The sequence below is a fragment of the Sphingomonas sp. 77B genome (assembly GCF_056497825.1).
Window position 1 is genome coordinate 57,672 of sequence record NZ_JBWMBY010000003.1, and the last position, 47,966, is coordinate 105,637.

A 47,966-nucleotide genomic window follows, 5' to 3' on the forward strand; every position below is an offset into this window, starting at 1 on the left:
AACAGGAGATCGATATCCTGTTCGACATGCTGAACGTCGGCGTATTTTTCGATGAAGAACAACGGCCGATACGTAAGGCGCTTGTCGATTTGAACATCGTTAAGATCGAAACTGAATGCACGGTCGAAAAAATCGACCTTCTTTTCCGATCCTTTCGGCATATTGCGATAGCTATCCCAAAAATACAGGGTCAGCCGGGCATTGGGAAATATCTGCCGCATCCGGGCAATCATCTTAAGCGATAGAGCTTCACCCTTGATGACAAGAATGTCACGAATGTCATGTCGAGAGGCATCGGCAAATATGCGTTCGAAATACTGATCGCTCTTATGCTGGATAGCCTTGGGAGAAAGACGGACCAATGCCTTGGTCAAGGTATCTGTGGCCGGCCGGTCATCATGCCATAATGCCGAACGCCCTCTCGCAGCTAATGCCTTGACGATTTCTTGTGGATAGCCAAAGAAGTTCGTCGAAATCAGAAGGGTGTCCATCGTGTGCACCAATACCGTTTTGAAATGTTGCGCATGACCGGATATGCGGCAACAAGATGATCGTTGGTTCGACGATAACGATCCGGATTTCAAATCCCGATGCCGATCCGGGCAGGTCGGTCATTCGGCGATTAAGGTCTTATCGTCGGCGTCGTGGTTTCGTTGTAGCGGGAGCCGCGAATATGCAACGTAAAAAACGGGTGATTACCGCTGCGATTGCGCTTATGCGCCGTGAAACCCTCGCTGCACCAGGATAAACGTTCCCGACATGCCCGTCGTCGCATTACGATCAAACCGGACTTTCGAGGCAGCGCCTGACAGGTCGATCCTTGATGCTGCGCGTATGGCGGGCGTTACCCTGGAATATAGCTGCCGCACCGGCCGTTGTGGGATCTGCAAGGCGCAACTGCTGTCGGGGGAGACGACCGTCTTGAAGCCGGAGGCCGAGAGCCTGACCCTGGAAGAAGCCGCGCAGGGCATGATCCTGACCTGTTGCCGGGGCGCGATCAACGATGTCGCGCTTGATATCGAACCGCTCGATCGGTTGGCCGGGATCGACATCAAGACCATGCCGGCCCGCATCGTGACGATCGAAAGGCTTGCCACCGATATCGTTCGCGTGGTGCTGAAGACCCCGCCGACGTCGCCGATGAATTTTGTCGCAGGCCAGTATATCGACGTTCTCGCCGATGGCGTCCGGCGAAGCTATTCGCTGGCCAATGCGCCGCGGGCCGACGGCCTGCTGGAATTGCTGATCAAGCGCTATGCAGGCGGCCACCTGAGCGCCTACTGGTTCGAACGGGCCAAGCCCAACGACCTTCTGCGTATCGAGGGGCCTTTCGGGACGTTCTTCCTGCGCGAGGCGGCACCAACCAATATTCTCTTCCTGGCAACCGGCACCGGTATTGCGCCTGTCAAGGCGTTGCTGGAGGAGATCGCGCTCGATCCCGTACGCGCCGCCAAGCATCGTATCCGTGTCTTCTGGGGCAATCGGGAAGCAGAGAATTTCTGCTGGGACCCGGTCCTTCTGGGATTGGATATCGGCTTCCATCATCTGCTATCCGGGCGCGGTGAGAATTGGAACGGGAAGCGGGGCTATGTCCACGAAGCAGCGATCGCCGATGGTTTCGACCCGGCAGATACAGTAGTCTATGCTTGCGGTTCCAGCGCGATGATCAACTCGTCACGTAATCTTTTTCAAACTATGAAATTACCGTCAAAGTTGTTCTTTTCCGACGCATTCGTCAGCTCGAACTGAGGTTTCATCAATGAAGGCAGTCATTCTGGCCGGAGGTCTCGGCACCCGCTTTGCTGAGGAGACCAGTCTGCGACCGAAACCGATGATCGAAATCGGTGGTCGTCCCATTCTGTGGCATATCCTGAAGATCTATGCAGCACATGGCGTCAACGACTTTGTCATATGCTGCGGTTACAAGGGCTATGTAATCAAGGAGTATTTTGCCAATTACTTCCTGCACATGTCCGATGTGACGTTCGATATGCGTGGCAACGAGATGATCGTTCACGAGCGTCGTGCCGAGCCTTGGAAGGTTACGTTGGTCGACACCGGTGATGAAAGCATGACCGGGGGGCGCCTGAAGCGGGTTGCCGACTATGTGAAGGACGAGGAATTCTTTTTCTTCACGTACGGCGACGGTGTCGGTGACATCGATATCACGAAGTCGATCGAATTTCACAAGAGTCACGGCAAGCTGGCAACCATGACGGCGACCTATCCACCGGGGCGTTTCGGCGCGCTGGAGATCGAAGACGGCCGGATCACCCATTTCCTGGAAAAGCCAAAGGGCGACGGAGGCATGATCAACGGCGGCTATTTCGTCATGAGCCCGAAGGTCATCGACTACATCGCAGAGGACGCGACGATCTGGGAACAGGAGCCGCTGCGCAATCTGGCGATGGACGGTGAACTGATGGCGTATGAGCATCATGGCTTCTGGCAGCCGATGGACACCTTGCGCGACAAGCAGCATCTGGAAGAGCTTTGGAGCAGCGGTAAGGCGCCATGGCGGGTATGGTAAGCGGGCAGCGCGGCGCCGTAGACCCCGCCTTCTGGGCGGGTAAGCGCGTGTTCTTGACCGGGCATACCGGCTTCAAAGGTGGCTGGATGGCGCTTTGGTTGCAGCAGATGGGAGCCCATGTCACGGGCTTTGCACTGACACCGCCCACCGAGCCCGCTTTGTTCGACGTCGCGCGGGTGGCGGACGGTATGACGTCGATCATCGGCGACATTCGCGATGCCGCATTGCTCGAGCAGGCTTTGGTCGATGCCGATCCCGAGGTGGTCATACACATGGCCGCCCAGCCGCTGGTGCGTGCATCCTATGACGATCCGGTGGGCACCTATGCCACGAACGTCATGGGGACGGTCCATCTGCTTGAAGCTGTGCGAAAGGCCGCGGGCGTTCGCGCAGTTTGTGTCGTCACGACCGACAAATGCTACGAAAACCGCGAATGGGTCTGGGGCTATCGCGAAGACGAGGCAATGGGCGGCTATGACCCCTACAGCAATTCCAAGGGATGCGCCGAACTCGTCGTATCGGCCTATCGCCGGTCCTTCTTTGCCCAAGGCAGGACCGCGCTTGCCTCGGGGCGGGCGGGTAATGTCATCGGCGGGGGCGATTGGGCGACCGATCGGCTAATTCCCGATATCCTCCGGGCTGTTGCCAAGGGGGAGCCGGTAACGATCCGCAATCCGTTGGCGATCCGACCCTGGCAGCATGTCCTGGAGCCGGTGGGCGGCTATCTCGTCCTCTGTCAGGCGCTGTGGAACGATCCGGATACCGCGGCGCAGGCCTGGAATTTCGGCCCGCGAGACGACGATGCCCAGCCGGTGCAGTGGATCGTCGAGAAAATGTGCGAGCTGTGGGGCGAGGGGGCTGACTGGGCCCATGATAAGAGTGTTCAGCCGCACGAAGCCCGCTACTTGAAACTTGATATCTCCAAGGCCCGTGAGGGGCTTGGCTGGCAGCCGCGCTGGTCTCTGGCCGAAGCGCTCGACCGAATTGTCGGCTGGCACTGCGCCTGGCTATCCGGCGACGACATGCACGATTATTGCCTTTCCGAGTTGCAGCGCTTCGCACGCGCCGGCTAACCATTACCCATAGGATCTTTTTCCATGACCGCTGACGATCTCCGCAAGCAAATCCGCCAGCTTGTCGGCCAATATGCCGAAGCTCAGTTCGCGCCCAAGCCGTTCGTACCGGGCGAAACCGTCATTCCTCCCGCTGGCAAGGTCATCGGGGCGCCCGAGATCGAACTGATGGTCGAGGCATCGCTCGATGGTTGGCTGACGACGGGGCGTTTCAACACCGAGTTCGAGGCGGGCCTGGCCAAGCTGCTTGGCGCGCCCTATGTCCTGACCACGACTTCGGGATCTTCTGCCAACCTGCTCGCCCTGTCGTGCCTGACCAGCCACAAGCTGGGGGACCGCCGACTGAAGCCAGGGGACGAAGTCATCACCGTTGCGGCCGGATTCCCGACAACGGTCAATCCGTCGATCCAGCACGGTCTGGTCCCGGTCTTTGTCGACGTCGATGTTCCCACCTACAACATCGATGCGAGCCTGATCGAGGCGGCGATCACCGAAAAGACGGGCGCAATCATGATCGCCCATACGCTCGGAAATCCGTTCAACCTCGCCGAAGTGCGCCGCATCTGCGACGAGCACGACCTGTGGCTGGTCGAGGATTGCTGCGATGCGCTGGGCGCCACCTATGACGGGAAGAAGGTCGGGCTGTGGGGCGATGTCGCCACCGTCAGCTTCTATCCGGCGCATCACATCACGATGGGCGAGGGCGGAGCCGTCTTCACCCAGTCCCTCGAACTGCGCCCGATCATCGAGAGCATTCGGGACTGGGGCCGTGACTGTTACTGTGCACCCGGTTGCGACAACACCTGCGGATCGCGCTTTGGTCAGCAGCACGGCACGCTGCCGTTTGGCTACGACCACAAATATGTCTATTCGCATCTCGGCTACAACCTGAAGATCACCGATATGCAGGCCGCCTGCGGTCTTGCCCAGCTCGATCGTGCGGAAGGTTTTGTAGAGGCGCGTCGCCGCAACTTCTCGCTTCTGACCGAGCGGTTGAAGAGCCTGGAAGAAATCTTCATTCTCCCGGAAGCTACCCCCAATTCCGACCCGTCCTGGTTCGGCTATCCGCTGATGCTGCGTGACGGTGTGGATGCCAAGCGCGTCGACGTCACCCGCTTCCTGGACCAAAACAAGATCGGGACACGCCTGCTGTTTGCCGGCAATCTGACGCGTCAGCCTTATTTCCAGCACGTCAACTATCGCGTCGTCGGCGATTTGACGCGTACCGATCAGGTCATGAACAACACCTTCTGGCTGGGTCTTTTCCCTGCGTTGGGGCAAGAGCATTTCGATTATGTCGGTGACAAGCTCGAAGAATTCTTTGGCTTGAACTTCTGATCCATTGACTGACGGCGCGGCCATGATCGCTCTTCTCACCGGGGGAACAGGCTATATCGGTCGGTATGTCGCGCTGGCATGCCTTGCAGCGGGTTGGGAGGTTCACCTCCTGACCCGCAAGACCAGTGTGATTCATCCATCGATTGACGGCCACGTTACCCGTCATGATCATGACGGCGGCTTTGACGGATTGCGTGCGATTCTGGAAAGCGTGTCGCCGCATTGCGTTCTTCATCTCGCGTCTGCGCCGGTCAAGGCGCATGACCCCGCCCAGGTGGAAAGCCTGTTGCTGGGCAACGTCACCTTTCCGACCCTGTTGATCGAGGCGATGCGCGTCACCGGGGTCCGCAATCTGGTGAATACCGGGACATTCTGGCAGCATTATCGGCAGTCGTCCTATTGGCCGGTCGACTTCTACGCCGCGACCAAACAGGCATTCGAAGACATATTGCGGCACTATACCGACATGCATGGGATGTCGGTCGTCACGCTGAAACTCTTCGACAGCTATGGCCCGGACGACCATCGCCGCAAGATCCTGAATATCCTGCTGGATGCGGCACGGCAGGAAACCGAGCTTGCGCTTTCCCCGGGCGATCAGGTGTTGGACCTGACCCATGTCGAGGATATTGGTCAGGCCTTTGTCGAGGCGGCCGATATCCTGGATACGGCAGAAGCCGGTACCAATCAGGCTTATTATGTCAGTGGCGAGCGGATGCCGCTCAAGTCGCTCGTCGGTCTGATACGGGACAGAAGCCGCACAGGCTTGAGGGTGGAATTGGGCGCTCGTCCTTATCGCGAGCGAGAGATCATGGACCCGATCGAACCCGGCGTCGATCTGTTGCCCAACTGGAAGCCCCGCCGACGTGTCTCGGACATGATCGATCTGCTGATGAAGGCGGATTGAACCGCGGTCGTCATCCCCATGACGTCGCGACGCCCAAGCGAAAAAGAGAAGCATCCTTCATGACGTCGCGCATCTCGTCATATCTGCGCAATGCGCAGATCGTCCCGCTGATCCTGACAACCGGTGCCGGATGGTCGACCCGGTTTGCGACGGCCGCGGCACAGTTTGTCGCCATACGCCTGCTGACCGATCGTCTGAACGCCGACGGCTATGGCGCCTTTGCGGTTATCAGTGGCCTGTTGGCCTGGTTCATGCTGGCCGATCTCGGCTTTGGATCCGCCATTCAGAACCATATCTCGAAGGCCCGCGTTGACGGAGAGGAATGGCACGCCGTCGTCTTCAGGGTATTGCGACGGCTCAGCGTGATCCTCATGGGAATATGGGTTCTGGTCGCGGCTGTCGCGCCATGGGCCGGCCCCTATCTTCTTGCGGGATATCCCAGTATCTCAACGGTTGAGGCCACAATCGCCTTTGCCATCTTCGGAATCCTGCTTTCAGCGACCGGCGCCCTGTCGATCATCCTGAAGGTCCAGTTCGCCGAGCATCGCGGTTACATCGCGCATCTTGTGACCGGGCTTGCCGCGATCGCCGGGTTGGCACTTCTGGCCGTGGTGCTGTCGTTGTCGATCGATCATCTCCTGGTCTGGTCGATCCTGGCCTATTATTTCCCCGGGGTCTTCTTTCCGATCGTACTGCTGGTGTGGATGGGCCGAAGCCGCGAGTCATCGGCAGCCCACGCTACGATACCCCTCGATCTGAAGAAGCAGGCGCGGGTATTTCTAATCTTTGCGATATTGTCGGCAGCTATCCTCAACGTCGACTATATCATCCTTTCCCGTACGGTTTCCCCGCATGAGCTGCTTACCTACGCCATTATCAGCAAGGCCTATGCGCTGATCTATGTTCTGTATAATTCAATCCTGCAGGCCTATTGGCCCATCAGTGCGGAGGCGATGAACAGGGGCGACGCCGCCATGGTCCGGCAGTCGATCCGGCGGTGCATTGCCGCGGGCGCCGCGATCGTTGTTGGCGGAACGCTGTTTCTGATCCTTGGCATTGACCGCATAGCGCTTCTGCTTGCGCCATCCGAACATCCCGTCGTCCCCCCCTTTCTGATCGCGCTCTTCGCCCTCTACTGGCTATTGCGTGTATGGACCGACGTGTTTGGAGTGATCATCATGAGCTCGGGGCAGGTCGGTTATCTGTGCCGGATCGTTCCGATCCAAGCGCTCGTCAGCGTGCCTTGCGCCTATCTGGGCGCAAAATTCTTTGGTGTCGCCGGGCTGATGGTCGGGCTGTCGGTCGGCTATGTCAGCACCGTCGCCTGGATGATGCCGCGCCATATTATTCTTCACCTCAAGACGATGTCGGGAACGCCAGCATGAACGACACAGCATCTACCGCGGTCGATACGGTGCTTTCAATTTGCATTCCGACCTACAATCGTGCCTCCATGCTGGAGGTTTTGTTGGGCAGAATTGCTGACGACCTGACCGGCGATATCACGGATCGCGTCGAAGTCGTCGTGACCGACAATGAATCACCCGATGAGACGCCGGCCGTTGTCGAGCGGTTTCGCGCCCGCATCGCGCGGCTGCGCTATGTCCGCCATCCCGTCAACATCGGGCCCGACCGGAACTTTCTCGCCTGCGTGGCTGAGGCAAGCAGCGAGTTCTGCTGGCTAATGGGGGACGACGATCTGCCGGAGCCTGGCAGCATCGCACGTATTATCGAGGTAGTTCAGGACCATCCCGAGATATGCGGCTTGTCGATGGACCGGTTCGCGCGAAGCCGTGATCTGCAAACGCGGCTTTCCGAAGATGTTTTCAGCCAATTTGATTGTACGACCGTGCTGCACGGGGCGGAAGACGTCTTCGAGAATATAGTGGATTACATATGCTATCTTTCGGCGCAGGTCGTTCGCCGGAGCATCTGGCAGGACGTCGTACGGGAGTGTCCAGTCGATCAGTTCTACAATTCCTACGTCCACGTTTACGTTATTGCCCAGATGTTAAGGCGAAATCCGTCGTGGCTGGTGTTGAAGGAACGGTTGGTCACGTGGCGTGCCGACAATGACTCGTTTTTGAGCGCCGGCCGCTATCGCCGGATCGAGATCGATGTCACCGGCTTCGCGCAGATCGCGCAAGCGTGCTTCGGACAAAGGAGTGACACGTACCGCGCAATACGCGACAGGATTGCGACGAGGAACCTCAGGATGATGATCACGTCGTCACGGGTTGAGGGCAGCTGGAACGCCGATCTTCGCCGCAAGACGGTCAAGCTCGCCCTGAAGCATTATGCGCGTTCTATGCCTTTCTGGATGGTGACGGCGCCGATTCTATTCGCACCGTCCGCTGTTCTCCCAGTCCTGAAATATGCCCAGCGCGTGGTGCATGAACGTCGGGCACGGCGTATCGGAATGGTATCAGATACGCATTGATCTGCGAACGCTGCGCCTTTCGCGCTGCTATTGAAACGCTATCGCCTCGTGAGCCTTCTTGAATTTGACGTAATAAATGAGAGCGGCGAGAAACAGCATCGAGCTGGCGGTGAAGTAGGCGACTCCGCGCACGAACATATCGATCGAATAGCCAACAATGATGCACAGCGCATAGTCACGCCCCGAAAGGGGACGGATGAGGCCATGGCCAACCCCGCGCAGGATCAGGGCGGCCTTGATGGCGATCACCACAAATCCGATAGTCAAGGCCATGCCGAATACGCCCAGCTCGCTGATGAGCTTGGCCGCGACGAAACCACCATCCTGAAGATTGAGATCCAGCTGGGTCAGCTGAAAGATGATTTTAGAGGCTGTGCTTCTGATCGGTCCATAGCCCAGCTGTTGAAAGCCGATGCCCCAACCGGCGGACCGATGCATGGAGTCGGCGACCAATTCCCAGCCCTGGATATATACGAGGGTCGACAGGTTCGTGATGCCGTCGCCAAAGTCCAGCCGATCGGTGAAATAGGTGAGATTGACGGATAGCAGCACCATCGGAGCGACGAGCGCTGCCAGGATCAGTTGCAGCAGGGGCAGGGTGACGAGCGCGACCATCGTCACGCCGACGGCCAGCGATAGATTTTTGAGGAAATACGCAAGTACGAACCCAAGCATAATCCAGGCGTACCGGCGCCAATTGTTCGATTTGATGCTCGCATCGAGTAGCAAGGGTGTGAAGATCAAAGCGTAATGCGAGGGCTCGGTGAATGGGAAAACGGGTTTTTCCCAAGGGTTGATACCAGGAGGCTGCAATCCCGCGATACTGGCTACCGCAATCACGATCATCGTAAGTCGTAGAAATGTCGTTGCCTGATCGACAATAAGCGAGGGGCGGAGAAAGAACCATTTTCCCAAAGTGTAAGAAGAAAAGAATACCAGGGAAAAAAGTCCGAGCGATAGCATTGCTCGATTGGACTGATCCGACGTGAGCATGATCGCAAATGCCAAGTGGATGGACAGCAGAACGACTATAACGAAAAGAGGCAGGAACGCATCGATCGCCGGCGCTCGCCAGGCAAGGGCGAGGATGATCAGCACGCCAGCGGCCGTTGTGCCCGCCGAATGGCTCGTCCCAGTGAACAGGTAGCATAAGCCTGCGGGCAGAAACATGACGCCCGCCAGGAGCACGATCGACAGCCACGTGTCGAATTGGAAGAGCCCTAGAGAGAATTTTGCGCCGGGGGGGGCATATGATTGTGGCCGGGGCATATTATTCGTGTCCGAATTGACGAGGGCAGCGCAGGGCTTTGGTCCTATGCCGCTTCAGCTAGGCGAGCAAGCCTTTGCGACCCAAGCGACCGGACCGTTGCGGGCAGCATCCCCGGGGGCACCCGATGGAATTGCCAAATTTCGAAGGGCTGTGTAAGGCGATTTGAACCTGAGTGGCCAAACTGATGAAGTATAGAAAAGAGATAGATGGTCTGCGGTCATTGGCCGTACTTCCGGTAATATTGAACCACGCCAAGCTTCCCTTTTTCTCTGGAGGCTTTGTAGGTGTAGATATATTTTTCGTTATCAGCGGGTTTCTGATATCGAAAATTATATACACAGACATTATTCAAGAAAAATTTAGCATAATAAGCTTCTATGAGCGTCGAGCGCGTAGGATCGTGCCTGCACTGGCGCTGATCATGGCGGTCAGCTTTTTGGTGGCGTATGTCACCATGCTGCCGGAAGATCTGGATAATTTTTCACAGAGCGTCGTTGCAACGCTGCTATTCTCGAACAACATACTTTTGACAATCACGAGCGGCTATTGGGACTTGGGGTCTGACTTCAAGCCCCTCTTACATACTTGGAGTTTGGGTGTAGAGGAGCAGTTCTACTTTATATATCCTATTATTCTTCTTGTCGTTCTGAGGTTCTGGCCAAGAAGATTTCCTCATATGGTCATGCTGGGAATCATCCTCAGCTTGTCGGCCAGTATCATATTGACGCCGCGCTTTCCCAATTCGTCGTTTTACCTGATACACACAAGAGCGTGGGAGCTGCTTGCCGGGGCGCTTGCCGCTTATTACGTTGATCGGCTCGCATTAAGCGAACGTTCGAAAAACATATTCTCTCTGGTCGGCTTGTTCGCCATCTGTGCGTCTGTTGTATGTTACAGCGATGCCCTGGCTTATCCGTCCTATTATGCGGTAATGCCCTGCATGGGCGCAGCATTGATATTGCTTTTCGCGACCCCGAATACGATCGCCTATCGGATCCTGTCGACATCTGTGCTGGTTGGGGTCGGCCTGATTAGCTACAGCATCTATCTTTGGCACCAGCCCTTGTTCGCCTTTGCCAGGGTGATGAGCGTCAAACCGCCGTCACCCATGCTGATGCTGGCGTTGAGCGTCGCGACGCTTCCCCTTGCCTATATGACCTGGCGTTATGTCGAACGGCCGTTTCGCGATCGATCAGTCATATCTCGCAACGGCGTGTTCCTGTTCACGGTGCTCAGCACGTTGATCCTCGGCGTGGCCGGGTTGGTCACGTACCGTATGGCTGGCGTTCCCGAGCGTGTTCCCGGCATCGGGCTCGGACATGGCAAGCACATCGCCTACAACGAGAGAATATTCGGGTACAAAAAGGACGCGTTCCAGACGGCAAAGCCGCACCTTTTGGTGGTCGGCAGCAGCACGGCACGAGATCTGACCAATGTCATGCTCGAAAGTCATAAATTCGATGGATATGAAATCATCTATCGCGATGACGTGACCGTTTGCGACCATGATGCCTTTGCACAGCCTCATGGAGATTTGCTAACTTCTGCAAATGCCGTGGTATGGGCGGCGTCCTATCTTCCGGATGATCGATGTCACTTCATCGATCTGAATCGTTATCCTTTGAAGGGCAAGCCATTCGTCCTCACGGGGCCGAAGCATTTTGGCTACAATCTGAATTCGTACATCTTCACTCCGGCCGCTGATCGGCCACGTGTCAGGGCGGTCCTGATGCCCGAGACATATGCCGCCAATCAGGTCTATCGTGACTTGGTGCCAGCAGAGCATTATGTTGATCTGCTGAAGGCGCTGCAGGCGCGATTTGGTGGGGTCCCTGTATTCGATGCCCAGGGGCGGATATTGTCGGCCGATCGCGTCCACCTGACAGAGGCCGGCGCGAAATTCTTTGCGCCATTCCTGTTCGACGACCCGGCGTGGCGACCGATACTGGAACTGGATCGTCGCAAGGGCTCGGCAAAGCCCTGAGCCGGGGGCGCGCCATCGCAGTGGTGCCGGGCAATCTACCCCCGGCCCATCGCCGCGACGGGTCGACCGGGTCGCTGTCTCTGCAGGCATTTGATCCGGCAGGAAGGTTTCGGGGCATGAAAAAGACGGGTGGGGGCAGTCCCACCCGTCTGTTGCTCCACACGTGCGAGCGGAGCCTCCTGCACTGCGGCGGGCTGCCGGAGCAACCCGCCCGGCACGATCAATGCGACTTACCGGTCTTGAGCAGCTGACGTTCGCTCAATTCCTGAAGCGAGCGATCAAAGCCCGCATCTGCGGCCTCATGCGTGTTCGCCCAATCGAGGAACGCCTTCAGTCCCTCGGCAAAACCCCATTTGGGGGCAAAGTCGGTGAGCGAGGAAATACGCGAGATATCCGCGACATTGTGACGGATGTCGCCGACGCGATAGGCGCCCGTTACCGAGATGGGAACATCGGCATTGTAATAGTCGACGACCGCGCGAGCCACTTCGAGAACCGACGTACGCTTGCCCGACCCGACATTCAGAGCCATCACACCCCCGACATCGGGACGGCACACGGCTGCGGTGGCATCGACGATATCGTCGATGAATACGAAGTCGCGGCTTTCCTCGCCATCCTCAAAGATATTGAGCCCCTTGCCCTGACGGACGAGGTTGGAGAACACCGCCAAGATGCCCGTATACGGGTTGGAGAGGCTTTGACCCGGGCCGTAAACATTCTGGTATCGCATAGCGAAGCCGTCGATCCCGAGCGTCTGGGCGAACATCAGCACCATCTGCTCCTGAACCTGCTTGGTCAGGCCGTAGAAGGAGGATGGGCCATGCGGCGTCGCTTCTGCGGTCGGAACGACCGTCACCGCGCCCCCACAACGCGGGCAGACCGGATCGAAGCGACCAGCACTCATCGCCTCTTCGGTCCGCGCCTCGGGATAGACGTCGCCATGGTCGGGGCAGAGATACTGGCCTTCGCCATAGATCGCGCGCGACGACGCGACGACGATCTTTCGCAAGGTCGGCGACCGCTCATTGACGAGCAGGTCGAACAATATCGCCGTCCCTTGCAGGTTCACGTCGGCATAATGCTCAACCCGATACATGGATTGTCCGGTGCCGGTCTCTGCGGCGAGATGAACAATAACCTCCTGATCGGCGATCGCCCGGCGCATGACATCCCGATCGCGGACGTCGCCGACGATGCAGCAGGCCTTTCCTTCGAGGTCGGCAGGGTAGGCGGCGTCGGCGCCGTGGATCTGCTCGCTCAGATTGTCGAGGAGCGTGACCGTGGCGCCGGCCTCTAGCAGCTTTCGCGCCAGGCGTGACCCGATGAACCCGGCACCGCCGGTGATAAGAACGTTCATTAGCCATGCCCCTTTTCAACTATATTGATAGCGACCAAATCCGAGATTTGGCGTCAGACTGGAAAAGCCTTGCAGGGCGCCCATACGCATATTTGCCCGACTCGACCAGATCGATGATCGTTGCCTGGCACGCCTGATCAACCGGATGGATTTTGTTCCTGCAAAACCGATAAAAGAGATTGCGCGCTGCTGATCGGGCTATAGGCCGCACGAATATGCGCGATCTGCTGATCTGAAGGACGCTTTCCGGAAGACAGCTCCGCGTTCATCGCATCGGCCCAGGCACCGACATCCAGCGGATCATCGATCAGACCGGCATAGCCCATGGTGACTTCCGGCAGGGCGAAAGCGTTGCTGACCAAGGTTGGAACGCCAAGTCCCAAGGCCTCAACAGCTGGCATACCAAAGCCTTCATAAAGCGATGGCAGGACGAACAGCCTTGCATTCCGGTATAGCAGACCAAGCTCGGCATCGCTGACAAAGCCGGTGAGATGTATCCGCTCTCGAACCTCCTCCGAAACATGGTTTCGGATGAATGACGCGTTGGATGGCGAACTCGACCCCACCAAGCACAGGTCTATGTTCTTCTTGGTATAAGCAATTTTCTCAAAGGCTTTCAATATAGTAGGAATATTCTTGTGGGGAAATTGATGGCAGACCGATATTATATATTCCTTTTGCGCGATATCGGTGACAGCGGGGCTTATTGAAGACGCCTCATTTGAAAATCTTTCAAACTCAATAGCATTATAGACGATACTACATTTATCCGCTGCGGATTGGCCAAAAAATTTGCGTACCAAATCCTGCTCTGATTGCGAAATGAGTATGACCTTATCAGCGGCCTGAAGCATGCGTGGAAGATAAAAATCAAGCCAGCGCCTTCTCTTGGTGGAGTGAAATTCGGGATATTGTTTGTACTGGATGTCATGTAGAATGACGGCACTTTTCCCTCGGCGCCCAAGAAGGGATGGCGGAAGAAAATAATTGGGAAACAAGGCCCAGCCATCATCATTTCGTCGCTGCTGGTAAAGCAACTCTTCCAGAAATCGAGCGCCTTTCGGACCAGGTAAGCCACCGGTTGCTGCAGATATTATGCCGGGCTGAGATGTAATCCAGTCGAGAAATTCTTCCGACAGATCGGAGTCCCGGCCATATTCGATAGAAAGATTAATGCCTGCCGCTGCCAATCCCCTTATAAGATTATATATAGCAAATTCTGTACCACCAATTTTTTTATGACGAATAGCGTATAATGGTATTTTTAGCATCTTTCGATCATCTCTTGTCATAGGATCATGGGGGTTATGATATCACAACCTCACCTATGTATATTTTACTATTGCTTCGCGCATCTCGATTCAGAAAATATAATAAAAGATTTTTTACAGGAAAATCTCGTAATATGTCGTACCACATCCATTCATCATGGATGATTTGGGTATGAGACGACACGAATTTTCCGTTGTCCGTGTTGTACAAGGTCAGCACACTGCTCGTTGCAGATGACTTGGCCTTTACCCAGACATCGACGCGTCCGGTGATGGGCGCGTCGAGCGGTGAAAAGGATATGTGCCGTTCGTCGGGTGAGAAGGGAAGGACGAAGGCATTGCCTTCGCAAACGACAGACCCGCCATAGCTCTCATTGCGCAGACCTGGAAGGCTAGGGGAGAAGCGCCAGGGACGTTCCTGGGGAATGTCGCTAGAGTTGAACGGAAACTCCAGCGGCTTCGTACCCGACGTGCCGCTCTGGACGATGCGACTTCGCTGTGTCGCATTGATCCAATAGCGCTGCCCCGCGCCGGCATTCCATTCGACGGCTCCGAAGTTGAGACCGTCATTGCCGTTATTTTCCCAGACGAACAGATTCCCCGGCTCGGTCGTCACTCTCAGGAATTTGGGCACCAGCGGTTTAGGCGGTTGGGAGAAATCGGTTGCCTGCAATTGCACGCGATTACCGGAAAAGCGCACTCTGTCGAGCGCCCTTATATCAAATGCCCAACCGGACAGAGTTGAGTTCTCAACGCTGTGCTCAAAATAATTGTCAGTGACCATCAGGTCCATGTCGCTAGAGCGCAGGTAGCATTCCCTGGCGGCAAGCAGGTCGCATCCGACAATTCTGGTCCCAGAACCATATCTATACGGATGATTTATAATGTTCGTGAGCTCAATTAAAGTATTGCATTTCCATATTCTCGTTCGCCCACAGATTTCGATAAGGTCGGATCCCCGACCTAGGTAGCCCGTCGCAAATCCCTCGATCTCGCACTGGATGATGACGCCATCAAAGCATTTGTTGAACTCAACGCCAACAGATCGACCATTTTTATCTTGGAGCCTGCGTATGCGTACCCGATCCAGACGGGGCCTCATAAGGGCCTGTTGTCCCTCCGCATCAGAAAATCCACCATTTGCGCGGTTAAGTCTAATGCCATTGCCTGCACAAAATACGTCAAAGTGTTCTAGTGACGGACCTGCCGAATTTCCGCCGGACCCATCGGGCGCTTCACAAACAAAGGCCGTATCGGCCGTACATACCAATCTGGTTGCATCACCCTTTCCGATCAACCGGGTATTGGGCGGAATATGGATAGTCGCATCAAATACGATAGGATCAACCGTACTTGGTAAAAAAACCGTCTGTCCGTAATTGATCGCATTCTGCAGAGCTATAGCGTTCTTCCTAGGAGAAGACTTGGCATTGAAGCCATAATCCTCATCAGCAAAGACAAAGCTGCGAAGTTTTTCATGCACGCTAATCATCTTTGCATCGGCAGACTGCCGATGCATAATTTTTTCATCGGTTTGTCGAACCCATGCCCCATCGACAGCATCGGGAAGCGCGCTCGGGATGATATTGGTTTTATCTGAGGTCTTGGAAAAGTCGCCCTTGGTCCATATAAAAAGGCTACCATCACAAACGATGTATCCAGCAGTCTTTGGCGTAAGCGTCAGTTGATGCAGCGTTTCGATCGGGCCACCTTGTGCGGTGACGTTTGAGCCGGACGCCATTGCTGGCAGGCCAGCGGCGATGCCCGCAAAAGTCGCACGTCGCGTTATTCCACCTTGAGTCATCGACGGAATTTCGCGCCACGCATAAGGGACGGCAAGGGCGAATCGATGAAAATGCCGCAAGCAACCGTGCTTGACCGTCTATTTGTCGCTTATGGGCAGGATGAGAAGCGGCGTGATCGTGACTCGACGATCAGAAAGCGATCGCGGCATATTCGCAATCCAAAGTCGACCAAGATTGAAGCGCATCAGCCGAACCGAGTTGTCTCGGCTACACGCGTTGCTAGCACCGTCACTGGGTGGCTGCCTCCGAAAATGGATGTGACCATACCACTTGCAGCCCGGAGGCGCGGTTGCCATCTCACTTCTAGGTCGCGGAAGAGTTTCATTTCCACATTTCGTCTACGTGCCGACAGGCAGATTGTTGCCGCTAGTTAGAAAAGGCACATCCTGCGCCAGATAGAAATGACACCCCTTGGTAGCAGCGGGGGCAGCGTGGAGCCATCCAAACAGCGCAGCGCTGCCCCCGCTGATGCGATCACCTCTCGGCTCCTGACCCCGGACCCGCTGCGCCAGCAGCGGGCTCGGTCACGCCAGTTTTCGAGCGCTCGAGCTTTCCCGAAACTCCGTCTCCGATGCCGCATTTCGGGAAAAGGCAATCGGGAGCATATTTCGGGAAAATCAGCCCCCGATCCGCGAGGCGTAGCCGGTTTGCGGCCCAGGATCTCGATTGACCTTCCCAATCGGGAAGGCTGATAACCGGCTCACCCATGGAATAAACCCGGACGAGCGTCGTCTATGCTTTCAGGACTGATGCGCCGGAGGCTTATGCGTAGACGATATTGGATGCTCGGTCTGACTGCTTCGGCCCTGCTCACAGGCGCAGTCGCGGCCGCCCCTGCCGGTGGTTACGCCAGCATGGTGGCTGCCGCGATGGACCGGATGATGGCGGGCATGATGGTCAAGCCGTCCGGCGACGTCGACCGCGACTTCGTCACGATGATGCTTCCGCATCATCAGGGTGCCATCGATATGGCGGTGGCGGAGCTTCGCTACGGCCACAACGAGCAGCTCAAGCGCATCGCGCAGGAGATCATCATTGATCAGCAGCAGGAGATCGCCGCCATGAAGCTGGCGATCGGTCAGCCGCTACCCCCTTCGACGCCAGCCCCGACGCAGGGCGGCGACCACCACAGCCATATGGAGCACTGACATGATCCGGACCATCCTGCGCTCGGCCGCCTTGCTGATGAGCGCCGCACCGGGGATCGCCATGGCCCAGCAGGCGCCATGGAACGCCAGGGACGTACCCGTCAGCCACCGCGACCGCGTCTATGCGTCCGAACAATTCTCCAACACGGTGTCGGTGACGGACCCGGCCGACAACCGGCTGCTCGGCGTCATCAAGCTGGGCGATCCCCAGCCGATGAACTTTTCGCCGCTCTACAAGGGACAGGTGCTGGTCCACGGCCTCGGCTTCTCGCCGGACGGGAAGACCTTGGCAGTCGTGTCGATCGGATCGAACGCCGTGTCGTGGATCGACACCGCCACCAACACCGTCAAGCACACGACCTATGTCGGGCGCAGTCCGCACGAGGCGTTCTTCACGCCAAACGGCAAGGAGGTGTGGGTTACGGTACGCGGCGAGGACTATATCGCCGTGCTCGACCCTACGACGTACAAGGAGACGGGGCGCATCAAGACGCCCGGTGGTCCGGGCATGACGATCTTCTCTCCCGATGGCCGGTACGGCTATGTCTGTTCGTCGTTCAATCCGGTGCTGGCCGTGTTCGATGTCGCGACCCACGCGCAGGTCGGACAGGTGGCACAGCCAAGCCCGTTCTGTCCCAATATTGCCGCGACGCCGGACGGCAAGCAGGTGTGGTTCACGCTGAAGGACATCGGCAAGACGGTCGCATTCGATGCGAGACCACCCTTCGCGATCCTGAAGGTGCTGGATACCGGGCCGATCACCAACCATGTCAACTTCGCCCGCACGGCCAAGGGGCAGTTCGCCTATGTGACGGTCGGCGGAGAGAATGCGGTGAAGGTGTTCCGCACATCCGACTTCGCGCCCGTCGCCACCATCCCGGTCGGCAAGATGCCGCACGGTGTCTGGCCATCGGGCGACGGCCGGCGCATCTACGTCGGGCTGGAGAATGCCGATGAGCTCGCCGCGATCGACACCGCTGGCAACACGGTCGTTGCCACCGTGCCGGTCGGACAGGCACCGCAGGCGATCGCCTATGTGTCGAACGCAGTTCCGACAGGCCCCGGCACCGACAATCTCCAGCCGCTCGGCACGGCCGGCAAGGCGTTGCATCTGACCATGGGGCCGATCGGCGGCAAAGGTACAGCAAGCAGCATCACCCTCTTCGACCAGGGCATCATTCAGGTCGTGCAAAGTGCCGTTACCGGTTTGCAGCCCAAAAAGCCTTACATGCTCGTGCTGACCGCCAATGCGGACGGCAGTGGTGCGGTAGAGCCGCTTGCGAACTTCATGAGCAACCCGGCAGGTGCGGCGATCGTCAACGCATCGGGTCCGATCCGGCAGATCGTTCAGGGCAGCACCGCGACGCCCCGCCGCTTTCTGGCGGTGGCGGAGGTGGTGAACGGCGCGCCTGGACGCATCGTGCAGGTGCAGCGCGACTGAAATGGACCCTCTTGCCGCCGCGATCGAACCCCTGATCCCCGGCCTGCGCCGCTATGCCCGGTCGTGGCTGCGCGATCGGGCGATGGCGGACGACGTGGTGCAGGATTGCCTCGAGCGCGCGGTCGGGCGATGGCGACAGCGGCGCGGGGTGGAGGTTCGCCCATGGGTCTACGCGATCCTGCACAATCTGTTGGTCGACCATCAGCGGCAGCGTAGCCGGCGAGGCACGGCGGTTCCGCTCCACCTCGTGGATGACGCCGCGCTCGGCCGTCCGGCCGATCAGGACACAGGCCTGCACCACCGCGACCTGCTGCGCGCGCTTGATGCGTTGCCTGAAGAGCAGCGAACGGTGCTGCTCCTCGTATCGGTCGAGGGTCTGCCCTATGCGGAGGTCGCTGCCGTCGTCGGCGTGCCGCTGGGCACGGTGATGTCGCGCATATCGCGGGGGCGCGACCGTCTGGCGACACTCCTCCGGGAGGGTGAACGGCCGCGATTGAGGAGCGTGCAATGACCAGCCCGATCGGCGAGGACGATCTGGCCGCATGGATCGATGGCAGGTTGTCGCCCGAGCGGCAGCGCCTGGTTGACGCCTACCTTAAAGGCCAGCCGGATCTGCATGCCCGTTTGCGGGAGCAGGCGGAGCAGGCGCGAGCCCTTGCATCCCTGTTCACCACGATCGCGGACGAACCCATTCCGGCGACGATGCGCGTGGCAGCGATCAGGGGACGGCAAAGGCAACCGCGTTGGCAACTCGCCATTGCCGCGTCACTTCTGCTGGCGTTGGGGTTTGGCGGGGGCTGGTCGAGCGCGCGGTGGAGCGGTGAACCCCGCGCGGGCATCGCGGCGCTGGCCAACGAGGCGAGTGACAATTTCCGTGTCTATGCCGCCGACCGGATACGACCGGCGGAAATCGGCCCCGACCAGCGCGCCATGCTGATCCGGTGGACCTCCGCCCGACTGGGTGAGCGCGTCACCATCCCGGACCTCAGCACAGCCGGCTATCGCTATGGCGGGGGGCGATTGGTCGCGACGCCTCACGGCCCTGCGGCACTGCTCCTCTACGACGGACCGCAAGCGTCGAAACTCGCGGTGCTGACGAGGCCTATGCAGATCGACAAGACCGCGAGCATGACCAGCACGTCCAGCGGGACCATGGGCCGGGTCACATGGGCGGTTGATGGGATCGGCTATAGTGTGGTGGGCGAGCGACCCGCGGCCGAGTTGCATCCGATCGCCGACGAGGTCCGGCGCCAGGCCGATGCGGCGCTGGTGTCCTGATTGCACCTTGCCGCTTCCCGACGCCGACAGGCACCGGGCGATCCAGCGGGATCACGGCTTGCGCTCGACGTCCTTCCTGTCGGCCTCGGCCGGCGTCCGGCGAGCCCGCTCGCGGATGCGGCGTTCCAGCGGCGCACCGACGAACAGGACGAGCATTGCAAGGCTCACCCCGCCGATGATGAGCGGCCACACTGCCAACCCCGCTGCCGCGCCGATCGTGGCCGTCACCCAGATGCACGCGGCGGTCGCCAATCCATGCACTTCCTGACCCTGGCCGACCCGCAGCACCGCGCCGGCACCGATGAAACCGACGCCTGTCAGAATGCCCTGCATCGCCCGCCCTGCGGCGTCGGCGTTTACATTTGGCAGGCCACTATGCACGACCGCCTGCACGGCGATGCAGCTCGCCAGACCGACCAGACCCAGCGTTCGCAAGCCCATGATCTGCCGGTTCTCGCGCGAGCGTTCCCAGCCGAGCACCATCCCGGCCGCGGTCGCCACCACCAGCCGCCCGATCGCATCGATCCAGAAGCCGATGTCCGATGCCGCTGACGCTTCGATCATTCGACCAGCACGTGGACGTGATGCCAGGCGGTGCACAGATATCCGGCGAAGTTCCACATCGTGTCCGGCCGTTCGGGCTGTCCCTGTCCAGCCCCGTCGAAGGCGCGCACGACAAGGTGCTGGCGACCTTTGGCAAGCGTGGCGTCGAGGGTCCAGCGCCGCCAACCCCAGTGCGTCTCCGGATCATCGGCGAACGTCGCCTGTTGCCACTCGCGACCACCGTTTACCGACACTTCGACCCGAGAGACGCGGCGATCATAGGCGATGGCATAGCCCTCGATCCGCACCTCCCCGGCCGGCAGGCTTTCGCCAGAGCCGGGCACGCAGATCGCGGCGTTGAGCGGCATGGCGTTGATCGTCAGACCCTGGCTCCAGTCGACGGTGTCGCTCGTCACATCGGCGGGAAACAGCTTGTAGTCGTGCGCCTGGATCGGTGCGTCGGAAGGCGTGTCTCGCACCTCGATCCGTGTCAGCCATTTGGCGCTGCGCACGCCTGCATAGCCCGGCACCACCATGCGGAGCGGGGCGCCATGTTCGGGCGTCAGCGGCTCGCCGTTCATCGCCCAGGCAATGAGGACGTCGGGTTGCCGCGCCTTGTCCATGGCGATCGAGACCCCGAACAAGGCTTCTTCGCCCTCCACGTCCACCTCGTCGGCGCCGGTGAACGCCACGAACAGGTTGGACGCATCAGGCGCGCCAACTGCATCGAGCACATCGGCCAGGCGTACGCCGGTCCACTCCGCATTGCCAATCGCGCCGACATCCCAAGGATCGCCCGACGTCTTGCCGACCTGCTGGAGGTCCGTGCGCCGGTTACCCGCGCATTGGAGCACGGCTGTCACCGAGTGCGTGGAAAACGTAGCTTTCAGTTCCTCTACCGAGAAAGAGCGGCTCGCCATGCCCGTCCCGCTCACCTCGATCCGATGATTGGCGGGCAGATCCGGCACTGGCCCGTGGCTGCGCACGTAGAACAGCGCCTGCGGCGTCAGGAACCGCTCGATCAACGCACTGGGCGTCGGCTCGGCGTTGTAGGGATCGGATTTGCGCTCGATCATATCGGTCATGGACGAACAAACGCCGCAAGCGCGCGGATCGCTTCAAGTCTTCAAGACCATCACAGACGAAAGGCTGCCGATCGTTCCGATATCCAGATTGGAATGAGCAGATCAAACGGTTGGTCGTATCGATCAGATTGCGCGATATAAGCTGCATGACCCTGGAGCAGCTCAGAATATTCGTCGGTGTCGCGGAGCGCGAACACGTCACCAAGGCAGCGGAGGTGCTGAACGTCACGCAGTCTGCTGCCTCCGGCGCGATTGCTGCCCTCGAAGCGCGCTACGGGGTTCCTCTGTTTCACCGCGTCGGGCGTGGCATCCAGCTGACCGAAGCAGGCCGCGGCTTTCTGGAGGAAGCGCGCGCGGTGCTGGGGCGGGCAGCGCATGCCGAGACGATGCTGGCGGACTATGCCGGGCTTGCCCGTGGTTCATTGCGGATCGTCGCCAGCCAGACGATCGCGAGCTACTGGTTGCCGGCAAAGCTCGCCGCCTTCCACGAACGCCACCCGCAGATCGCGGTTGAGCTCGCGATCGACAACACCGAAGGTGCGGCAGCGCAGGTCCTGAGCGGCGCGGCGGAACTCGGCTTTGTCGAGGGCGAGGTGGACGAACCGGCACTCGCCCACTGGACTGTCGGGCGTGATCCGATGGTGCTGGTCGGCCGCGAGGACGCCGAACGTGTCGACGAGGCCTGGCTGCGCACTGAACGCTGGATCGTCCGTGAGCTGGGATCCGGTACGCGCTCGACCTTCGAGGACGTGCTGCGAACGCGCGGGTTTGATCCGGCCCAGCTGACGATAGCGATGACGCTGCCGTCCAACGAGGCGGTGCGTACCGCGGTCGAGGCCGGTGCCGGCGTTGCCGTCTTGTCGCGATTGGTCGTAGCTCGTGCGCTCAAGGCCGGTGACCTTGTCGAGCTGCCGCTCGGGCTGCCCGACCGCGCCTTTCACGCGCTGCGCCACAAGGAACGCTATCGCACCCGCGCGGCCGACGCGCTGACGGACCTCATCAAGGAGCAGGTCGCATGACTGCCGACACGCACTCCGTTCTGAGCGGCCTCAAGCCGCTCAGCCGGCTCGATCACCCCCGCGAGATGATCCGCCAGTTCACGCCCAACTGGTTCGCCGCGACGATGGGCACGGGCATCCTCGCGCTCGCACTGCCGCAGGTACCCGGCATTGGACCCTCGCTGAAGCCATTCGGCGAGGTGTTGTGGTTCTTCAACATCGCACTCTTCGCGCTGTTCGCCGGCCTCTATGGCGCGCGCTGGGTGATGTTCGGGCATGAGGCGCGGCGCATCTTCGGGCACAACACCGTGTCAATGTTCATCGGGACCATCCCGATGGGGCTGGCGACAATCATCAACGGCTGCCTCGCCTTCGGCATCGCGCGGTTCGGGAATGGCATCGTACCGGTCGCGCAGGTCTTGTGGTGGATCGACGTCGCCATGTCGCTCGCCTGCGGCGTGCTGATCCCGTACCTGATGTTCACCCGCCACGAGCATAGCCTGGACGGCATGACCGCGGTATGGCTGCTGCCGGTCGTCGCTGCCGAAGTGGCGGGTGCCAGCGGCGGGCTGCTCGCGCCGCATCTGGCCGATCCCCACGCGCAGCTAGTCACGCTTGCGACCTCCTATGTGCTGTGGGCCTATTCAGTGCCGGTCGCGTTTGGCATCCTCGCCATCCTCATCCTGCGCATGGCACTCCACAAGTTGCCGCATGAAAGCATGGCGGCATCCTCCTGGCTGGCGCTGGGGCCGATCGGCACGGGTGCTCTGGGCATGCTGGTGCTCGGCGCGGATGCGCCGGCGATCCTCACCGCGCACGGGCTAGCCGGCGTCGGCACCGTCGCGCAGGGGATCGGCGTTGTCGCCGGGCTCTGCCTGTGGGGTTTCGGCCTGTGGTGGCTGGCGCTCGCGACGCTTATCACCATCCGCTACTGGCGCGCTGGTGTGCCGTTCAACCTGGGCTGGTGGGGCTATACCTTTCCGCTCGGCGTCTACACCGTCGCCACCTTCCGCCTCGGCACGACGCTGAACCTCGGCTTCTTCGGCATAGCTGGCACGGTGCTGACAGTCGCGCTTGCGGCGATGTGGCTGCTGGTCGGTGCCAAGACGCTGGCTGGCGCATGGCGGGGCAACCTGTTCGTCTCGCCCTGCATCGCCACCCCGAACTGATCCGCCGTGGTGATCGGATCAGTCGGTTCGATCACTTGCAGAACGCCCCTTCGATCCGCCAGCGTGGCTGGCCACAGGAGAGCCTTGTCATGGACAATTTCGACGCCGGGCTGGCGAGTGAGACCAGCCGTCGCCGCTTTCTTAGGCATGCCGCGCTCGGCAGCGCCGGCCTTGCCGCAGCACCTGCGCTGGCACAGCAGCTCGTCGACCTGAAGCTGCCTGGCGGCAATGCCGAACGGCCGATGACCAGCGCCTTTCCCGGCAAGGGCAGCATGATCCTCCAGCGTGTCCATCCGCCTTTGCTGGAAACGCCGATGGACGTGTTCGACAAGTCGGTGTTCACGCCCAACGACCAGTTCTTCGTCCGCTGGCACTGGGCCGATATCCCGACCTCGATCGATGTCGAGACTTTCCGCCTCAACGTCTTCGGCCACGTCAACCGGCCGCTGTCGATCAGCCTCGCTCAGCTGCTGCGCCTTCCACGGGTCGAAATGGCGGCGGTCAATCAGTGCTCGGGCAACAGTCGCGGGCTATTCCAGCCGCGCGTCGCCGGCGCGCAATGGGGCAATGGCGCGATGGGCAACGCCAAGTGGCTCGGCGTTCGCCTGCGCGACGTGCTCGACCTCGCCGGGGTCAAGGCAGGCGCGGTGCAGGTGCGCTTCGGCGCTCTCGATCAGCCGGTCGTGGCGGCGGCGCTCCTGACTTCGAGAAGGCACTCGACATCGACCATGCCCGCGACGGCGAGGTCATGATCGCCTTCGGCATGAACGGCGAGCAACTGCCGCTCCTCAACGGCTTTCCCTGCCGGCTGATCGTGCCGGGCTGGTACTCGACCTATTGGGTCAAGATGCTGAACGCGATCGAGGTACTGCCCGGCCCTGACGACCAGTATTGGATGGCCAAGGCCTACAAGATCCCCGCGACACCCGGCGCGAATGTCGCCCCCGGTGCCAAGGACTTCCCGACCGTACCGATCAATCGCATGATCCCGCGTAGCTGGATGACCAGCCTGCCCGATGGTCAGGCGATCGCCTATGAAGCGTCGATCCCGGTCGGCGGCATCGCAATGGGCGGCGATTGCGGCGTCGCCAAGGTCGATGTGTCGTCGGACGGTGGCCGCACCTGGTACAGGACGACGCTCGGAGCGGACGAGGGCAGGTACAGCTTCCGGCGCTGGGACGGGCGGGTGCCGCTGAGACGCGGGCCTAACCCCATCATGGTGCGCTGCTGGAACACCAACGGTGTCGCTCAGCCGATGAAGCCGATCTGGAATCCCGGCGGGTTCATGCGCGGCAACATTGAAACCACCACCATCATCGCGGCCTGAGGAGCGAGCAAATCATGAAGACTCCGTCTCCCGGCGTGATGGCTGCTGGCCTGATCGGCCTGACCGGCATCATCCTCGTCTCGATCGGCGCGCCGAGCAGCCGCAAGGCGCCCGTTCCGATCTCCGAGATGTCTGAGCCGGCACCGGCCGCCAGCGTGTCAGCGCGCGGCTTCTCGCTTGCCTCGACCAGCGTCGACCTGCCGGCCGACGACGCGACCTACCCCGACGGTCCGCACGCCGACGTCATCAATGCCAATTGCACCTCGTGCCACTCAGCCAGCATGGCGCTGACCCAGCCTGCGCTATCGGCGGATCAGTGGAAGGCGACCGTCACCAAGATGCGTGAGGTGTATAAGGCGCCAGTGGCCGAGAAGGACGTCGATGCGATCGTTGCTTATCTCACCGCTATGCCGAGCCAGAAGGTGGCACCCGCGATCGGCAAGGCGCAGGACCCGGACCCCAAAGTGGCTCCTGATGTCTCAGGTGGAACCGGCTAACCGATCTACTTCCATAATCCCGAAATACCATCGTTTTTGAGACGCTGGCAGGCGTAGCTCCGGGTCATCCTGTTTGCTGGCGGACATACTCGCCGAGGCCGCGCGCGACGAGTTCGTCGTTGGAGAGGCGAGGGCCTCGCTTCAGGCGCTGATTGCCGAGTTTGCGGCGGTCCAGCTTCGGCCCGGGTAGTACGGGCGAGGGGGCCTTGAACACCCCGCCGGGCTGAGCGGTACGCGCCGGTTCCTTGTTGTTGCGCCTCGCGTGGTGCGGCTGCACCTGCTGAATGGCGTGGGCGAGCGCCAAGGCAGCGTCGAGGTGCTTGTTGTCGACTACCGGCGCCTGGTTCACCCGGCGCATCTTGTCGAAGATCCGATAGGGCAGGCCTCACCCTCGTGCTGGATCTCAAGCCGTCCGTCCGGGTACTCGCACACGTCGACCTTCTTGCGCGCAAGCCCCTGTGCGACCGGGGTCGGCTCCAGGATGAACATCGCCTTGTTGTAGTGCAGGGTGAGGGCGCCGGTGACGGTGCGCTGCTCGCGCCAGACCATCTCGGCTTCGAGGTTCTCGTGGATGGCGAGCGGCCGATGCAGATCGCGCGGATCGAAGGGCGCCTTGGCGAACCGCTGATTGTGCTGCGCCATATAGGAGGGGAGGAAGGCGCTGGCTTGGTCGATGGTGTTGATGCGATGAAGCCGCATGGCCTTTACGAGCCGGTCCTGCAGCGTCGCGTTGGCCCGCTCTACACGCCCCTTCGCCTGCGGTGAGTTCGCGCAGATCAGGTCGATGTTCAGCCGGTCGAGCGCGCGTCCGAGATGGGTCATCCCGTCGCCATTCGCCGAGGCCGTGTTGGAACGCACTGTGCTTGTCCGTGTAGAAGGCGACCGGCTTGCCGTGCCGCTCGAGGTACGTCCGCGTCGCGCGCATGTAGGAGAAGGTGCTTTCGCTCTCGACCATCTCGAGGTGCATCAGCTCGCTCGTGGCGTCGTCGATGAACACCAGCAGCGTGCATTGCGGGCCGCGGTCCTCGAACCACCAGTGTCTCGAGCCGTCGACCTGGACCAGTTCGCCGCGACAGTCGCGCCGGTAGCGGGGCTGATACGGGCGAGGGCGCCTGGCGGCACGGTCCTTCCAAAGGCCGGCTTCCATCATGATCTGCCGCAGCGTCTCGCACGACAGGCCAAGGCCATGGCGCTCGGCAAGGTACTCGCGCGCGAGCGTCGGCCCGAAGTCGGCATAGTTTTCTCGCACCAGCGCGACCACCTGGGCGCGGAAGGCATCACTGTAGCGCCGGTTGCTTGGCCGCCCGCGCTTGCGCGACACGAGGCCCGCAGCGCCTTCCTGTCGAAGGCGGTAGAGCAGCCGGTAGATTTGCCGCCGTTGGGCCCAGCAGCTCCATCGCGTCCACCATCCGGATCTCGCCGCGGTCGAGCCGCATCAGCGTGTCGAACCGGGTAATCTCTGCAGCACTCATCGTCAGCACCGTCATACCATGCGCGTCCTCGTTGCCGAGGAAGGCTATGACACCGGCGACGCGCTGACAGCACCGGCAGTGCCGTTTCTATCTAGCGGAGTGGTGTCATTTGTATCTGGCGCCTACACTAAACAAAAATCTCTGTTCCCGCGATTTAGAGAAGACATAATCGTCACCAGATAGAAATGACACCGTCTGGTAGCAGCGGGGGCAGCGTGGAGCCATCCAAACAGCGCAGCGCTGCCCCCGCTGATGCCATTACCTCACGGCTCCTGACCCCGGACCCGCTGCGCCAGCAGCGGGCTTGGTTACCCTGGTTTTCACGCGGCTGACCTTTCCCGAAACTCCATGTCCGATGCCGCATTCCGGGAAAATACAATCGGGAACATATTTCGGGAAAATCAGCCCCGGAGCCGCGAGGCGTAGCCGGTTTGCGGCCCAGGATCTCGATCGACCTTCCCAATCGGGAATGTCGGGGGCGAGCCTTGGCTGGGGAGGCGTTGTAACCCATCTCCGTCCCGCTTCGTAAGCGCTCCCAAAGGGGAGATTTATGACGACTAGCTACGTTCCGAACGACGCCACCACCATCGCTGCGTTGCGATGGTCGATCGTCATCGTTTTCGCATTATTCGGCATCGCCAAGTTCGCGGCATATGAGGCCGAGGGCGTGGCAAAGATCGCAAGCCACTATCCGCTCTTTAGCTGGATGTATCCGATCTGGGGCGAGCGTGGCGCAAGCAACGTCATCGGTACTATCGAGTTGCTGACAGGAGCAATGATCGCGCTCGGCGCTCGCTATCCGTTCGCAAGCCTCGCCGGCGGTGCGATGGGCGTATTCACCTTTTGCGTCACGCTCAGCTTCTCATTGGGTGCGCCCGCGTTCTGGCAGGCGGGATACGGCGCTCCGTTTCTCGGGTCGACCGGCCAGTTCCTGATGAAGGACGCCGTGCTGCTGGCAGCCTGTTACGCACTCGCGGTCGACGGACAACGCCGAATGCCGCGCGGCGACTGACGCACGCGGTCACCAGCGCAGGAGCCTTGGACCCATCAGCGCTCCTACGCTGGCGGCGAGGGCAATTCCTAGTGTGTACCAGGTAAGCACGAAGATGGCCGATACCTCGGGGCAGTGAAGGCAGTAGATCGTCGCCGCCCATCCCCCGGCGCTCAGTCCCGCTGCAGCACCGGCGGCCCTGAAGTGTGTCGGCGCGAGACGCCGGAACGACCACAGCAATCCGGCGAAGATCGGGATCGACAGGGTCAGGACGTGCCACGGACAGCTCCGCCAGCTTTGGCCCAGCCACATCGCCAGCCAGTCGCCAGAGGGCGTCGAGGCGAGTTCGACCACCCCGACGCCTGCCAGGAGGAGCGCCGGCACCGCCAGCAGCCATAGGCCGCGCGGGACGCTCGCGTCCGGACGAGCCAGCTTCACCGCCGTGGACATCGCCACCATCGCGATCGACAGGGTGTAGGCGGCCTTGATCCAGAAGGACGATCCTTGCATCGCCGCATCCAGATCGGGGCGAACGCCGATCGTGGCGCCCATGTAGAGAGCCGCAAGGACGCATCCGGTCGCGATCCCGATGGCGATGCGCCGCGCGACGGCGTTAGGCGGCACACGCGCTACGTCGCGGCTGAGCTGTCGGATCAACTGTTCGGTGCTCTCAGTGCTCATTGCCGTCACCCTTTCAGCCGGGCGGCGAGCGCACGAAGGCCGCGATGCACGGAAATCTTGACGTCGGACTCCCCGATCCCGGCTCGGGTAGCGGCCTCCGCGATGCTTTGTCCGTCGATATGCGTGTCCCGAATGGCTCGCGACTGCTTGGGCGGCAGCGTGCCCAGCAGACGGGCGACATCGATCCGGGCATTCGCGGATGCTTCGAAACCCTCCGTCACCAGCATTGCCTCCACGTCCTCGATCGGGATGTGCCGGCGCTGTCGGCGCAGGTGATCGATCATGCGATAGCGTGCGATGGCATAGAGCCACGCCGTGAAGGGGCGGCCGCGATCCCAGGTCGCCCGGCGGCCATGCACGGCGATCAAGGTTTCCTGCACCAGGTCATCCACTTCGTTGCTGCCGGCGAGCCGCCGGCGATAAAAACGTTCCAGCAGCGGGACGAGCGCGCGCAGTAGCGCAGCGTGAGCGGCAGCGTCGCCATCCAGCCCCCGATCATCAATGCCTTGAGCTGATCTTCGCTTTGCCCCATCTACACCCCGCAACGCCGCGTCGATCAGTATCGAGCGGGATATTGCGAATGATCAAGGGGCATAGCGTCCAAGCATAGTCCGGAACGACCAGCGTTCGTCACCGGCACCTGTTCGTCGTCCATGCAGTCCTACCCTCCAACGCGCCGGTGCACGGACTACGCGGGAGCGCGGCGTTTGGTTACAACGGCATCTTTTCATTCATGTGCCGTGTAACCGGCTTCCTGGTTGTCCCGTAGTGACAGGAACCATCAAGGGAGGTCACCGATGCGTTCCATGTTTCTGTCCGTCGCCGTCATCGCCGCGCCCATCACGATCGCGGCGCCCGCCCATGCGGCACCGACCGTCAAACCGTTCAATCAGGCCGCGTTCGATGCAGCGCAGAAGGCGGGCAAGCCGATCCTTGTCTGGGTCCATGCCCCGTGGTGCCCGGTATGCCGTCAGCAGGCAAAGACGATCGAGCGTGTCATCGCCGAACCCGCCTATCGCGACATGCAGGTCTTCCGGATCGACTATGACACGCAGAAGCCGCTTTGGCAGAAGTTCGGCGCGACGATGCAGTCGACCCTGATCGGCTTTCGCGGCAAGCGCGAAACCGGCCGCATCGCTCACGAGACCAACGATGCCAAGGTATCCGCGGTGATCCGCGGCGCGCTGGCCTGATCCTCTAATGGCCTCGGCGTTGAACCCCGCGCTCGCCTATGTGGCGGGCGCGCTCACCATCCTGTCGCCGTGCGTGCTGCCGCTGGTACCGATCGTCCTGTCGTCGGCGGCGCAGCGTCACCGCTTCGCGCCCGTGGCACTTGCGGCGGGACTGGTGCTGGCGTTCACCGCGACCGGCTTCGTCGTCGCCGCGTTCGGGCAGGCGCTCGGGATCGATACGCTTGTCGTCCGGAACGCCGGCGCGATCATCCTGTGCCTGGTGGGCATCGTCCTGCTGATACCTCGCCTTCAGGACGGGCTTTCACGGATCGCCACGCCTGCCGCAGCCTGGGCGAGCCGACAGCAAAGCGCACTCGACGACCGCGCCGGGTTGTGGGGTCAAGCGCTGATCGGGGCATTGCTCGGCATCGTCTGGGCACCCTGTGTCGGCCCCACGCTCGGCGCGGCGGTGGCGCTGGCGGCGGAAGGGAAGGATCTGGGCGAAGTAGCGCTGGTGATGGCGGCCTTCGGACTAGGTATCTCCACCGTGCTGCTGGTCATCGCCTTTGCCGCTCGCGGCGCGCTCGCCCGCTGGCGGGGGCGGATGATGGCAGCGGGCGGTCGCGGCAAGATCGTGCTTGGAGGACTGCTGTTAATCGTCGGCATTTTCATCCTGACAGGGGTGGATCGCCAACTCGAAGCCTTCCTACTCGATCATCTGCCCGACCGGGTAACCGAATGGTCGACCGCCTTTTAACATTCGTACTCTCCCACCGAGGCACTCTGCATGACGCACAACATCCTCTCCCTGCTGTCCCTGTTAGCGCTGGCCGGCTGCGGGCAGGCGCCCGCCGGAGCTGCCGCACAGCCCCGCCCGGTCAAACCACTCGTCGTCGGGACGCCCGCCGCGCCTGTGGTGGTCGAACTGTTCCAAAGCCAAGGCTGCTCGTCCTGCCCGCCTGCCAACGCCAACGTGAACGCCATTGCGGATGCGCCGGGCGTGCTCGCCTTATCCTTCGCCGTGACCTACTGGGATCGGCTCGGCTGGAAGGACACTTTCGGCTCCCCCGCCTGGACCGCGCGGCAATGGGACTATGCGCGTGCCGCTGGTCGCCCACAGGTGGCGACACCGCAGGTGATCATCAACGGCGGGCCCACTATCGTTGGCAGCAATCGTGCCCAGCTCGAAGCGGCTATACAGCGCGCCGGCCCTGCGCGTGGCGGTCCTGCCATATCGGTGCGCAATGGAGCCCTGACTCTGGCTGCCGGCAAAGACGTTCCATCGACGATCTGGCTGGTCCGCTACGATCCGCGGACGGTCGAGGTGCCGATCCGCGCCGGAGAGAATGGGGGCGGACGCTCCCCCACCGCAATATCGTGCGGGAATTGGTAAAGCTGGGCAATTGGTCCGGCGCGGTGACGGAGTTGCCGCTGCCCAGCGCACCCCGCGGGCTGAGCTCCGCCGTTCTGGTGCAGCAGGGTACGGGCGGGCCGATCACCGCAGCGCGCAAGCTGTAAGCCGTTGGCGGTGCCGTCCGCGGCTGGGGATCGGCCGAGTTAGCGAGGCTGCACATCGGCCGACGATATTTCATCGGCCGTGTAACTCCGGCCGGTCAGCGATCGAAGTTGGGATTATGATGATGGGAATTTTCCACTCCATGCGCTCGACACGCCGGACCGGCGCTTGGGCAGACCACCCGGATGCAGGCCCCGGGTTACAAAACCCTCGCGACTATCGGCACGAAGCCGATGGTGTGCGGTACCGAGGAGGCTGCAGATGATCGAGCCGCTATCGACTTCAGCCACCGAGACCCGCGAGCGTGCAGAGCACGGCGGCGAACTGGTGTACCGGCATCGATTGCCGACAAGGCTTTGGCATTGGACCAATGCGGTGGCGATCATCGTCCTGCTAATGAGCGGGTTGATGATCTCGAACGCCCACCCGCACCTTTATTGGGGTGAGTATGGCGCGAATTTCGATCAGCCGTGGTGGTCTCCGCCGCGCTTTCCGGGCTGGGCAACAATCCCCTCAACATACAATCTGGCGCTTGCTCGCCACTGGCATCTGTTCTTCGCTTGGATTCTCGCGTTTGGCCTGCTTGCTCATCTGGTCATCAGTCTGGTCAACCGGCACATCCAGCGTGACCTGACGCTACGGCGCAGCGAACTTGCTCCTTCCCACCTCTGGCAAGACGTGAAGGATCATGCGCGCCTAAAATTCCCCACTGGTCAAGAAGCGCTCCGGTATAACGTCCTACAGAAGATCGCGTATATTTCGATCGTATTCGTCGTTATCCCGCTGCTGATCCTGACCGGGCTGAGCTTGTCTCCCGGATTCAACGCAGTCATGCACTGGCCGCTCGATCTTTTGGGCGGTCGCTCGTCGGCCCGCTCTCTGCATTTCATTTGCGCTGGTATCATAGCTGCGTTCATCGTCGTTCACCTGACTTTGGTGCTACTGGCGGGTCCGATCAACGAGGTCCGTTCGATGTTGACCGGCTGGTTCCGAGTGCCACCCGATCCCGACAAACATATCGCCAAGCTCAAGCGGACCTTGGACACGCAATGACAACGATTCTCACACGCCGCGCTCTTGTCGGCAGCCTTGCAGCCGGCGCCGGCACGATACTCTCAGGCTGCGACCGTCTAGGGCAAAATGAGCAATTTCGCGCGCTCCTCGCATCCGGCGAGCGGGGCAACTATGCCTTTCAGAGGCTATTGCAGGACCGGACGGCGCTAGCTGAGGAGTTCGCTCCTTCGCAGCGCTCGCCCGTTTTTCGAGCGAATGGCACCCGGATGCCGGGCGGAACCGATTATGCACGGCATCTTGCCGTCAACTTCAACGATTGGCGGCTGGTGGTCGACGGCGCTGTCGCTAACCCGCAAGCCTTTTCGCTCGACCAGATCAGGGCGATGCCGACCCGAACCCAGATCACACGTCATGACTGCGTGGAGGGCTGGAGCGCGATCGCGAAATGGCACGGTGTGCCCCTAAAGCTGTTGCTGGATCGCGCAGGTGTCAGTCCGCAAGCCCGTTTTATCGTGTTTCATTGTGCCGACCCACAGACCAACGGGACCATGTACTATGAATCGATCGACCGGATCGACGCCGTTCATCCGCAGACGATCCTGGCTTGGGGGATCAACGACCAGCTGCTTCCGGTCCAGAACGGCGCGCCGTTACGTCTCAGGGTAGAGCGGCAGCTCGGCTATAAACACGCGAAATATGTCCAGCGGATCGAGGCGGTCCCAAGCCTTGCCGGCATCTATGGCGGCAAGGGTGGGTATTGGGAGGATGCTGCAGGATATGAGTGGTACGCAGGACTCTGAGAGATCGCGATCACACGATAAATTTCTATGCTGGCGGTGGTTTGGACGTTGAACGTGTCCGACATTCCGCCAGCGAAAGCTGACATTCCCGTTTCACCATCCTTTGTGAGACGCTGGCAGGGGCGCCATGCAGTTATCCCGTCTGTTGGCGGACATACTCGCCCAAGCCGCGCGCGACGAGTTCGTCGTTGGAGAGGCGGGGGCCTCGCTTCAGGCGCTGATTGCCAAGTTTGCGGCGGTCCAGCTTCGGCCCGGGTGGTACGGGCGAGGGGGCCTTGAACACCCCGCCGGGCTGAGCGGTACGCGCCGGTTCGTTGTTGTTGCGCTTCGCGTGGTGCGGCTGCACCTGCTGGATGGCATGGGCGAGCGCCAGCGCCGCGTCGAGGTGCTTGTTGTCGACCACCGGTGCCTGGTTCACGCGGCGCATCTTGTCGAAGACGCGATAAGGCAGGACCTCGCCCTCGTGCTGGATCTCGAGGCGGCCGTCCGGGTATTCGCACACATCCACCTTCTTGCGCGCTAGCCCCTGAGCGACCGGGGTCGGCTCCAGGATGAACATGGCCTTGTTGTAGTGCAGGGTGAGGGCGCCGGTGACGGTGCGCTGCTCGCGCCAGACCATCTCGGCTTCAAGGTTCTCGTGGATGGCCAGCGGTCGGTGCAGATCGCGCGGGTCGAACGGCGCCTTGGCGAACCGCTGGTTGTGTTGCGCCATATAGGAGGGGAGGAAGGCGTTGGCTTCGTCGATGGTGTTGATGCGGTGGAGCCGCATCGCCTTGACGAGCCGGTCCTGCAGCGTCGCGTTGGCCCGCTCGACGCGCCCCTTCGCTTGCGGCGAGTTCGCGCAGATCAGATCGATGTTCAGCCGGTCCAGTGCCCGCCCGAGATGGGTCATCCCGTCGCCGTTCGCCGAGGCTGTGTTGTTGCGGAACGCGCTGTGCTTGTCCGTGTAGAAGGCGACCGGCTTGCCGTGCCGCTCGAGGTACGTCCGCGTCGCGCGCATGTAGGAAAAGGTGCTTTCGCTCTCGACCATCTCGAGGTGCATCAGCTCGCTCGTCGCGTCGTCGATGAACACCAGCAGCGTGCATTGCGGGCCGCGGTCCTCGAACCACCAGTGTTTCGAGCCGTCGACCTGGACCAGTTCGCCGCGACAGTCGCGCCGATAGCGGGGTTGGTAGGGGCGCGGGCGCCTGGCCGCGCGGTCTTTCCAAAGGCCCGCCTCCATCATGATCTGACGCAACGTCTCACACGAGAGGCCCAAGCCGTGCCGCTCCGCAAGGTATTCGCGCGCGAGCGTCGGCCCGAAGTCGGCATAGTTTTCCCGCACGAGAGCGACGACCTCGGCGCGAAAGGCGTCGCTGTAGCGGCGGTTGCTCGGGCGTCCGCGCTTGCGCGACACGAGTCCAGCAGCGCCTTCCTGTCGAAGGCGATCGAGCAGCCGGTAGATTTGCCGCCGCTGGAGGCCAAGAAGCTCCATCGCGTCCGGGATCCGGATCTCGCCGCGGTCGAGCCGCATCAGCGTGTCGAACCGGGTGATCTCAGCAGCACTCATCGTCAGCACCGTCATACCATGCGCGTCCTCGTTGCCGAGGAAGGCTATGACACCGGCGACCCACTGAAAGCACCGGCAGTGCCGTTTCTATCTAGCAGGACGGTGTCATTTGTATCTGGCGCCTACACAGATTTAAGCCGATAATATATGTTATGTTAACATGCGTTTCGCTACGAAGCTGAAATTGCGCCTTGCTCATCCCTAACGGGGTTGCAGAACTTCGCCTGAAGGTCCCAGTCGCTCCCCCGTTTTACCGATTGCCCCCAAGCGGGTGCCGCACTTCCGGTCCGCTCGATGTGCAGGCGACGGTGGGCCCGGGGCGACAGCCTCAACCAGCGGGCCTGTTCGCGCGGTGACAGGGCGTACAGATTCCAGCCGTGCATCGTCATGCACTGTTCGATCGTGTCGCTGGGCGTCGGCATCGGTCGGGGCAGATCGGCGCCGTCGCCGATGGGCGGGGTCAGGGTGCGGCTGGTTTCGGCCATGGGGGCGGTGATGATCTGGCGGCAGCGTTGGAGGTCGGCGTCCCGCTGAGCGATCGTCGCGCCGGGTCGGTTGTAGAAGCGGTCGAGCGGCACCGGTGTGATGGGGGCGGCCTGTGCCATGACTGAGGCTGCGATGACGAGCAGCGGGATCACGGCACTTCTCCTGTTCGCCAAGAGGTTCCGGCGGCCGACCGCTGGCGTCGTGGTACCGGGGCGGCGGATGCGATATCCGCCGCCCCGGCTCCGCCTCAGAACGCGATCTTCAGCCCGGCGCGGTACGCCTGGTTGCGCACGTCGGAGCGGGCGACCGTGGTGTCGGCCGCGACCGAAACGGTCACACGGCCCGCGCTGTAGGACAGCCCGGCCGACAGCTCGCCCCAGTCGCGGTCCTGCCTGGCGACCGCGAAGGGCACGCGCAGGGCGGTGCCGTTGGCAAAGCCGACGAACGCCGTGTCCGAGCGATCGTGGAAGTCGTGCACATAATAGGCCGAGGCAAACGGACGCAGGCCCTTGGCATTGCCGTCGAGTTGCAGTCCGGCACGGCCCTGCACGCTGAGGAAGGCATCGCGGCCATAGACCAGCGCGGGACCGGTGCCCGTCTCCGGGGTCAGGGTGAAGTCGATGCGGTTGGCGCGCATCGACAGGCGCGGACCGACGCGCAGCGCCTCGCTGCCCGCATTATAGGCCGCGCCCACCTCGGTCGACAAAGCCAGCGCATTGTCGCGGGCACGCAGATCATAGGCGGTGCCCAGGAAGTCGCCGGTGCGCCGCGTCGCCGACTGGAAAACGCCCGCGCTGGTCTGCACGTCCATCGAGGGGCCGAGCGATCCGCCGAGGCGGCCATAGAGCGTGCCCTGGATCAGCTCGCCGCGTGCCGACTGGCCCATCCGGATCTTGCCGTCGATCTTGGTATAGGACAGGCCGAAGCCGATCATCGCGGCGTCGCTGACCCGCGCCTCGATCCCGGTCGCGATATAGAAGCCGTCGAAGCGATCGCGCCCGCCGGGCGGGGTGCCGGGCATCGCCGCCCCTGCCCCGTCGATATAGCCGCCCGCCAGATAGATGGCGGCATTGTCCGGCAATACGCCCTGGCGCAAGGTCGTGGTCGGCGTGTCGCTGACGGTGGCGGCTTGGCCGGGCATGACGATCTCGTTCGCGGCGAACTCCATCGGCTTGCCGATCATCGCGATCGATCCGCCCTGGAAGCTGTCGGGCGACATGGCGCTCACCCGGTCGCGGTAGAAGCGCGCCATGTTGTCGGTTGCGGTGGTACCGATCGCGCGGCGCGTCGTCTCGGTACGCGGTGCAAGCGACTCCAGCGTGCCGCGGATCGTGTCGACCGACTGGAGATCGAGCGCATAGGTGCCGGCCAGCGCGGCATATGCCGCACGGTTGCCGTCGAGCAGGCGGCCATAGGCGGTCTGTACCGGCGTGGTGGCCAGCCCGACATAGGGCCGCGCCGCGATGCTGGCGGTCACGCTGGTGGCGGCATAGGACAGCTGGGGATAGAGGATCGCGGTCAGCGCGGTCGCATCGCCGAACGTGCCCGTTACTCCGCCGCTGGCGCTCAGCACGGTATAGCTGTCGCCGAAGCGCGGGATCTGGTTCAGCGGCCGCAGCGTGATCGTGCCACCGCCCAGGACTGCGCGGGTGGCGACCAGCAGGTCGGACGTGCCGCTGGCGCCGAAATCGACGACATACTGGCTGCCCGCCGCCAGCGTGGCGGTGCCCGCGACGCTCAGCGTGCCGATCGCACCGGCATTGCCGGGCGACACGATGCCCCCGCTCTGCGCGGTCAGCGAAGCCAGCGTGCCGGTCCCGCCGACCGTACCGCCCGATGCGGCGGTCAGCGCCGAGCGGGTCAGCGCACCGTTGACGGTCAACAGCCCCTGTTCGACGCGGGTCGCGCCGGAGAAGCTGTTGCTGCCGGTCAGGATCAGCTCACCCCCGCCGCGCTTGGTGATGCCGCCGATATCGTTGGAAAAGCCCGCCAGCACTTCGGCCGAATAGCGGTCGCGCGCGTCCTGGATGCCGTTGCTCCACACGTCAACGCCGCCCGTCGGCACATTGACCTCGCGCGTCTGGCGCAGCGCGGTCGGCCCGCGCAGCGCGACGTCCATCTGCACCATGCCCCAGCCCGAACGCAGGTCGACGCCCGGCGTGTCGAGATCCTTGGCGCTGGACACCAGAATGTCCGAGATCAGCGCGGTATTGTAGTTGGGGAAGCGGCTCATCAGCACCGCGGCAAAGCCCGACACGTTGGGCGCGGCCATCGACGTGCCGGTCAGCGGACCGTAACCGGGGCCGGTCAGCGTCAGGAACTGCTTCATGTCGGCCTGAAGCTGGGCATTGGCCTTGGTCAGCACCGTCCGGGAAAACTCGACGCCCAGAAGGGCCGCGTTGCCCGACACGATTCCGGCCAGGCGGCTGGTATAGCCATCGGGATCGCCGCCCACGAAACGGGCGCCGTAGGCCAGCGAGATGCCGACCGCCTGCTGCGCCAGCAGCGTGCTTTCGGCGTCCTCGTTGAACGCCGCGCCGGTCCGCTGCGCGGCGTCCTTGCGCGCCAGATAGCCGTTCAGCACGCCCAGCCAGGCATTGACCGCCGCGCTTTGCAGCGTGGCGAGCGTGGGGGCGCTGTAGATCGTCGGATAGGCCGCGCGGGTATATTTGGCGCGGATGCCGTTCACGTCGAGGGTGTAGGTGGTGACGCTGGAGATGATCGAGCTGCCCGGCGCGGCGACGCACCAGGTCGCGCTCTGCCCGCACAGGCTGGAGCTGGGGGCGGCGGTACCATCGGCCAGGTAATTGGCGACCGACAGCCAGTTGGAGCGCAGCCGCATGTCGTTCAGCGGCGTCACCGCGTCGATCCCGGCATGGACGCCGCTGCCATTGCCCGCCGAGAAGACGACGAGAACGTCGTTCTTCAGGACCGGATCGTAATAGCCGTTCAGCGTCTGGCGGAACTGGGCCTGGGCGGTTGCCAGCGAGACGTTGAAGGGAACCGAATTGGCCGATCCCCAGCTGTTGTTGATGATCCGCACCCGGCCGGTATTGGCCAGGTCGACGACGTTGGACTGCGCGCCGGTGATGGGCTTTCCGTCGATGGCGGCATCGCGGTACCACAGGAAGTCGCCCGCCGTGAAGTTGATCGTCGAAGCCAGGATATTGGCGCCGTAAGCGTTGCCGAACATCACCCCATCGGCCAGGCGGTTGCCCGCCGCGGTCCCGGCGACATGGGTGCCGTGGATCTCGAACGGGCGGCGCGGATTGACCCGGCCGTCATTGCCATAGTCCGACGGCGCGGCCGTGCGCAGTCCCGACAGCTTTCCGCTGGTGGCGAACAGCGGGTGGTCGAACGCGACACCGGCATCGTTGATGCCGATCGTCTGGCCGCGTCCCGTCAGGCCCAGCACATAGGCATATTCCATGCCGATCGAGGCCTTGGAATAATCCACCTTGAACTGCGCGTCGTTCCGCCACGACGCCAGTGCGGCATTATAGTCGGTCGTCCGCTGGCCGTTCGCCAGGAAATAGCCCCCGGCGGGTGGGGGCGGGGCGGAGGGGCCGGTCTGTGCCGCGACGGGCACGGCAGCCAAGGCCATGACCAGGGCCATGCCCGACAAGGTCATACGCAACGGTACACGAAACGACTTCACGTCCATCATCAATCCCCCGACCGGAATTCTATTGATCCGGTTTCGGACCCATAGTCATATTGGTCAGGTGCAAATGGCAATAGGCTATAAATAAAGGTAAATTCGAGCGCCGGATGATGACATAATTGTCACACTCGGACAATTCGACCGACCGAAACGGGCAGCGGCGACGGGATCAGCAGGGGCCGGGATCCGGTCCCCCGGGCCGGGCGGCGGGCGTCGTCGCCACCGGGGCCAGCGCCTCCCATTCCTCGACCGCCAGGCCGGCATGGCGGTCTCCCGCCCCGGATGCGTCCATCACCGCGCGCAGGCAGCGGGTGGTCAGGGCGGGGAAGCGGACCTCCTGGAATCCGTCGGTGCCGGTCGGATAGGTCGCGGCGATCCGGCGCCATCCCCCCTGCCCCCAATATTCCAGATGCCAGGCTGCCGGGGGCGCGATGCCCTCGGCCGATCCGGCGGGGTGGTCGGCAAAGAAGCGGATGCGCACCGCATTCAGCGTCACGGGGCGGGGCCAGCGATAGGCGATCCAGGCGCTGGCCGGGTTCGTCCGGGTCCAGTTGCCCCACATATCGGGCGGCAGCGGATTGGCGCGCACCATCCCGTCGTTCAGCGCGGCGAGCCAATATTGCACCGGCACCGGCGTGTTCGACGCCGTGACCCAGGCGCCGGGCGCGACGTTGCGGGTCGGGCGCGGCGGGGGCGCGGGAGCCCTGGTCGGCGTGACGGGGCGGATGGCAGGCGGCGAGACGCTGTCGTCCCAGTCCATCGGATCGATCGCGACCGAGCGGCGGAAATGCCCCCCGCCCTTGGCATCCGCCGTGTGATAGGTCAGATACCAGCGCCCGCGAAACGCGACCGCGCCCGCATGGGATGTGGTCGAGGAAACCGGGCGCAGGATGACGCCGCGATAGGTCCATGGTCCCATCGGCGTCGGTGCCGAGGCATAGGCCTGGCACGCATGGTAGAGCGTCGGGGTACACGCGCTGCCGGGCCCGGCATTGTTGGCGGCATAGATGAGATAATAGGTGCCGCGCCGCTTCAGGAGCCAGGGCGCCTCGAAAAAGCCGGTCGCGCCGGTCACGACCTGCTCGGGGCCTTTGGGGGTGATCATGTCGGGGGCCAGCTCCATCGCGCGCAATCGGCCGAACGTGCCCCAATAGATATAGACCCGGCCGTCCCCTCCCCCGGCATCGTCGACGAGCACGGTCGGGTCGATATTCTGGATGTCGTTGGCGACCGGCGTGACCTGCGAGATGATCGGGCCGGCGGGATGCGCGTCGCGCCACGGCCCGGTGGGGGCATCGGCCACCGCGACGCCGATCGCGAACCGATCCTTCGCCCCGCCCCCCCGCTGGAGCACCGGCGCATAGAGATAGAAGCGGCCGTCGCGCCCCTTCACCATCTGCCCGGCATAGGCGCGGCCCGGCTCGGCCCAGGCGAAGACCGCCTCGGGCCGGGCGATGGCGGGGTGGTGGCGCCACACGCCGCTGGCCGGGTCGCGGGTCGACAGCAGCTGCCACTCGTTCATGATGAAGTCGTTGACCCCGTCCGGCGCCTCGTCGCGCCCCGCCAGGATCCATAGCGTATCGCCATCGACCAGCGGCGCGGGGTCGGTGGAATAGGTCCGTCCGTCCGCCAGGATCGGATTGCCGCGCGGCTGAACGGTCTGGGACGTGGTCTGGGGGGCAGGCAAGGCGGCGAGGAGCAGCGGGATCATGCCCGCCATCCTGTCCAAAGCCGCCCGGCTTGTCGATATCGTATACCGTCAGCCTTGTGTGGGTAGCGGTCCCGCCGCCAGCCCCTCGGCCACCGCGCGGGGAATGCGGATCAGCGAGCCGTGCCGCGCGCCGGCCGGCATCGACAATTGCTGGCTGACGTCCTGCCACGTCACGAAATCGCGCGTCGTCGCCGCACCCCAGCGGCCCGCGGTATACACGTCCCAATAGCAGATGGTCGTATCCCCCAGCTGGGTGGTCATCGGTCCCTCGACCCAGGCGGGGGTGAAGGGCCGCGACAGCGGGCCGAACGGGCCGGTGGGCGAAGCGGCGCTCGCCACCTGGAGATATTTGCGGGGCGGCGTCTCGGTCTCGTCCTTGACGATCAGGTGCAGCGCGCCGCCTGCCCCGCGCGCAAATGTGCCGTCGATGACGCTGAACCCCGGATCATACAGGACCTTGGGTTCGCTGAACGTCTGGAAATCGCGGGTGGTCACGTACCAGAGCCGGTGGCCGGGGGCGGGTTTCGCATCCCCCGCCGTCTTCGGCGTCCAGCCGTCGACCGTGCTCGACCAGAAGATCACATAGTGCCGCTGGCGGGCGTCCCAGATCGCCTCGGGCGCCCAGCAGTTGCGCGTCCCCTTCACCCCCGCCATCACCGGCAGCGCGCGCTGCGGCGACCAGTGGCGCAGATCGTGGCTGGTGGCGTGGCCGATCGTCACGCCCTTCCATGCCGTCGTCCACACCATATGCCATGGCGCATCGCGGCCCTGCCCGCGAAAGACGAAGGGATCGCGCATCAGCTTGGACTCGCCGACCATCGGCCGCAAATAGCTTTGCCCGCCCGCCAGTTCGCGAAAGGCAAGGCCATCCTCGCTGACCGCCAGCTTCAGCCCCGTCGCCTCGTCCTTGCCGGTGCCGAAATAGGCGAACAGCAGCACCTCGTCGGCCCTGGCGGCCAGCGCATGGGGCGCCAGAGGGGCCGCGGCCAGCGCGCCGATCATCGTCCGCCGGTTCAACAGCATCGCCCACGCCCTTCCTTGTTTCCCGTGGCCCGCAGGATTGCCGCACCCGAGCGCCAACTGCAACGGCTGGCGGGTGGAGCATGATACGAGCCCCTCCCCTTCAGGGGAGGGGTTGGGGTGGGGCATCTCGGCTGGCGCGGCATTTGTGGAAGCGCCCCACCCCCGGCCCCTCCCCTGAAGGGGAGGGGTGGTTCAACCCGACTCCACCCTACCGATCCAGCATCGCCTGGCTCGGGCAATGCGCGGGCACGGCCCCCGGCCCCGGTCGATAGACCAGCCGCACCCGGCTCGGCCCGGTCGGCACGCACGCGGCCAGGTGATAGCCTTGCGCCAGTGCCGCGCGCAGCACGGCCCGTGTCGCGCGATTGCCGAGCGCGAAGCGCGGATAGTCGTCGACGATGGCGCCGGGGCGCTGGCTCAGGATGCGGCGGATCTCGACCACCGGATCGACGCCGATCGCGGTGGCGCTCGCCTCGTCGCTGGTGTTGAGATGGCCCGGAAAGACCCATTTCGACGGCAGGCAGCTGTGCGTCAGCATATAGAGCGCGGGATAGCCGTCATAGACATAGAGGCACCCGCGCGTCGGCGTTGCCGCGCGGGCGACCGCCTGGGCCTCGGCCGCGCCGCCCTTGGCGCGTTCGCTTACGCCCAGCACGATCTGCCCGGCCGCGAGGATCGCCAGGACGAAGGCGGCGAGCCCGCCCCGATGCCAGCGGGCGAGCGCGGGCGCGGCGACCAGCATGGCGGGCAACAGGATGGGCATCGCGTAATGCGGACTGCCGAACCGGCCATAGCCGAGCACCGCGACGCCGCTCACCGCCAGCCAGATCACCAGAAAGCGGAATCCGTCGCGGCGGTCGGGCGGAATGTGCCGCCCCAAATGCCTCCAGGGCCGCCCGAACCCGATGACCAGCGCCAGCGGCAACAGGATGCCGACGCACGCCGCCAGCCCTTCCAGCTCGTCGGCCAGCGGCCGCGCCGCCTGTCCCCCGACCGAGACGAAATTGGCAAAGAGCCATTCCGGCCCATGCCCCATCGCGGCATAGCTCGCCCACGCCACCACCGTCGGCGCCAGCGCCAGCGCGACCCAGGCCAGCGCCATGCCCGCCAGCCGGGGCCACGCCACCCGCTCGCGCCAGCCCAGCCACAGCAGGATGCAACCGAAGGCGAACCCTTCGGGCAGCACCGCATATTTGATCTGGAGCGCGACGCCCACCGCCGCCATCGCCACCGCGCCTTGAGCGAACAGCCGCCCACGCCGCTCGACCGCGCGCAACGTCGCGGCCGCGGCGACCAGCATCAGCGCGTTGTAGAAGACGGGCGACTGCCCCCCTTCCCCCTCCATCAGGTTCAGCCACAGGATATAGAGGATGGCCGCGACGGTCGCCGCCCTCGCGCCCGCGAAACGCCGCGCCATGCGCTGGATGCCGAACGCGGTGGCCACGACGAAGCCGGTGGCGACCAGCTTGTACGCCAGGAACCCCTCTCCCCCCGAAAGGCCCCCCAGCAGACGCGCGCCCGCATAGAGCAGGAACAGCCCGATCGGCTTGCGGTCGAAAATGTCGACATAGGGCAGCGCGCCGTGGAGCATCCGGTCGCCGACCAGCAGATAGAATTGCTCGTCGAACCCGATCACCGGATTGCCGAAGGTCCGCGCCCGCACCACCAGCGCGACCAGCGTCAGCAGCAACAGGACACCGCCCCGCGCTTGCCAGCCCCGGCCGCTCGCCCCGCCCTGCCCCTGCTGCTCGTTCATGAGGGGCGGCATAGCATCTGCCGGGCCGGGGGCAATCGGCACGGCCGCCCCGCCGGGGTATCCGCCGGCACCCGACGACCGGAATGATCTCCGTCGCGACAAGCGTCCGTCGCGGGAAAGAAGGCTGGCCGTCTTGACCCCGTACCTGCACCTGCGTCATCGGGAGTGCCCCATTTCACGCCCGCGCACACCCGCGCCACGTTCCGGTCAGGGAGCCGCCATGGTCACGCTGAGATCGTCCCGCCCCACCGATGGGGAACGGATCCTGGAAATCTGGCGCGACGCGGTCGACGCGACCCATTATTTTCTCTCCGTCGAGGATCGCGCCGCGATCGGCGAGGAAGTCCGTGGCTTTCTCCCCCGGGCGCCGTTGACGCTGGCCGTCGATGGACAGGATCGCGCGGTCGGTTTCATGCTGATCGACGCGGGGCATATGGAGGCCCTGTTCGTCGACCCGGCCACATCCGGGCGTGGGGTCGGCGCCGCGCTGGTGCGGCAGGCGGTCACGCTGCATCCCGGCATGACGACGGACGTGAACGAGCAGAATGAGCCGGCGATCGGCTTTTACGACAGGATGGGGTTCGTCCGCATCGGCCGTTCGCCGCACGACGGGCAGGGCAGGCCGTATCCCCTGCTGCACCTGGCCCATCGTCCGTGAGGGTTCCGCGCGTAACGTCGTAAAGCTGTTTGCCGGAACGCGATTGCGGGCGGACGGTCCGGGCTCTCGCGTGCCCAGCCCATCCGGTTGCACCATCGCCCGGGCGATGCGATAGCGGGGGCGGGTGTCCCGCCCGCCGGGCGATGGGCAGGTTTGTTTGTGTTGGTCGGGCCGCCAGCACGGTCGTCCTGTGCCGGAAATGCCCCCATGAATCCCGAAAACCCCTCGCGCGCGTCCGCGATCCGTCGTTTCCTCCATGCGCAATCCTCGTCGGGACTGGTCCTGATGGCGGCCGCGGCGGTGGCGCTCGTCGTCGCCAATTCGCCGCTGGCGGGCGCGCAAGCCGCGCTGCTCCATGCCCATGTCGGGCCGCTGTCGGTCGAACAATGGGTCAACGACGCGCTGATGGCGGTGTTCTTCCTGCTGGTCGGGCTGGAGATCAAGCGCGAGATGCTGGACGGGCAATTGGCGAGCTGGCCGCGCCGCCTGTTGCCCGGGGTCGCGGCCGCGGGCGGCATGGCGGTGCCCGCGCTCGTCTATCTGGCGTGCAATCCGGGGCCGACCGCGACGGGATGGGCGATCCCGGCCGCGACCGACATCGCCTTTGCCCTGGGCGTCGTCGCGCTGCTGGGCAACCGTGTCCCGGGTTCGCTGAAGGTCTTTCTCGCCGCGCTGGCGATCATCGACGATCTGGGCGCGGTGGTGATCATCGCGGTCTTCTATACCACCGGCCTGTCGGTGCCCGACCTGATCGGGGCGGTCGGCGTCGTGGGCGTCCTGGTGGCGATGAACCGGCGGGGCGTACGGGCGCTGAGCCCCTATCTGCTGGTCGGTGCGCTCCTGTGGGTGCTGGTCCTGCGCTCAGGGATTCATGCGACCGTGGCGGGGGTGGTGCTGGCGCTGACCATTCCGATGGAGCGGACCCCGGCACGCTCCGACGCGGGTTGCACCAGCCCGCTGCACCGGCTGGAGCGCGCGCTCCATCTGCCGGTCGGCTTCGTCGTCCTGCCCATTTTCGGGCTGGCCAATGCCGCGGTCCCGATATGGGGCCTGCCCGCCGGGGCGCTGGCCGCGCCCGTCACGCTGGGCGTCGCCCTCGGCCTGGCGATCGGCAAGCCGCTGGGCGTGTTCGGGGCGGCGTGGGCGGCGATCCGCTTCGGGCTGGCCGATGCGCCCGCCCATGCCGGCACGCGCCAGATGGCCGGGGTGGCCGCGCTGTGCGGGATCGGGTTCACGATGAGCATCTTCATCACCCTGCTCGCCTTTCCCGGCGACCCGCTGCTCCAGGCCGAGGCGAAGATCGGCGTGCTGCTCGGCTCGCTCGCCTCGGGTCTGCTGGGCTATGCGTTGCTGTGCCGCGGCGCGCGGACAGGGCGGGGGTGAGGTTCAGCGCAGGATGATATCCGCGCCGTGCTTGTGCGCGCGGATCTCCTCCTCGCTCAACCCGTTGATCTCGTGCGGGAATATCAGCCAGTCGTTCGTCTCGTGGACAAAGAAGTCGGGCTTCAGGTCGGTCACGTTGCGCGACGGCTTGTAATAGACGGTCGCGACCTTGACCTCGTCGGGCAGGTTGTTGCGGCACCGCAGCCGCAGCTCGGCCAGCAGCGCGCGGACCGAGCGCCCGGAATCGAACACATCGTCGATCAGCAGCAGCCGGTCCTCGGGGTTCAGCACGTCGACCAGATGGCCCAGGCCATAGATGCGCACCTGCGGCTCCTGCTGGTCGATTCCGGTATAGGAGGCGGTGCGGATCGCGATATGGTCGCTGGCCACACCGCGATATTCCAGCAGTTCCTGCACCGCGATCCCGACCGGCGCCCCCCCGCGCCAGATGCCCACGATATGGGTCGGGCGAAAGCCGGAGTCGAAGACCTGATTGGCGAGGCGAAAGGAATCCTCGAGCAGCCGGTCGGCGGACAGATAGATCTTGGTGGTCACGAAGCGGTCCATCATGGTTGCGGATGCGGGTCGGAGCGCCGTGGGCACCCGGACAGACGCAGCGTTCTGACGCCCGCCGCGCCGCGGGGCAACCATGGTGTGACGGGGACTCCCGGCTGCGCTTCATGGAAAAATGACAGGTGAAACCATAAAATGACGGGTGAAATATGGATCGCGGAGACGATCCGGGTATAACACGGTGCGAACAGGGGGAGCGGCCGCCAGGACCGCCCTTCGGCGCCAAGGAGTGGACAGGATGAAGATCAACCGCCGGCAAGGCCTTATCGCGGGGTCCGCGACGCTCGCGACGATGGCCGCCCGGTCGATGGCCGCTCCGATCGTATCGGCCACGCGCGTCCGCTGGACCATGCCCAAGCTGCCACCGATCCCGGCGCTGCCGCCCGTCCGGCCCGAAAAGTCGGTCAAGCCCGCCGACCCGGCGGGATGGCCGGAAACCCGGCTCGAATTCCCGATCGCGTCGGGACCGTTCGAGGCCAGCTGGCCCTCGATCGAGCAGAATTACCCCGAGACGGATATTGCGTGGCTGCGCGAGGCCAAGTTCGGCATCTGGGTCCATTTCGGCGCGCAGGCGGCGGGCAATGACGGCGATTGGTATGCGCGCGGCATGTACGACCAGAGTATGCGCTTCAAACGGCAATATGCGACCCATCTCAAGAATTTCGGCCACCCGTCGGAGTTCGGGTACAAGGACGTTCTGAGAGGGTGGAAGCCGGACCAGCTCGATCCCGCCGCGCTGGTGACGCTCTACAAGCAGGCGGGTGCGCGCTTCCTGTTCCTGCTGGGCGTGCATCACGACAATTTCGACAACTGGAACTCGCGCTACCAGAAGTGGAACACGGTCAATATCGGCCCGAAGCGCGATCTGATCGGCGAGTGGACGAAGGCCGCGCGCGCACAGGGGATGCGGTTCGGCATCACCTTCCACCACGAATATACCTGGTGGTGGTGGCAGACGTCGTTCGGCGCCGACACGACCGGACCCAAGGCGGGTGTCCCCTATGATGCCAACCTGACGCTGGCCGACGGCAAGGGGAAATGGTGGGAGGGCTATGACCCCCGGATGCTGTATACGATCAACCTGCGCGAATATAGCGGGATCGACACGCAATGGGCCCCGCCGGGCGGCATCTTCCAGAACCACCAGGTCTATGCGCAATGGTATGCGACCTGGTGGGCGTACCGGATCATGGACGCGATCGAGCAATATGATCCCGACTTCATCTATACCGATGGCGACAACGACAAGCCGTTCAGCGGGATCAGGAGCGGCTTCGGCGCGAACAACAACGCGATCCAGCGGGTGGTGGCGCATTTCTACAACCGCACGCTGCAACGCCGCGGCAAGGTCGACACGTTCAGCATCGTGAAGTTCCATCCGCCGACGCGCGGCATCGTCAACACCAACGAGGCGGGTTTCCCCGAAGAGATCAAGCGGGACCAGCCCTGGGTCGGCGAAACCGCCGTCGGCGACTGGTTCTACCAGCCCGGCTTTACCTATGATGCGGGCGGGATGGTCCGCTATCTGCTGGAATGCTGCTCGCGCGACGGCGCCTGCGCCATCAACATCTCGCTGCGGGCGGATGGCGGGCTGGACGACGGGTGCCGCACCATGCTGGAGCGGGTCGGTCGCTGGATGGATGTCAACGGGGTCGGCATCTATGGCAGCCGCGCGTGGCGGACGCTGGGCGAAGGGCAGATGGTCGACGGCAAGCTGAAGGTCGCCAGCCGGGGTATGCTGGGCGCGTCGCAGGCCCGGGACCAGTTCGGCGCGACCGACTTCCGTTTCACCCAGGGCAAGGACGGCGCGGTCTATGTCTATTGCCTCGCCGTGCCCAAGGCGGGGGATATGCTGACGATCCGCTCGCTCGGCCGGTCGCAGGGGGATGCGGTGCGCGGCGTGGCGGTGCTGGGCCATGCCGGGCCGGTCCGCTGGACGCAGACCGATGAGGCGCTGGCCGTGACGGTGCCCGAGAATGCCGGGGGCGATATCGCCCTGGGGCTGCGCATCGACATGGCGGCCGCATAGGGGCGGCGGGCGCGGGGGGCGTTC

40 protein-coding genes and 3 pseudogenes (1 of these 43 only partly in view) are annotated in these 47,966 nt (G+C 63.0%); 26 read left to right on the forward strand and 17 right to left on the reverse strand.

Annotation, left to right across the window (positions count from 1 at the left end; genetic code table 11):
• A protein-coding gene (locus AC1GI4_RS18820) for a WaaS/CpsH family glycosyltransferase (RefSeq protein WP_479630580.1) crosses the window boundary here: on the reverse strand, positions 1–491 show its 5' portion. It extends 481 nt beyond the left edge of the window; only the first 491 of its 972 coding nucleotides appear in the window; the start codon lies at positions 489–491; its stop codon lies beyond the left edge, outside the window.
• 268 nt (positions 492–759) lie between these two features.
• On the opposite strand from AC1GI4_RS18820, the gene AC1GI4_RS18825 reads away from it, so the two are divergent.
• From AC1GI4_RS18825 to AC1GI4_RS18855, 7 genes are read left to right on the forward strand one after another with little or no spacing between them, the layout of a single operon-like run.
• The gene (locus tag AC1GI4_RS18825; protein WP_479630581.1) at positions 760–1,749 is read left to right on the forward strand and encodes an FAD-binding oxidoreductase; all 990 of its coding nucleotides are present in this window, start codon (positions 760–762) and stop codon (positions 1,747–1,749) included.
• 10 nt (positions 1,750–1,759) lie between these two features.
• Positions 1,760–2,530, forward strand: coding sequence for a glucose-1-phosphate cytidylyltransferase (gene rfbF, locus AC1GI4_RS18830; protein ID WP_479630582.1), 771 nt, complete (start codon positions 1,760–1,762; stop codon positions 2,528–2,530).
• A complete protein-coding gene (gene rfbG / locus AC1GI4_RS18835) occupies positions 2,515–3,603 on the forward strand; it encodes a CDP-glucose 4,6-dehydratase (RefSeq protein WP_479630583.1) in 1,089 nt (362 codons plus the stop codon). Before rfbF ends, rfbG begins: the two co-directional genes overlap by 16 nt.
• A gap of 24 nt (positions 3,604–3,627) precedes the next feature.
• On the forward strand, positions 3,628–4,941 hold the full coding sequence (gene rfbH, locus AC1GI4_RS18840; RefSeq protein ID WP_479630584.1) for a lipopolysaccharide biosynthesis protein RfbH: 1,314 nt from the start codon (positions 3,628–3,630) through the stop codon (positions 4,939–4,941).
• Between the two features lie 22 nt (positions 4,942–4,963).
• Positions 4,964–5,848, forward strand: a complete 885-nt coding sequence (locus AC1GI4_RS18845; protein ID WP_479630585.1) for an NAD-dependent epimerase/dehydratase family protein — start codon at positions 4,964–4,966, stop codon at positions 5,846–5,848.
• Positions 5,849–5,907: 59 nt separating this feature from the next.
• Entirely contained in the window at positions 5,908–7,233 is a 1,326-nt protein-coding gene (locus AC1GI4_RS18850; RefSeq protein ID WP_479630586.1) for a lipopolysaccharide biosynthesis protein, read from the forward strand.
• Positions 7,230–8,288, forward strand: a complete 1,059-nt coding sequence (locus AC1GI4_RS18855; protein ID WP_479630587.1) for a glycosyltransferase family 2 protein — start codon at positions 7,230–7,232, stop codon at positions 8,286–8,288. The genes AC1GI4_RS18850 and AC1GI4_RS18855 overlap by 4 nt, the downstream gene beginning before the upstream one ends.
• Positions 8,289–8,315: 27 nt before the next feature.
• Here AC1GI4_RS18855 and AC1GI4_RS18860 read toward each other — a convergent pair whose 3' ends face one another.
• Positions 8,316–9,458, reverse strand: coding sequence for a hypothetical protein (locus AC1GI4_RS18860; RefSeq protein WP_479630588.1), 1,143 nt, complete (start codon positions 9,456–9,458; stop codon positions 8,316–8,318).
• A gap of 272 nt (positions 9,459–9,730) precedes the next feature.
• Between AC1GI4_RS18860 and AC1GI4_RS18865 the strand changes: the two genes are divergently transcribed.
• Positions 9,731–11,542, forward strand: a complete 1,812-nt coding sequence (locus AC1GI4_RS18865) for an acyltransferase family protein (protein WP_479630589.1) — start codon at positions 9,731–9,733, stop codon at positions 11,540–11,542.
• Positions 11,543–11,762: 220 nt separating this feature from the next.
• Here the strand turns inward: AC1GI4_RS18865 and AC1GI4_RS18870 are convergent, their stop codons facing one another.
• The 3 genes from AC1GI4_RS18870 to AC1GI4_RS18880 form a co-directional block, all read right to left on the reverse strand.
• Positions 11,763–12,902 (reverse strand): NAD-dependent epimerase/dehydratase family protein, encoded by a 1,140-nt coding sequence (locus tag AC1GI4_RS18870; RefSeq protein ID WP_479630590.1) that lies wholly within the window; start codon positions 12,900–12,902, stop codon positions 11,763–11,765.
• Between the two features lie 137 nt (positions 12,903–13,039).
• Positions 13,040–14,194 carry a glycosyltransferase family 4 protein gene (locus tag AC1GI4_RS18875; RefSeq protein ID WP_479630591.1) on the reverse strand — a complete coding sequence of 385 codons (1,155 nt, stop codon included), beginning with the start codon at positions 14,192–14,194 and terminating at the stop codon, positions 13,040–13,042.
• Between the two features lie 13 nt (positions 14,195–14,207).
• Positions 14,208–15,977, reverse strand: a complete 1,770-nt coding sequence (locus tag AC1GI4_RS18880) for a hypothetical protein (RefSeq protein ID WP_479630592.1) — start codon at positions 15,975–15,977, stop codon at positions 14,208–14,210.
• Between the two features lie 783 nt (positions 15,978–16,760).
• Between AC1GI4_RS18880 and AC1GI4_RS18885 the strand changes: the two genes are divergently transcribed.
• Genes AC1GI4_RS18885 through AC1GI4_RS18900 form a run of 4 tightly spaced genes read left to right on the forward strand, consistent with a single transcriptional unit; the run spans position 16,761 to position 19,845 of the window.
• Positions 16,761–17,126, forward strand: coding sequence for a DUF305 domain-containing protein (locus tag AC1GI4_RS18885; RefSeq protein WP_206379054.1), 366 nt, complete (start codon positions 16,761–16,763; stop codon positions 17,124–17,126).
• Between the two features lies 1 nt (position 17,127).
• Entirely contained in the window at positions 17,128–18,567 is a 1,440-nt protein-coding gene (locus tag AC1GI4_RS18890; protein ID WP_088368484.1) for a YncE family protein, read from the forward strand.
• 1 nt (position 18,568) lies between these two features.
• The gene (locus AC1GI4_RS18895; protein WP_088368483.1) at positions 18,569–19,078 is read left to right on the forward strand and encodes an RNA polymerase sigma factor; all 510 of its coding nucleotides are present in this window, start codon (positions 18,569–18,571) and stop codon (positions 19,076–19,078) included.
• Complete coding sequence (locus AC1GI4_RS18900) at positions 19,075–19,845, forward strand: anti-sigma factor family protein (protein ID WP_058733713.1); 771 nt, start codon at positions 19,075–19,077, stop codon at positions 19,843–19,845. The genes AC1GI4_RS18895 and AC1GI4_RS18900 overlap by 4 nt, the downstream gene beginning before the upstream one ends.
• A gap of 51 nt (positions 19,846–19,896) precedes the next feature.
• Here the strand turns inward: AC1GI4_RS18900 and AC1GI4_RS18905 are convergent, their stop codons facing one another.
• Both AC1GI4_RS18905 and AC1GI4_RS18910 read right to left on the reverse strand, forming a co-directional pair.
• Positions 19,897–20,409: an MgtC/SapB family protein gene (locus AC1GI4_RS18905; RefSeq protein WP_058733712.1), complete on the reverse strand. Its 513-nt coding sequence runs from the start codon at positions 20,407–20,409 to the stop codon at positions 19,897–19,899.
• Positions 20,406–21,473, reverse strand: a complete 1,068-nt coding sequence (locus AC1GI4_RS18910) for a molybdopterin-dependent oxidoreductase (RefSeq protein ID WP_097064887.1) — start codon at positions 21,471–21,473, stop codon at positions 20,406–20,408. The genes AC1GI4_RS18905 and AC1GI4_RS18910 overlap by 4 nt, the downstream gene beginning before the upstream one ends.
• A 146-nt stretch (positions 21,474–21,619) precedes the next feature.
• Between AC1GI4_RS18910 and AC1GI4_RS18915 the strand changes: the two genes are divergently transcribed.
• The 4 genes and pseudogenes from AC1GI4_RS18915 (at position 21,620) to AC1GI4_RS18930 (ending at position 25,464) form a co-directional block, all read left to right on the forward strand.
• Positions 21,620–22,492 carry a LysR family transcriptional regulator gene (locus AC1GI4_RS18915; RefSeq protein ID WP_058733710.1) on the forward strand — a complete coding sequence of 291 codons (873 nt, stop codon included), beginning with the start codon at positions 21,620–21,622 and terminating at the stop codon, positions 22,490–22,492.
• The gene (locus AC1GI4_RS18920; RefSeq protein WP_097064886.1) at positions 22,489–23,640 is read left to right on the forward strand and encodes a TDT family transporter; all 1,152 of its coding nucleotides are present in this window, start codon (positions 22,489–22,491) and stop codon (positions 23,638–23,640) included. The genes AC1GI4_RS18915 and AC1GI4_RS18920 overlap by 4 nt, the downstream gene beginning before the upstream one ends.
• Positions 23,641–23,729: 89 nt before the next feature.
• Positions 23,730–24,967, forward strand: a pseudogene (locus AC1GI4_RS18925) (molybdopterin-dependent oxidoreductase).
• A gap of 14 nt (positions 24,968–24,981) precedes the next feature.
• Positions 24,982–25,464 (forward strand): c-type cytochrome, encoded by a 483-nt coding sequence (locus tag AC1GI4_RS18930; protein ID WP_170172095.1) that lies wholly within the window; start codon positions 24,982–24,984, stop codon positions 25,462–25,464.
• A 64-nt stretch (positions 25,465–25,528) separates the two neighbouring features.
• Here the strand turns inward: AC1GI4_RS18930 and AC1GI4_RS18935 are convergent.
• A pseudogene (locus tag AC1GI4_RS18935) lies at positions 25,529–26,951 on the reverse strand (ISNCY family transposase).
• 535 nt (positions 26,952–27,486) lie between these two features.
• Between AC1GI4_RS18935 and AC1GI4_RS18940 the strand changes: the two are divergent.
• Positions 27,487–27,948 (forward strand): YkgB family protein, encoded by a 462-nt coding sequence (locus AC1GI4_RS18940; RefSeq protein ID WP_066760141.1) that lies wholly within the window; start codon positions 27,487–27,489, stop codon positions 27,946–27,948.
• 9 nt (positions 27,949–27,957) lie between these two features.
• Here the strand turns inward: AC1GI4_RS18940 and AC1GI4_RS18945 are convergent, their stop codons facing one another.
• Positions 27,958–28,608: a DUF1109 domain-containing protein gene (locus AC1GI4_RS18945; protein WP_066760187.1), complete on the reverse strand. Its 651-nt coding sequence runs from the start codon at positions 28,606–28,608 to the stop codon at positions 27,958–27,960.
• A 5-nt stretch (positions 28,609–28,613) separates the two neighbouring features.
• Positions 28,614–29,140: pseudogene (locus AC1GI4_RS18950) on the reverse strand (sigma-70 family RNA polymerase sigma factor).
• 265 nt (positions 29,141–29,405) lie between these two features.
• On the opposite strand from AC1GI4_RS18950, the gene AC1GI4_RS18955 reads away from it, so the two are divergent.
• From AC1GI4_RS18955 to AC1GI4_RS18980, 6 genes are all read left to right on the forward strand, one after another.
• Positions 29,406–29,801: a thioredoxin family protein gene (locus AC1GI4_RS18955; protein WP_082731213.1), complete on the forward strand. Its 396-nt coding sequence runs from the start codon at positions 29,406–29,408 to the stop codon at positions 29,799–29,801.
• Between the two features lie 7 nt (positions 29,802–29,808).
• Positions 29,809–30,537: a cytochrome c biogenesis CcdA family protein gene (locus tag AC1GI4_RS18960; protein ID WP_066760139.1), complete on the forward strand. Its 729-nt coding sequence runs from the start codon at positions 29,809–29,811 to the stop codon at positions 30,535–30,537.
• A 30-nt stretch (positions 30,538–30,567) separates the two neighbouring features.
• Complete coding sequence (locus tag AC1GI4_RS18965) at positions 30,568–31,173, forward strand: DUF1223 domain-containing protein (protein ID WP_479630593.1); 606 nt, start codon at positions 30,568–30,570, stop codon at positions 31,171–31,173.
• Positions 31,158–31,298, forward strand: a complete 141-nt coding sequence (locus AC1GI4_RS18970) for a hypothetical protein (RefSeq protein ID WP_479630594.1) — start codon at positions 31,158–31,160, stop codon at positions 31,296–31,298. The genes AC1GI4_RS18965 and AC1GI4_RS18970 overlap by 16 nt, the downstream gene beginning before the upstream one ends.
• A 259-nt stretch (positions 31,299–31,557) precedes the next feature.
• On the forward strand, positions 31,558–32,349 hold the full coding sequence (locus tag AC1GI4_RS18975) for a cytochrome b/b6 domain-containing protein (protein WP_066760136.1): 792 nt from the start codon (positions 31,558–31,560) through the stop codon (positions 32,347–32,349).
• Complete coding sequence (locus AC1GI4_RS18980; protein ID WP_066760134.1) at positions 32,346–33,110, forward strand: molybdopterin-dependent oxidoreductase; 765 nt, start codon at positions 32,346–32,348, stop codon at positions 33,108–33,110. Before AC1GI4_RS18975 ends, AC1GI4_RS18980 begins: the two co-directional genes overlap by 4 nt.
• A 133-nt stretch (positions 33,111–33,243) precedes the next feature.
• Here AC1GI4_RS18980 and AC1GI4_RS18985 read toward each other — a convergent pair whose 3' ends face one another.
• The 6 genes from AC1GI4_RS18985 to AC1GI4_RS19010 all read right to left on the reverse strand — a co-directional run bounded on the left by AC1GI4_RS18985 (position 33,244) and on the right by AC1GI4_RS19010 (position 43,299).
• The gene (locus AC1GI4_RS18985; RefSeq protein ID WP_066760133.1) at positions 33,244–34,674 is read right to left on the reverse strand and encodes an ISNCY family transposase; all 1,431 of its coding nucleotides are present in this window, start codon (positions 34,672–34,674) and stop codon (positions 33,244–33,246) included.
• Positions 34,675–34,829: 155 nt separating this feature from the next.
• On the reverse strand, positions 34,830–35,297 hold the full coding sequence (locus AC1GI4_RS18990) for a hypothetical protein (RefSeq protein WP_479630595.1): 468 nt from the start codon (positions 35,295–35,297) through the stop codon (positions 34,830–34,832).
• Positions 35,298–35,392: 95 nt separating this feature from the next.
• Positions 35,393–38,803 carry a S8 family serine peptidase gene (locus AC1GI4_RS18995; protein ID WP_479630596.1) on the reverse strand — a complete coding sequence of 1,137 codons (3,411 nt, stop codon included), beginning with the start codon at positions 38,801–38,803 and terminating at the stop codon, positions 35,393–35,395.
• 175 nt (positions 38,804–38,978) lie between these two features.
• Positions 38,979–40,520, reverse strand: coding sequence for a family 43 glycosylhydrolase (locus tag AC1GI4_RS19000; RefSeq protein ID WP_479630597.1), 1,542 nt, complete (start codon positions 40,518–40,520; stop codon positions 38,979–38,981).
• Between the two features lie 48 nt (positions 40,521–40,568).
• The gene (locus AC1GI4_RS19005; protein WP_479630598.1) at positions 40,569–41,543 is read right to left on the reverse strand and encodes a glycoside hydrolase family 43 protein; all 975 of its coding nucleotides are present in this window, start codon (positions 41,541–41,543) and stop codon (positions 40,569–40,571) included.
• Positions 41,544–41,751: 208 nt separating this feature from the next.
• A complete protein-coding gene (locus AC1GI4_RS19010) occupies positions 41,752–43,299 on the reverse strand; it encodes a hypothetical protein (protein WP_479630599.1) in 1,548 nt (515 codons plus the stop codon).
• 220 nt (positions 43,300–43,519) lie between these two features.
• Here AC1GI4_RS19010 and AC1GI4_RS19015 point away from each other — a divergent pair, with 220 nt between their 5' ends.
• Positions 43,520–43,957 carry an acetyltransferase gene (locus tag AC1GI4_RS19015; protein WP_479630600.1) on the forward strand — a complete coding sequence of 146 codons (438 nt, stop codon included), beginning with the start codon at positions 43,520–43,522 and terminating at the stop codon, positions 43,955–43,957.
• Positions 43,958–44,164: 207 nt separating this feature from the next.
• Positions 44,165–45,340: a Na+/H+ antiporter NhaA gene (gene nhaA, locus AC1GI4_RS19020; protein ID WP_479630601.1), complete on the forward strand. Its 1,176-nt coding sequence runs from the start codon at positions 44,165–44,167 to the stop codon at positions 45,338–45,340.
• 3 nt (positions 45,341–45,343) lie between these two features.
• Here the strand turns inward: nhaA and AC1GI4_RS19025 are convergent, their stop codons facing one another.
• Complete coding sequence (locus tag AC1GI4_RS19025; RefSeq protein ID WP_479630604.1) at positions 45,344–45,907, reverse strand: phosphoribosyltransferase; 564 nt, start codon at positions 45,905–45,907, stop codon at positions 45,344–45,346.
• A gap of 244 nt (positions 45,908–46,151) precedes the next feature.
• Between AC1GI4_RS19025 and AC1GI4_RS19030 the strand changes: the two genes are divergently transcribed.
• Positions 46,152–47,942, forward strand: a complete 1,791-nt coding sequence (locus AC1GI4_RS19030) for an alpha-L-fucosidase (RefSeq protein WP_479630602.1) — start codon at positions 46,152–46,154, stop codon at positions 47,940–47,942.
• Positions 47,943–47,966 lie beyond the last annotated feature (24 nt).

What these genes read in the sequence shown, in the direction of transcription:
- AC1GI4_RS18825 (WP_479630581.1), top strand. Translation starts at nt 760, where the DNA reads ATGCCCGTCGTCGCATTACGATCAAACCGGACTTTCGAGGCAGCGCCT.
- rfbF (WP_479630582.1), top strand. Translation starts at nt 1,760, where the DNA reads ATGAAGGCAGTCATTCTGGCCGGAGGTCTCGGCACCCGCTTTGCTGAG.
- rfbG (WP_479630583.1), top strand. Translation starts at nt 2,515, where the DNA reads ATGGCGGGTATGGTAAGCGGGCAGCGCGGCGCCGTAGACCCCGCCTTC.
- rfbH (WP_479630584.1), top strand. Translation starts at nt 3,628, where the DNA reads ATGACCGCTGACGATCTCCGCAAGCAAATCCGCCAGCTTGTCGGCCAA.
- AC1GI4_RS18845 (WP_479630585.1), top strand. Translation starts at nt 4,964, where the DNA reads ATGATCGCTCTTCTCACCGGGGGAACAGGCTATATCGGTCGGTATGTC.
- AC1GI4_RS18850 (WP_479630586.1), top strand. Translation starts at nt 5,908, where the DNA reads ATGACGTCGCGCATCTCGTCATATCTGCGCAATGCGCAGATCGTCCCG.
- AC1GI4_RS18855 (WP_479630587.1), top strand. Translation starts at nt 7,230, where the DNA reads ATGAACGACACAGCATCTACCGCGGTCGATACGGTGCTTTCAATTTGC.
- AC1GI4_RS18860 (WP_479630588.1), bottom strand. Translation starts at nt 9,458, where the DNA reads ATGTTTCTGCCCGCAGGCTTATGCTACCTGTTCACTGGGACGAGCCAT.
- AC1GI4_RS18870 (WP_479630590.1), bottom strand. Translation starts at nt 12,902, where the DNA reads ATGAACGTTCTTATCACCGGCGGTGCCGGGTTCATCGGGTCACGCCTG.
- AC1GI4_RS18875 (WP_479630591.1), bottom strand. Translation starts at nt 14,194, where the DNA reads ATGACAAGAGATGATCGAAAGATGCTAAAAATACCATTATACGCTATT.
- AC1GI4_RS18880 (WP_479630592.1), bottom strand. Translation starts at nt 15,977, where the DNA reads ATGACTCAAGGTGGAATAACGCGACGTGCGACTTTTGCGGGCATCGCC.
- AC1GI4_RS18885 (WP_206379054.1), top strand. Translation starts at nt 16,761, where the DNA reads ATGCTCGGTCTGACTGCTTCGGCCCTGCTCACAGGCGCAGTCGCGGCC.
- AC1GI4_RS18890 (WP_088368484.1), top strand. Translation starts at nt 17,128, where the DNA reads ATGATCCGGACCATCCTGCGCTCGGCCGCCTTGCTGATGAGCGCCGCA.
- AC1GI4_RS18895 (WP_088368483.1), top strand. Translation starts at nt 18,569, where the DNA reads ATGGACCCTCTTGCCGCCGCGATCGAACCCCTGATCCCCGGCCTGCGC.
- AC1GI4_RS18900 (WP_058733713.1), top strand. Translation starts at nt 19,075, where the DNA reads ATGACCAGCCCGATCGGCGAGGACGATCTGGCCGCATGGATCGATGGC.
- AC1GI4_RS18905 (WP_058733712.1), bottom strand. Translation starts at nt 20,409, where the DNA reads ATGATCGAAGCGTCAGCGGCATCGGACATCGGCTTCTGGATCGATGCG.
- AC1GI4_RS18910 (WP_097064887.1), bottom strand. Translation starts at nt 21,473, where the DNA reads ATGACCGATATGATCGAGCGCAAATCCGATCCCTACAACGCCGAGCCG.
- AC1GI4_RS18915 (WP_058733710.1), top strand. Translation starts at nt 21,620, where the DNA reads ATGACCCTGGAGCAGCTCAGAATATTCGTCGGTGTCGCGGAGCGCGAA.
- AC1GI4_RS18920 (WP_097064886.1), top strand. Translation starts at nt 22,489, where the DNA reads ATGACTGCCGACACGCACTCCGTTCTGAGCGGCCTCAAGCCGCTCAGC.
- AC1GI4_RS18930 (WP_170172095.1), top strand. Translation starts at nt 24,982, where the DNA reads ATGAAGACTCCGTCTCCCGGCGTGATGGCTGCTGGCCTGATCGGCCTG.
- AC1GI4_RS18940 (WP_066760141.1), top strand. Translation starts at nt 27,487, where the DNA reads ATGACGACTAGCTACGTTCCGAACGACGCCACCACCATCGCTGCGTTG.
- AC1GI4_RS18945 (WP_066760187.1), bottom strand. Translation starts at nt 28,608, where the DNA reads ATGAGCACTGAGAGCACCGAACAGTTGATCCGACAGCTCAGCCGCGAC.
- AC1GI4_RS18955 (WP_082731213.1), top strand. Translation starts at nt 29,406, where the DNA reads ATGCGTTCCATGTTTCTGTCCGTCGCCGTCATCGCCGCGCCCATCACG.
- AC1GI4_RS18960 (WP_066760139.1), top strand. Translation starts at nt 29,809, where the DNA reads ATGGCCTCGGCGTTGAACCCCGCGCTCGCCTATGTGGCGGGCGCGCTC.
- AC1GI4_RS18965 (WP_479630593.1), top strand. Translation starts at nt 30,568, where the DNA reads ATGACGCACAACATCCTCTCCCTGCTGTCCCTGTTAGCGCTGGCCGGC.
- AC1GI4_RS18975 (WP_066760136.1), top strand. Translation starts at nt 31,558, where the DNA reads ATGATCGAGCCGCTATCGACTTCAGCCACCGAGACCCGCGAGCGTGCA.
- AC1GI4_RS18980 (WP_066760134.1), top strand. Translation starts at nt 32,346, where the DNA reads ATGACAACGATTCTCACACGCCGCGCTCTTGTCGGCAGCCTTGCAGCC.
- AC1GI4_RS18985 (WP_066760133.1), bottom strand. Translation starts at nt 34,674, where the DNA reads ATGACGGTGCTGACGATGAGTGCTGCTGAGATCACCCGGTTCGACACG.
- AC1GI4_RS19000 (WP_479630597.1), bottom strand. Translation starts at nt 40,520, where the DNA reads ATGATCCCGCTGCTCCTCGCCGCCTTGCCTGCCCCCCAGACCACGTCC.
- AC1GI4_RS19005 (WP_479630598.1), bottom strand. Translation starts at nt 41,543, where the DNA reads ATGCTGTTGAACCGGCGGACGATGATCGGCGCGCTGGCCGCGGCCCCT.
- AC1GI4_RS19010 (WP_479630599.1), bottom strand. Translation starts at nt 43,299, where the DNA reads ATGAACGAGCAGCAGGGGCAGGGCGGGGCGAGCGGCCGGGGCTGGCAA.
- AC1GI4_RS19015 (WP_479630600.1), top strand. Translation starts at nt 43,520, where the DNA reads ATGGTCACGCTGAGATCGTCCCGCCCCACCGATGGGGAACGGATCCTG.
- nhaA (WP_479630601.1), top strand. Translation starts at nt 44,165, where the DNA reads ATGAATCCCGAAAACCCCTCGCGCGCGTCCGCGATCCGTCGTTTCCTC.
- AC1GI4_RS19025 (WP_479630604.1), bottom strand. Translation starts at nt 45,907, where the DNA reads ATGGACCGCTTCGTGACCACCAAGATCTATCTGTCCGCCGACCGGCTG.
- AC1GI4_RS19030 (WP_479630602.1), top strand. Translation starts at nt 46,152, where the DNA reads ATGAAGATCAACCGCCGGCAAGGCCTTATCGCGGGGTCCGCGACGCTC.